We start from the raw sequence: 54,788 nt of genomic DNA, 5'->3' as shown, positions 1-54,788 counted from the left end.
GAAGCCTTGGCAGAACTTCGCGTCGTTGTTGGCATCGCAGGACGCCTGGCAGGAATTTACGTAACCGACGACGGGGTCGGCGGCGGCCGGCGGCACGACCAGTGACAGGATATAGGCGACACCGATCAGCACCGGCTGATGCAGGAGATAAAAGCTGAGGCTGTGACGGCCGGCGAAAGCCAGAACGTTTCGCGGGCCCGCCGGCCGGCGGAGCGGTTCCGGCACACCGAATGTGACAACCAGTTTTCCGATGCCGATGCCTGCCAGGAACGGCCCGAGCCAGGGAAACAGCGGTACATAATCATTGGAGTGCGGAACAACGCTCTGCAGGCCGGTCCACCAGAAAAACCAGGCGTCGAGTGCCGGCGTCTTCAGATAATAGGGCGCGGCGAGCGAGGCAGCCGCGAGAACGAACAGCAGCACCGAAGGCAACCTGAGGAACAGGAGCCCGATCAGGCTCATGGCAGCGATCGAATGCAGGATGCCGAAGAAGATCCAGGCGTCGGGAAAGATGAAGTAGGTGGCGATGGAGATCACCGCGGCAGCCGCCGCGATCATCGCGAAGCGACGCCAGAAACCCGGCCAGCGGATGCCGTTGCGGTGTGCCAGCACAAGGCCGAGACCGGCAAGCAGGATGAAGGTGCCGGCGATCAGCCGGGCATAATCCTTGAACAGGCCGTGCGAGACCGTGCCGGGCTCCAGATAGCCGAAATATTCGAGATCCCACGAGAAATGGTAGCTGGCCATCGCCAGGAGCGCGATGCCGCGCAGCATGTCGAGGCTGCCGAAGCGGCCCTTCGGGGCGGTTGTCGTCGGGGCGCCGTCCAGGGCAGTCGCCATGGTGCTTGTCTTTCCGTTCAGATCAGCGGGTTCTGCTCCTCACCGGAGCGCGGCTTATCAAGGGGGCGAGCATGGCCTTTTGATGGCGGGATGTCCTCGATCAGGATGGCCCGCGCATGCGAGAAATACTGCCGACGGGTGAGGATCCCCATGACGAAGAGCGTGGTCGCGATGAAGACGTAAGGGTGGATGAACCAGCCGAGATAGCCGATCGACAGGAATATGGCGCGCAGTCCGGCATTGAAATGCTGACCGGCGAGAATGTTGATGCGCGCCACCTTGTCGGCAGCAAGCGCCGCCGCTTCCGGATCGGCGTCCGCTTCCTTCGACATCGGCAGCCCTCCGAACAGGATGGTGCAGTAGTTGAAGAGGCGGTAGGCCCAGCCGAACTTGAAGAAGGCGTAGCCGAAGATCACCGCGAGACCGCCCGCCTTCAGCTCGAACACCGCCCGTCCGCCGTGGAAGAAATAGGGCAGGTCGCGGAAGATCGCATCCGCCTGGTCGGTGGCGCCGAGAAGCGCGAAGCAGCCGCCCATGGCAAAGATCGAGGTGGAGGCGAAAAACGCTGTGCCGTTCTGCAGGCCGGCCATGATCTGCGTGTCGATCATCTTCAGGTCGCGTTTGAGCGAATGCAGGATCCAGCGCCGGCGATGATCGGCCACGGCCTGGCTGAGACTCTTGCGCTTGATCAGCCGTCTTCCGCTGGTGGCGATGGAGAAGAACGTCCAGAGGCCGAGAAAGAGCAGGAGGGAAACATAGTCGGCTGTCGTCATGGCCTATTGTCTAGCTGATTCTCGGGCATCGGTCGCGCCGCGTTGCCGGGCAGGCAACTGGTTAAGGGGCGTTAGGAGATTGGCACAAATTATGACCAGTGAGAAATGCTCTTGTGCCGAATCGGTACGTCTCAAAGCTGATTGAACTCAATGAGTTATGCGACAGTTGCATGACAGACCTGCGCAAACCGCCTTGGATTCGCCATTTTTTGCGATTGCGAAGCTTAACGGAATTTAATAAATGATCAGCCATTGCAGACGGGCAACAGCGCCTGTCGCGGAAGATGCGGAACACTCTGGAGTCATTATGGAAGACACCATTCGGAAGTCTTGCTGGGGCGTCACTATTCGCGCAGTGATGGGCTTTGTCGGAATTCTCGCGATAGCCTATCTCTTCGGCAGCATCTGAGCCGATCCCGAGACAAGAAAGTTTTCAAGACAGCGTGGCCACCCAAGCCACGCTGTTTTTGTATTCAGCGCCCGGCACTGGTCTTTTCATGTCGTAGCTGTGTCATGGAATGGCGTGCGATTGCTGTCGCATTTGGCCGATGATCGCGTAAGCTCCTGTCATATAGTCCCAAACCCGGCAGGCCACGCATGTTTCTTTCCGTATTCGACGTTTTCAAGATCGGGATTGGTCCGTCCAGTTCGCACACGATGGGGCCGATGTCGGCGGCCAACCGTTTCCTCGACTTGATCCTGTCGGATGAATGGCCGCGGCCCGCCGGTGCACATGTCTCTGCGATCCGGGTGAGCCTTCATGGTTCGCTCGCCTATACCGGTGTCGGTCATGCGACGGACCGCGCCGTGATCCTCGGCCTTGTCGGCGAGCGGCCCGATACGGTCGACCCGGAAAAGATGGACGAACTGGTCGAGGCGGTGCGCAAGAGCGGCCGTATCTCGCCACCCGGCCATCCGACGTACCAGTTCCAGCCCGATACCGATCTCGTCTTCGACCGCAAGGAGCCTTTGCCGGGCCACGCCAACGGCATGACCATCAGCGGCCTTGACCAGGATGGCCGGCTGATCCTCAAGCGCGTCTATTACTCGATCGGCGGCGGCTTCGTCGTCACCGATACCGAACTGGAGGCCATGCGGCGGCAGAAGACAGTAAAGAGCGACGTCAAGATTCCATATCCCTTTGCCAGCGCCAAGCAGATGCTCGACATGGCGCACGCCTCCGGCCTGACGATCGCGCAGATGAAGCGCGCCAACGAAGAGGCAGTGATGAGCGGCGAGGAGCTCGACGCCGGCCTCGATCGCATCTGGGGCGCGATGCGCAGCTGCATCGAGCGCGGCCTGCAGAAGGAAGGCATCATGCCCGGCGGGCTCAAGGTCCGCCGCCGTGCGAAAGGGATCCACGACAAGCTCGTCAGCGATTGGCGATCCAACCGTCTCAACCCGCTTCTCGCCAATGACTGGCTCAGCGTCTACGCCATGGCGGTCAACGAGGAAAATGCCGCCGGCGGCCGCGTTGTGACGTCTCCGACCAATGGAGCGGCAGGCGTCGTGCCGGCGACGATCCGCTACTACGAGCATTTTCATGAGGATGCCGACGCGCAAGGGATTCGCGACTTCCTGCTGACGGCGGCCGCGATCGGCGGCATCATAAAGCACAATGCGTCGATTTCCGGCGCCGAGGTCGGCTGTCAGGGCGAGGTGGGCTCCGCTGCGGCTATGGCGGCCGCCGGTCTCGCGGCGGTCATGGGCGGTTCGCCGGACCAGATCGAGAATGCCGCCGAGATCGCGCTCGAGCATCACCTCGGCATGACCTGCGATCCCGTCGCCGGCCTCGTTCAGGTGCCGTGCATCGAACGCAACGCGCTGGGGGCCGTCAAGGCGGTCACCGCCGCATCTCTGGCGGTCAAGGGTGACGGCCAGCATTTCGTGCCCCTGGACGCCTGCATCGAGACCATGCGCCAGACTGGCAACGACATGAGCGAGAAGTACAAGGAGACCTCCACCGGCGGTCTTGCAGTCAATGTTGTGGAATGCTGAGGCCCTGCGACGTCGCTGCGCCCAGTCTGCGCTTGACCATCGGCCCGTTTGAGCGTTTCAAAGGGGCATGAGCCTCCATATGATCAAACTCTGCGTCGGCGCGGACAGTGTCGACGACCTGAAGGAATGGGTCGCGGACCGGGCCATGACGGCCATTGCCGCCGGCCTGGAGCCGCATAGCGTCCACACGACAAGAATGGTCCCGAAGAAGGCCGACGAGATTCTCGACGGCGGTTCGCTCTACTGGGTGATCAAGGGGCAGGTTCTGGCGCGACAGATGATCATCGGCATCGAGACATTCACCGACGTGGATGGCATCGGCCGCTGCCGGCTGATGCTCGGTCCGGAGGTCATCGAGACGGCGCCGCAGCCGCGCCGGGCTTTCCAGGGATGGCGATACCTGCGGCCGGAAGATGCGCCGCCGGACCTGAAAGGCATTGGCGGCGCCGATGTCGACATGCCGGCCGATCTCGCACGCGAACTCTCGGAACTCGGTCTGCTCTGAAGGCCGGCCAGAGGAAATGACGGGCAGTGCGCCCGTCACCAAATTCAGCGAAGCTTCAGGTAGACCGGGCAGCGGCCGCTGTAATTGGCCAGATGCAGGTGCATGTTGGCCGGCGGCTGCGAGCTGCGCCAGGCGCGCGCGCCGTGGCTGAGAAGCGCTGAGACCAGTTCCTTGGTCTTGTCCTTGCGGGTGAAACCGAGATCGGCAATCCGCATCGCCGCTTCGTGAAGGGGATGAAGCCCCGGGCGTTTCGCTTTCCGCCCGTCCATGTGGATGATGTCATCACCCGCGCTGTTTTCGTTCAGAGCCATAACAAACCTCGCTACTCAATACTTGTCCGAGGAGGCATCCGCAAAAACGGATACCGGACACTTTCAAGAACGGGGCCTTGGGCCGTTACAAGACCCTGTGCAGGCCCCGTTCCAATTCCTTGCCGCGGTGCCTTACTGGCCCGCAACAGACGCCTCGCGGCGACCGTTTACTGCTGGGACGCCCAGCAACCGATGCCCGCCCGCTTCAGGCTGCGGCATGCATTGACTGCGCTCGTCTGGCCGGAGAAGCCGCCGAAACGTGCGCGATAGACCTTTTGCCCGCTGTTTTCGAAGGCAACGGTGAATGGGGTGGCGGAACGCAATACCTTGCCGCCTTTGGCCTGCGCTTTGTGCAGGAGACCGAGGGCGAGGTCGCGGTCGGGCGATGTGCCGACCTGGATGACCCAGCCAGAGGGTGTGGTGGTGGAGGCCGTCTGCAGATGGTCGACTGCAACGGGCTTGGCGTCTTCGTGAGCCGGCACCGGGGCGGGCGTCGGGACGACGTCCGCGACTTCCTCTTCGTCGGTGCCTTCTTCGACGAGACCGTTGCTGATGGCAGCCACGGCGCGATCTTCGGCAACCGGCGGTGCATAGGCGTTGGACGCGACTTCGACGTCGTAGCGCTGCTGCGGAACCGGGACGGCATTGTCGAGACGATCGAGCTTGCGCATGGCAACGGCATTGGTGCCGGCGCGCGGGATGATGAAGCTGACGCGCGATGTGCTCTTCGCCTTCGGCAGATAGGCTTCGACCAGCTGCCGCATCTTGGCGTCACGCGACGCACCCGAGGTGCCGCCGAGCACGACGCCGACGATGGAGCGGTTGCCGACCTGCGCGGATGTGGCGAGATTGAAACCGGAGGCGCGGGTATAGCCGGTCTTGATGCCGTCGACTCCGCGGACCTTGCCGAGCAGCCTGTTGTGGTTGCCGATGGTCTGCTTGCCGTATTTGAACGACCGGGTGGAGAAGAAGTCGTAATACTGCGGGAAGTGCTGGCGCAGCGCGATACCGAGGATCGCCTGATCACGGGCCGTCGTGTACTGCTGCGTATCGGGCAGGCCGTTGGCGTTGCGATAGACGGTGCGGGTCATGCCCAGCGAACGGGCCTTGTTCGTCATCATCCGTGCAAAGCCGGTTTCGGAGCCGCCCAGATATTCACCAAGTGCGGTTGCCATGTCGTTTGCCGAACGCGTGACCAGCGACTGGATCGCATCGCGCACGGTGATCGTGCGGCCGGCCGGGACGCCAAGCTTGGACGGGGGCTCGGACGCAGCATGGGCGGACACCGGAATGGAGGTATCCAGCGACATGCGACCGGCTTCAAGCGCCTCAAACGTCAGATACAGCGTCATCATCTTGGTGAGCGACGCCGGATACCGGCGACCGTCGGGGTCGCTGCTGTAAAGCACTTCGCCCGTCTTCGCATCAATGACGATGCCAGCATATTGCGCAGCGGCAGCGGGTGCGTAGGAAGCCGATAAGAGAGTGACTAAGGAAATGGCCGCAATTGCGAGCTTGCGAAGCGAGGAAAGGGAGAAACTGGAACGGAAACTTGAAAAGCGGACGCTCTGCACGGATACACTCTTGTCGTTTTGGGTTTGATTGCCGTCTCGTTTTGGAGCGGTGAAAACTGTTAAGGATGCTATCGCCGTCGCGTTACCAATCCGTTTATAATGAACAATAGGTTTCCATTTTTTTGCGCTTTTGAGGGAAGGGCGGTCGGCGGCTTCCGGGTCTATTGCCCCGAGAGTTGGGCCTCAACATGGTCGCGCACGGCTTTGTCGAGCCCTCGCCAATCCGCCAGACGCGCGCTGGAGAAGCGGTAAAGGACGCTGAGATCCTGCCCCACGGCGATATCGCGCTGGCAGTCGCCGCTGGTCGCTGCGGCGGGTGTATCCGGCAGAAGACAACGCACGGCATAGTCGGGCTGGTTCGGATTGGGGGAGGTCAAAAGAACTTCATTGCCGTAGCCGCTCGCCTTCTTGAAATGGTGCAATGACAAGCCGTCCGGTCCGGCTTCCGGTTGCCCTTCAAAGAGTTGCCGGTAGATCGGCTCCAGCCGGCCGGACATGTCGCGTGACATGGTGGCCTGCGAAATCTGAAGGAAAATCAGGTCCTTGGACTTTTCGATATTGGTGAATGTCTGTGCCGAGGCCGCCGTGTAACCTTCCATGGCGGGCCAGCTCAGATAGAGATCGATGCTGTCTGCTGAACCTTCGATCCGCTGGCGGGCAAAGCGTATCTCGTTTTCCGGAATGACCAGCCGGTCGCGTCCGATGGTGATGGCGACCATTTCCCGACTATCGGTATGGCCGACCGCCCTCAGTTCGCGGCCAAGCCAGTGTCCCGCCAGGCTGATCAGCGCCGTGAAGGCCGCGAGCACGGCAATCGTCCCCGTGAGGCGATAGAGAAAGCGGTTGGAAAGCAGCGGCAGTTGCTGTTCGTCGTCGGCTGACGGGATGGACATCTGGGTTTCCGTTTGTTGCATCCGGCCACGGAATGGTTGGGCGGACGTCTGTATCAGGTCGGGACGGATGACTGCGGCACGCCACTTGCAGCACTAGCCCCGAACAGTCCCGTTTTATGGTTAAAATTCGATGAATTTTCCCGGTTTTGCCACTGCAGCCGCCCTCGGCTTCGTCCTGCCGATCATCCTGATGGACCTGGCCCGCAATCGGCTCGCTGCCCGCTGGCCTGTCCAGAGGCGAGAAGGCTTTCGATTGGAGTTGCGGGCCTTGCCCTGGGTCCTGGCATTCATTGCCGGGCCTGCGATCCTGTGGGAACGGGCGCGGCGGCATCGGGGCCGGGGCTGGGGGTATGGCGCTGAACTTGGGGTGCTCTACGGGCTGACCGCCCTGTGGTCGGTCTGCTATGGCACTCTCGTTTTGTCAGGATTAGCGGCCGTGGCCGAAATCCTGCGATCCTGACTGAAATTCTCGTGGGCTGAAAAAGAGGTGAGCCGACCCCGGGGAAGCGGGATCGGCTCTGGGCTCCGGTCGGGGACGGGGTGCGGGGGTGACCGGGCCTTTTCTTGGCAAGGTCGAATCGGTGGCTTCGACCGATCCGACGCCGCCGTTAGTTCTTGACCGAGCCAACCAGCGTGGCGCGACCGTCCTGAAGGCGGACCCAGCGGCCCGGATCGTCAGAGGCCTGGCGCTTGATGAAGGTGTATTCGGTGTCGGACCACAAGAGGACCTTGTTGCGCATGTTGTCGAGGATGAAGTCGCCGCGGTCGGTGCGCACCGTCAGCACGGCATGGCCTTCGCCGTTCGGCTGCAGGACGACCGTGATCAGGAGGTCGTCTTCCGAAATGCCGGCCTGCATCAGCATGCGCCGCTTCAAGAGCACGAAGTCCTCGCAATCGCCGACCGTCGTCGGATACGCCCAGCGTTCCTCGACGCCGTAGATTTCCTCATCCGTCATCGGCTGGATCCGGGTGTTGACCGTGTAATTGACCTGCAGGATTTCCTTCCAGGCGCTTTCGGTCAAAAGCATGGGACCGGGATCCCGGCCGTGCGGCTTGCATTCGTTGCTGTGGGACTTGCAGAATTCGTAGTGGCCGATCGGCGGATTGGTGGCGCCGGTGGTCAACATGTTGGCAGGCATCGCCTGGGCGAGACCGGCAGTCGCAAGTGTCACAATGAACGACAGGACACTCAACTTCCCTTGTGTGGCTTTCGTCATTTTCATTCTCCCCGTTTACGGAGAAAACAGTGCCACACAGATTTTTATCGCTCGCAAAATTCCGCAGTAAAATTAATAGCTTAATAGATTCAAATGCGCTGAAAACTTGATGAAAACACGAGTCGAATTCGATCCGTATTTGAGGCGAATTCTCATCGAATTTGCATCAAAGTTTAACGGCTTATGCCATCGGCACGATCCGCTCGCCTATATTCTTGAATCCACGGAGGAATTCCGCCCGGGTGACGGTTCGGCGCGCGTTATCGAGGAGCAGATGGTGACGACCGTCGGTCGGAAAATGTGCCTGTGCCACTTTGCGACATCTTGGTTCGGGGCGGGACTGCGAGGCCAAGGCGAGGAATCTGACCGCCAAAAAACTCTGTGGCGCGTGCAGACGTCCTTAACAAAGGTTTGCCGGATCCGTTGTTTTGACCTTCCCCGGCGGAGCTATGGGTAAGACGGCAGGCTCCGGCCCCTTGATATGGGGTCTCTCAATGGCTGAGTATTGGTGAAATGCGAGCAACGAACGCCGGCGTGCGAAAATGCTCGTCGATGAGGACGCCGGTAAATCTCGAGAAGATTGCGAGGGTGGTCAGAGGAAGGCGCGGAGCGACTCGTGCGTCTGTCTGGCCGTGAACTCGACGGCGACGCCTTCCTTGAAGTGGCGGACGATGCGGCCGCGGATATTGCCGATCTGCACTGCGGTGTCGATCGGCGGACGGAATTCGATGTCAATGGCGGCGCCCGACAGCGAAAGGTCCATGATGTTGCATTCGAAGCGGCGGCCGTCTTCCTCGAGAAGCAATTCCGTACGCGAGTGACGCGGCGTCAGTCGGTCGTGCCTGCGGTCTTCCGGAAGGCCGAGTTCGTGCTTGTTGGCAATCCAGGTCAGCTGTGCGGCCAGCTTCTCGCGCTTGCGGCCGGTCGCGCTGATCGACAGCACGAAGCCGTCCTTGATGAATTCGAGCACGCGGCCTTCGATACGTCCGATGTGATCGAGATAGGCGATAACACGCTCGTTCAGCCGAGGAAGGCCGCCGCAGAGGATGCAAAGATCGCCGGGAGACATGTCGGTGACGACGCAGTCGTATTCCTCATAGTTCGACAGCATCAGCCGGCCGCGAATATTGACCGTAACGCGCTGAAAACTACGGCTCTGTTCGGAGCCCCCAGTTCTGACCGCTTGTGCTGGCTGGAAGGAATACATCTGTCATCAATCTTCTGACGTTTCTACCAGTCGAAAATACTGCCGATTCCATTAACAGAAGGTTTGTCGGCAGCATCAAATTTATCGGGTTGGAAAGGACGTCGTCGTGATGCTGTGGTTTGGGGAGGCCGGACTGGTGAAAGTCTTGAATTCCGGCGTTCAATCCTGCCCGAACAGCGGTCCGTTCTGGTTGCTGCGCTCGCCACGATAGTCGCCGCGGACCGTGCCGGACGACGGCGGCATGTTGGCAGTAAGGAGGGGGCGAGGGGCAGCGATTTCAACCACCCGGTCGAGAGTGAGGAGATCCAGCGCGTTCGCATGCAGTCCCGTACGTGGACCGACCAAAGACATGGAACCGAGAATCCGGTCGCATTGATCGCCGCCGCTGCGCAGAGGAAGCAGCGGTATCTCCAGCGTCTCATCGGTGTCCAGCGAGTAGGAATAGCCGCCGGCCTTCAACAGGACGGGCACCGCCGAGCGGAGGACGCTGGATACGATCGTTCCCGGGTTGATGACGTTGTCGCCGTTCCACAAGGCGGTGAAAGGGCTGCCGTGAAGCTCGTGCCCGAACAGTTCACAGATTCGCGTGCCAGCCAGGCGGAAGATCGGAATTCCGCCGGCAACCTCTTCGAGGATGAACAGGTCCGGCAGTACCGACGCGATTTGTGACGGTATGATCTGCTTGCGGCTGGGCGCAGCATCCTGTCCGCGCAGCCTGTTCCAATATTGGTAGATCTCGATGCTCGCCTTGCAATCCATGGGGGCCTTGTCCCGTTTCGGGTCAAACTCGGGCAGATGTCGCCCATTGGACTCCGGTAGAGCGAAAACCGTGCCAGACGCGGGAGTTAAGGTTAACTTTTGGTTTCGATTGCGCACACCGCGGCAACGTGAGACAAAAGCCTATCAACACGTTTCGGGAGGCAGGCCTTCCCGTCATGGAAGACCTGGTCTTCACAGCACACTAGATTATGTCGGGCACGGGAATTTGGGGGCTCGCAACCGTCCAGCTGAATGGCTGGACGGTTTTTCTTTGACCGGTGTGCGCCGGGACCTATATGCAGGTCGTCATTGCATGGTCTCGGACAGGAAATCAAATGGAAGAAGCGTTGCGCAGGCAGCAGAATGCCGAGCCCGGACCCGAGGGTCCCGATGACCGGGCACCGATATTCAACCTGCCGACGGTAATTCTTCTCTTCATTTTCGGACTGGCCGCGATATATCTGATCCAGACCTATCTGTTGTCCGTCGAACTGAATGACCGTGTTTACGTCAACTTCGGTTTCATTCCCGCGCGCTACGCCTATGCGCTTGGCATGGCGGACCTGGCCTGGTTGTGGACCCCGGTAACCTATTCGCTGCTGCATGGCAGCATCAGCCATCTGGTCTTCAACAGCCTCTGGCTGGCGGCATTCGGCACGCCGGTGGCCTTAAGAATCGGCGCGTTCCGCTTCGTCGTCTTCTGGGTCCTGAGCGCTGCCGCATCCGCCTTCTTCTTCATGGGGCTGCACTGGGGTGAGCCCAGCCTGCTGATCGGCGCCTCCGGTTCGGTCTCAGCGCTGATGGGCTCTGCCTGCCGTTTCGTCTTCGCCGAGGGCAGGGGGCTGCGCAGTGCCGACGTGCATCTCAACACCCGTATGACGATGCTCGAAGCCCTGCGCAACAGGACGGCGTTCATCTTCATCGTCGCCTGGCTCGCCGGCAATCTGCTGTTCGCCTTCGGTATTCCGTTTGCCGGCATGCAGGGTCAGAGCATTGCCTGGGAAGCCCATATCGGCGGATTCCTGTTCGGCTTCATCCTCCTCGATCTGTTCGATCCGCGACAGCCGGCACGGCATTCCAAGGAATTATAGTCACGCGGGATATTGCTATCCTTACAAGCGGCTGGCACCATTCACCCACCCGCATTCTGCGGCATTGGGTCACGGGTGGAGCCCTGGGCGGCGATGTGATGCATCTTCCGCTCTGGCAAGAAGGAGGAACGCATGTCTGTATCAGTGAAAGCCATTCTGAATGAAAAGGGCCGCAACGTCATAACCATTGCGTCGACGGCGAGCCTCTTGGATGCAGCCAAAATTCTCCATGAGAACAAGATCGGCGGTACGGTGATCCTCGGTCCCGGCGACACCATTGCCGGCATCTTCACCGAGCGAGACCTTGCGCGCGCAATCGCCAAGGATGGCCCGGAGAGCCTCGGCAATCCGGTCTCCGCCTACATGACGTCGAACGTCTATGCGTGCCGTGAAGACACGACCGTCGACCAGCTTATGGAAGTGATGACCACCCGCAGGTTCCGCCACGCGCCGGTCGAACACGACGGCAAGCTCGCCGGCATCATCTCGATCGGCGACGTCGTGAAGAACCATATCCGGGCAATCGAAATGGAAGCCCAGGAGATCAAGGCCTACATTGCCGGCTGACGCCGGTTTATTCACGTGATGGAGCGTGATGGAATCAGAGGCGGGTGTTGATGATGCCCGCCGCAAAGACTTCCTGAAGCCGGTGCAGATCGGCGATCCTCGCCTTGGTCTCCTCATAGCCGCGCTGGATGGCTTCGGCTGCGCGATGGAATTCCGACAGGCCGATGTCGCTGAGGCGCGGCTGCAGGGCGAGGTCCGGCGGATCTCCGGCAAGACGTGCGCGTGAAATGCGATCCTGAATGATGTTGAAGGCCTGCACCATGACGCGGGTCAGCCCGAGGCGACCGCCGGTATCGTGATGCGACGGCAGTTCTTCCGGTTCCTGCGTGCTGGCATTGTGCTTGACGACCGCCGAACGCCCGTAAATGTCGTAATGCAGGTTCACGGCGACGACGAGCGGCTGCTCGTAGGCCCGGCAAACGGTGACCGGCACGGGGTTGACCAGGGCGCCATCGACCAGCGTGCGGCCGTTGCAATGGATCGGCTCGAAAATGCCGGGCAGGGCATAGGAGGCGCGAATGGCGGTGATCAGCGAACCGGCGGTGATCCACACCTCGTGACCGGTGTTGAGCTCCGAGGCGACGGCGACGAAGGGCCGGTCCATATCCTCGATCATGATCCCGTGCAGGTGTTCCTGCATGCGCTTGGTCAGCCGCATGCCGGCAAACAGGCCGCCGCCGCCGATCGTCAGATCCAGGAGGCTGGCGATGCGCCGCATGGTCAGCGAACGGGCGAAATCTTCCAACTCGTCGAGCTTGCCGGCCAGATAGCATCCGCCGACGAGCGCACCGATGGAGGTTCCGGCGATCATGCCAACCTGGATGCCGGCCTCGTCGAGGGCCCGCAACACACCGATATGCGCCCATCCACGGGCAGCACCGCCGCCAAGCGCAAGCGCGATCTTCGATTTTTTGGGTTCGGCCGGGGCAATAGGGGGTGTGGTCATCGCGCTGTCCGGAGGCAGGGCCTGCCCAAGGGCGACATCGGAGGAATGACGGTGTCTGAAATTCCAGTCCAGCATGTCCGACCCTTCCTTCCTGCTGAACTCTCCCAAGAAGCCCATTAAATGCAGTTATAGGTTACCAAAGCATTTAGGTCCACGAGAGGTGGGTACAATTGCGGCAAATGACCGCTTGCTGTGCAACCTCTAGCAGCCGAATGCCGGCCACCCCTGCCTAGGTGTCGTAAACGTCCTTGGGATCAAACCGCGGTTTGTCTTCGCTGAAGACCAAATGTGCGCGGCCGTCGATTTGTTCCACAGAACGGTAGAAGCAGGAGCGGCGACCAGTGTGGCAGGTCGCGTCATGTCCGGAAACGGACACCTTCAGCCAGATCGCATCCTGATCGCAATCGGTCAGAATTTCACGGACCTGCTGGAGATTGCCGGAGGTTTCGCCCTTCTTCCAGAGTTTGCCGCGCGAGCGGCTGTAATAGTGCGCGATGCCGGTCTCGACCGTCAGGGCAAGGGCCTCGGCATTCATGTGGGCGACCATCAGCAGCATGCCGTCGGCAGCGTCGGTGACCACGGTGGTGATCAGCCCGTTGGCGTCGAAGCGGGGCGTGAAGTCTGTCACGGTTTCCCAGTCCGCCTTGTCCTTGGATGGCGGAGCAAATGTCATCGGCATGTCTGCGTAATCCCCTGTCGCGGCCTAGCGGCCGCGCAACATGGTCATGAAACGGACCTGCTCATGGGCTTCTTCCTTGAAGGCGCCCAGGAAGGTCGTGGTGATGGTCGTAGAGCCCTGCTTGCGGATGCCGCGCATCGCCATGCACATATGCTCGGCTTCGATCATCACCGCCACACCGCGCGGTCCGAGAGACTGGTCGATCGCCGTGGCGATCTGTGCCGTCATCGTTTCCTGCGTCTGCAGGCGGCGGGCGAAGATGTCGACGACGCGGGCGATCTTGGAGAGGCCCAGCACGCGACCGGCCGGCAGATAGGCGACATGCGCCTTGCCGATGATCGGAACCATGTGGTGTTCGCAATGCGAGAAGAACGGGATGTCCTTGATGAGGACGATGTCGTCGTAGCCGCCGACCTCTTCGAAGGTCCGGCCGAGCACATCCTCAATATCCTCGTTGTAGCCGCCGAAGAGCTCGCCATAGGCCTTGGCGACGCGGCTCGGCGTGTCGAGCAGACCTTCGCGGCTCGGATCCTCCCCGGCCCAGCGCAGAAGCGTGCGTACGGCCTCCTCTGCTTCCTCGCGGGAAGGGCGGGACATGTTGGAATCACTGAGTGAAAATTCTTTGACAATGGCGTCCATCTAGCGGTCTCCTGATCCCAATCCGTCTTGCGGTGGATCCTGACGTCTACAATTGTCGGACAACACGCCATCAACCATATATCGACTGGCCAGGCCAGCTATGGATCTTTTGAGGCGGGCCCGGGGCGTTCCGGCCGTCGGCACCCTTTTGCGCCACGGCCTTCCTGCACGGTTTCCCAGATCAAGGCTCATCGTGGAAGGCATTGGTCCACGTAAGCCGCAATCCTTATATATGAGCGTTCGGGTTAAGGAAAAGGTCCTGAAAGCGACACGGACTGTTTTTCTTTCCCGAACGAACTCACTATATATGACGTCAAATACGACAGGCGCGGCCGACCGGATCATCATGGACGACATCTACAACAGCAAAATACTCGAATTCGCCGGCAACATTCCCGCCATCGGCAGAATGGACGACGCCGATGCGTCGGCGGAAGCCTTCTCCAGGCTCTGCGGCTCCAAGGTCAAGGTCTATATCAAGATGCAAGGCGACGAGGTGACGGCATTTTCCCACGAGGTGAAAGCCTGCGCCCTCGGTCAGGCATCGTCCTCGATCATGGCCCGTCATGTTGTCGGGGCGACCGCGGACGAAATCGAGGCGGCGCGTGACGATATGCGCGCCATGCTGACGGCCGGTGGCGAGGGGCCGTCCGGGCGGTTCGAGGACATGCGGTACCTGTTGCCCGTCAGGGATTACAAGGCGCGCCATGCCTCGACGATGCTGACATTCGATGCCGTCGTCGATGCGATCCACCAGATCAGGGCGAAGGCGCCGGCGGACGTCGAAGGCTGAGCCCATGTGCGATGGTGACCCCGGTCGCGAGGAGAAAGCCGAAGGCAATCGGCATCGCAAATCCCGCAATTGGCAGGGTGATTTTGCCAAGACACCGGGACGTCTGTTCGGCATGGGGCTCATCAGGCTCTATCAACTGACCTTGTCGGGCTTCATCGGCCAGTCGTGCCGCCATCTGCCGACCTGTTCCGAATATGGATACGAGGCGGTTGCCCGCCACGGCCTCTGGGCCGGCGGGTTCATGGCGTTGTTTCGGTTCATGCGCTGCGGACCGGGCGGCACGCATGGCTTCGATCCGGTGCCCGCAGAGCTTCCCAGGGAAACCCGGTGGTGGGCCCCCTGGCGCTATTGGCACATTTCCAAACCGGTCCACGATTGACGGAGCCCTCATGTCGTCCAGCCTCGCATTCGATCCCGTCGAAAACCTCAAGCGCTTCCATGCGGCTATCAATGCGCTCGATTTCGACGTAATCGACGCCTGCTTCGCCGAGGATGTCGCCTACCTCTCGGGCGGTACCGGAAATGTCGAGGGGAAGGCCCAGGTGATGGCCGCTTTCCGCCGCTACTTCGAGGCCTATCCGGATCAGGTGGCGGAAAATGATGCCGTCTATCGGCTATCAGACAACAGTGCAAAATCCGTCTGGCGTCTCAAGGCGACGCATGCCGTGACCGGCGAGCCGCTCGTGCGGCGTGGCGAGGAGACCATCTATTTCAATGCTGCGGGGAAGATCGTCCGGGTTGAGGTGACGGATCTCGAGCTCGATTGATCGCAGGCCGGCAAGAGGCGAGCCGTTGACGTCCGCTCCAACGCAAAACGCCGGCTTGTTGGGGCAAGCCGGCGTTCATCACGAAATATGGGCGTCTTACGAGAGCTTCTTGATCTTGGCGTAGATGATGTGTCGGTTCTCGCCGAAGAAGACTTCCGCCTCGACATGGTTGCGGTCGACGGAACCGTTGACGATGTCCCACATATCCTGCTCGCTCCGCAGAATCAGCGGCCAGTTCATGAAGGTTTCCATGTAGCCGTCCGGAACGACTTCGGTGCTGAAGTTGGCGAACAGGAATTCGCCGCCCGGCTTCACCAGTTCCATGAGGCGCTGATTGAGGCGGATCGATACATGCTTGGGCAGATAGTCGTAGAGGCCGGCCGCATAGGCGAGGTCGAATTGTCCGAGCGCATAGGAACGACGGATCAGGCCGGCGACACTTCCGGCCATGGCGTCGATCGCCGTGCCGACATGATTTGCCGCCACCGTTGCCAGGCTCTGCGTATCCTGGTCGAGAGCGACCCAGCGCTTCAGCTTGCCATCGGCGTAGGAGTGCGACAGCTCCGCTTCGCGCAGGTGGCCACAGGCGACCGCGAGAATTTCGGCGTTCTCCACCTTTGACGCCGTTGCGTCGACCAATTCTGCCAGGATCATCCGGCGTTCGCGGACGGCGACGCAGCTGCTGGAATCGCTGGTGTAGGCGTAGATTTCCTGCCCAAGCGGTGAGCTCTCATCGATCAGGTGCTTGATCGACGGATGCTTGTAGAGAAGGTCGAGCAGGCCCGCGTCACCCGAATAGCCGCGCGGCTTCTGGAAGGACCAGCGGGTAAACGGATCGGTGAGCAGAAACTCCGCAACCGGGTGAGATTGGGCCACCGGAAGGAGGTGCTGCCAAGTGTCCGGACTGCACCGGCTTCGCAATTCGTGCAGCCGCAGCACGAGTTGATGAACGATCTGACCGGTGGGTTCCTTCTTGATGAAGGACTGTTGGGTCATCTGCAGAATGAGCATCAGATCGAGGATGCGTTCGCTGAGGTCACTCTTGTCGGTGCCTTCAGTTTCGCTCTGCTTGTGCTGCTTCATAAGCTCCGGGGTGATTATGCTTTGCTGGTCAATATCAAACTTAAATTCTTTCGCACGCATTATGGCCAGGTTCCTGTTGTCCCTGTTTTGAACTGTACCAACTTTTGCGCGAGGCGCTATCAAATGATTAATTAATGGTTAATTGCATAAAATTGTCTGTATCGGATTCGGTCGCCTAAAATCAGTTGGATGAAATTAACCAGAGTTTAGAATTCTTGTGACCTATTTGGGTTCAAATGCCCCGAAATTTTAGGGGGAGTGGGTCATTGCAAGACAGCTCCGCCACAGAGTGGGGCGTTCATGGATCGGGCTGGGACGCTGATGAGTGACGACATCGCAAGACGCGCCAAGGAAGCGATTGGCCAGCCGTGGTGGAGGCCGACGGATCCTGTCCTGCGCAAGATTCTGACAGAGCGGAACTCGGCCAGCAACCGCCGTCTAGCCCGTTGGGGGTTGTGGGCCGCCGTACTCACCCATCTGGTCTTCGGCGCCTTTGATATCTATTTGCTCCCGGACGTCAGCTATCAGCTCGTTGTGTTTCGGGTGCTGCTGGCGGCGTTGGTGCTCTTCAGTCTGGAATTCGGCATCCAGCGCGCCGTCTCGCTCGAAATCCTGCATCTGGGGGCCGCCTTGGCGATATTTGTCGCCGGGACCGGGTTTCTGTTGATAGAACTGATGACGTACGACAGCCGTACGGCCTTCCAGTACTCAGTCTTCGGGACGATTTTCATTTTCGCGACCAACCTGTTCTTCAATTTCAGGTTTTCGGTCGCGGCCGTGTCATCGGTGGCGATCACCGCCTTTTACATCTATGCCACGCTCTACTGGATGGATGCCGATCCGAAGGGGCGGGCGATCAATATTGTTTTCCTCCTCACCTCCCTGTCCCTGTCGCTTTATCTGGCATGGCGTCTGAATCTCGAGCGCTATCATACCTTCGTTCACTCGCTGCAGGCGCAGATCCAGGAACAGGTGGCGCTGGAGAAGGGCGAACAGCTCAAGAAAATCGCCGAAACCGACCCGCTCACCGGACTGAAGAATCGTCGCGCCATCGACCGCGAATTCATCAATCTGTCGCGCCGCGATTACGGCGATTACGGTCATGTCGGCATGATCATCATGGATGTCGATTTCTTCAAGCGCTACAATGACAGCCTCGGCCACAATGCCGGTGACGATTGCCTTGTCGCGCTGGGAGACATTCTGACCGAGGCAGCCTCGCGCTTCGACGGCGTCGTTGGCCGTCACGGCGGTGAGGAATTCGTCGTCATCTGCCGGGTTCGTGACGAGGCGCATCTGCGGACCGTGACCGAAGCCTTGTGCGCCGCCGTGCGTGATCGCAACATTCCGCACCCTGACCGGACCGATGCCCTGAACATCGTCACGATCAGCGCCGGTGCGGCGATGACCACCGATCAGGGCGTCGAGGACATGTCTCTGCTGTTGCAGCAGGCCGACAGGGCGCTCTATGCATCGAAGTTCCGGTCGCGCAACACCTATACGATCTACGATCCGGACAGCGTCGAGGAAGATGCGTCGGGCCGCAACCTGATCGAGCTCCTGAAGACTGCCGTCTCGCGTGGTCTCGTGTCGCTTGTCTACCAGCCGATCTTCGACGTGAAGTCCGGTATCCTGCGTGGCCACGAGACGCTGATGCGACTGCGCGACTTCGACGGAACGCCGATCCATCCGCCGGTTTTCATCCCGATTGCCGAGCAGACCGGTCTGATCATCAGCCTCGGGGAATGGGCAATCGAGCAGGCCTGCCGGGACATGCTGGAGCACGGGCTCGGCGAGTTCGTGTCGGTCAATGTGTCGGCCGTCCAGTTGCGCGAGGCAGGCTTCCCGCTGCAGGTCGCGAACATCCTGACGAAGCTCGGCATGCCGGCCCGTTCGCTGGCGCTCGAGGTGACGGAAGGCATGGACATCTACAAGGATGCCCAGGCGCACCGTAACATCCAGCACTTGCGCAATCTGGGCGTCCGCATCTGGCTCGACGATTTCGGTACCGGTTTCGCGGGCCTTGCCTGGCTCAACCGGTTCGAGTTCGACGTCATCAAGATCGATCGTTCCTTCCTGCAGGACTGCCAGAACCAGCAGGGGCTCAATCTCCTGAAGGACATGGTCACCATGCTGCGCCACCAGAACTTCACGGTGCTCGTGGAAGGTGTCGAGACGGCGGAGCAGGCCACGCTTCTGAAGCGCCTCGGCGTCCACACCATGCAGGGCTATCACCTCGGAATGCCAATGCCGATCGCCAAGGTCGTTCAGCGCAAGTCGGCGCGCGGGAAATAGGCCATCGAAAGGCTGGCTGGCAAACCACTTTCCAGCCTGTCCGATAACAGCACGGCGCCATGGATGAGGGCAGGCGGGGCCTCTTCACAACCTCGCCATTACCGATTATACCGCCGCTTGCCCGTGACGCGCCTGGCAAATGGATATCTGTCCCACCAGAGCGCGCATGCGGTCGCCGTATTCGGCGCCCATTGTCACCACCCGCATTCGTAGGCGGGACTGGACTAAGGAGATACCATGTCCGTTTCCCTGACTTTCCCCGATGGCTCCATCCGTTCGTTCGACGCCGGCACGACCGGCCGCGACGTCGCCGAGTCGATTTCCAAATCGCTCGCCAAGAAGGCCGTCGCGATCGCGCTTGACGGCGAGCTGCGCGACCTTACCGACCCCGTCACCGACGGCCGGATCGAGATCGTCACGCGGACCGATCCGCGCGCGCTCGAACTCATCCGCCACGACGCCGCCCATGTGATGGCCGAAGCCGTGCAGACCCTGTGGCCGGGCACGCAGGTGACCATCGGTCCGGTCATCGAGAACGGCTTCTATTACGATTTCAAGCGCGTCCACCCCGACACCCGCGAGGACTGGCCCTTCACGCCGGACGATCTGCCGAAGATCGAAAAGAAGATGAAGGAGATCATCCAGCAGAACGCCGCCTTCACCAAGGAAATCTGGCCGCGCAACAAGGCGCGCGACGTGTTTGCCGAGATGGGCGAAGGCTACAAGGTGGAGCTGGTCGATGCGATCCCGGAAGACCAGGATCTGAAGATCTACCGCCAGGGCGACTGGTTCGACCTCTGCCGCGGCCCGCACATGGCCTCGACGGGGCAGATCGGCTCGGCCTTCAAGCTGATGAAGGTCGCCGGCGCCTATTGGCGTGGCGATTCCACACGTCCCATGCTGACCCGCATTTACGGGACTGCATGGGCCGAGCAGGCCGAACTCGACAATTATCTGCACATCCTCGAAGAAGCCGAGAAGCGCGACCACCGCAAGCTTGGCCGCGAGATGGATCTGTTTCATTTCCAGGAAGAAGGCCCCGGCGTCGTGTTCTGGCACGGCAAGGGCTGGCGCATGTTCCAGACGCTGGTCTCCTACATGCGTCGTCGCCTTGCCGGCACCTATGAGGAAGTCAACGCGCCGCAGGTGCTTGATTCCTCGCTTTGGGAAACCTCCGGTCACTGGGGCTGGTACCAGGAGAACATGTTCGCGGTGAAATCCGCCCATGCCCTGACCCATCCCGATGACGAGGATGCGGACAACCGCGTCTTCGCGCTGAAGCCGATGAACTGCCCGGGCCATGTGCAGATCTTCAAGCATGGGCTCAAGTCCTATCGCGAACTGCCGATCCGTCTCGCCGAATTCGGCAACGTTCATCGCTACGAGCCGTCCGGCGCGCTGCACGGCCTGATGCGCGTGCGCGGCTTCACGCAGGACGATGCCCACGTCTTCTGCACGGACGAGCAGCTGGCGGCGGAATGCTTGCGCATCAACGAGCTCATCCTGTCGGTCTACCACGACTTCGGCTTCGAGGAAGTCGTCGTCAAGCTGTCGACGCGGCCGGAAAAGCGCGTCGGTTCGGACGCTCTTTGGGACCGGGCCGAATCGGTGATGACCGACGTCCTCAAGACCATCGAGGAGCGTTCCGGCGGCCGCATTAAGACCGGCATCCTGCCGGGCGAGGGCGCTTTCTACGGGCCGAAGTTCGAATACACGCTGAAGGATGCGATCGGCCGTGAATGGCAGTGCGGCACCACGCAGGTCGACTTCAACCTGCCGGAACGCTTCGGTGCCTTCTACATCGACCAGAATTCGGAGAAGAAGCAGCCGGTGATGATCCACCGCGCCGTCTGCGGATCGATGGAGCGCTTCCTCGGCATCCTCATCGAGAACTTCGCGGGCCACATGCCGCTGTGGTTCGCACCGGTGCAGGTCGTCGTTGCGACGATCACCTCGGATGCGGACGATTACGGCCGTCAGGTCGCCGAAGACCTGCGCGAAGCGGGCCTGCATGTCGAAACCGACTTCCGCAACGAGAAGATCAACTACAAGATCCGCGAGCACTCGCTGGCGAAGGTTCCGGTGATCATCGTCTGCGGCAAGCGGGAGGCCGAGGAGAAGACGGTCAACATCCGTAGACTCGGAACCCAGCATCAGGTCTCGATGTCGCTTGCCGAAGCTCTGGCATCGCTCGCCGATGAGGCAACGCCGCCGGACCTGAAGCGGAAAGCAGTGGCGAAGGCAGCGAAAGCTGCCTCGGCCTGACGCCTACTCGGAAACCTCACCAGAGGCGGCCGCCTGCGAGGCGGCCGCTTGATCCTCACCGAGCAGAACCTCGACGTCGAAATTGCGGCCGGCCTCGACCTCGAAGTCGCGCTGGTAGATCTTGTCCTTGTTACGGGCGATCGCGGTATATTCGCCTTCTGACAGCACCATGGTCGGGAAGGCCGAAACACTTTCCTTGATCATGTCGCCGGAACTGGCAAGTACGGACCAAGCCGTGTCGGCGATTGCCTCGCCGCCTTTTTCAGCAACCAACTTCAGGGTGACCTTTGCCGCCCGCTGTTGCATCGTCGCCTCGATGAGCTTGCCGGCGACGACCTGGATGTCGGCGCGAACCGTTGCGTTGACCGAGCCGTAATTCGAGACCACCTGATAGGTGCCGGCATTCAGCCGTACAATGGTCTTCGGCGGAATGTTGGCCACCACCAGACCGCGCTCGCCGCTCTCCAGAACGTCCGACGAATAAACGGAAAACTTTAGGTCCTTGGCAGGGATACGGACATCCTGACCGGAAACGGCATTGAGCAGCAGCCCACCGGCATTCAACACCAGCACCTGCTTTGGCTGTTCACCGGAGGAGACGACGGTTAGCTTCTTGGTCGCGGTGGCGCGCCCGAAGGAGACATTGACGAAGTAGTCGCCGGGCGCCAGGCGGAAATGGGCGGAGCCGCCCTTCGAGCTCGCAGCCAGAGGCAGCTTGCCGTCCTCGCCGGGAATGGGCGAGAAGACGTTCCACTCCAGCCCTTCCTGAACGGCAGCGCCGTCTTCTGTCAACTTCGCCTCGAAATCGACGCCGACCCTCTGGGCAGGCTTCGAAATGCCGACGGCTTCGCCGGTCAGAGGATTGAGACCGGGTACCGTCCCTAGCGGGCTCTCGAAGGATTTGAATTCGTCCTGGGACAGTGCGGGCTGCACAAGCGTGATGGCCATGCCTGTGGCGAAGGCCAGCCGTAAGATGCTGCTTGTTCCAAACATGTGGTGCGCCCGGTTGACTTCGTGATATTCGAAGGCCACTTGAAGACCAAGCCGGTGGCAAATTCAAGGCTTTGCGAGAATTCCAGTTAATTTGACGGCCGCAAACCAGATGGCGGGAAGAGACTATTGATGAGCATGGACATGAAATTGATCGATTATCTGGCGGTGCGCCGCTCCATTCCGGCCTTTCAGATGCGCGAGCCTGGCCCGAGCCGCGAGAAGATCGAGGCGATCCTCAAGCTTGCCGTCCGGGTGCCGGATCACGGCAAGATCGCCCCGTGGCGATTCGTCGTCTATCGCGGCGCCGAGCGTGCCCGCATCGGCGAGGAACTCTTGAAGATGGCGCTTGCGAAGAAGCCCGACCTGTCCGACGAGATGATTGCGGTCGAGCGGACGCGGTTTACCCGTGCTCCGGTCGTTATCGGCGTCATCAGTACGGCCGCTCCGCATTTCAAAATCCCCGAATGGGAACAGGTGATGTCGGCCGGTGCGGTTTGCCTCAACCTGCTGATGGCGGCCAATGCCCATGGATACGTATCGAACTGGCTGACGGAATGGTTCGCCTTCGACGAGGCGGCGTATCCGCTGCTGGGCGTTAAGCCCGGGGAGAAGGTGGCCGGCTTCATCCACATCGGTTCGACGGACTTTCCGGCGGTGGAACGTCCGCGTCCGGACCTGGATACCGTTGTGACCTGGGTGGGAGACGAGTGATGAGCAAGAGATTTTACACCACCGACAGCAACCAGCACGGTCTGCCGCACGACCCGTTCAAGGCGATTGTCGCGCCCCGCCCGATCGGCTGGATCGGCACGAAGGGCAGGGCAGGGATTCGCAATCTCGCCCCCTATTCCTTCTTCAACGCGATCTCCGACAGTCCCAAGATGGTGATGTTCTCGTCGAGCGGCCACAAGGACAGCGTTCGCAACATCGAAGAGACGGGTGTGTTTACGGCCAACCTCGTCAGCCGCAACCTGATCGACCAGATGAACCTGTCGTCAGCGCTCGTCGCCTACGACGTGGACGAATTTTCGCTGACGGGCCTGACGCCGGTCGACGGCGAGCTTGTCGACGCACCTTACGTTGGGGAAGCTTACGCCGCGCTAGAGTGCCGCATGACCGATGTCTACAGACCGAAGACGGTCGACGGCGGACTTGCCGATTCCTGGGTCGTCTTCGGGCAGGTCATGGGCATCCACCTCAGCGACGAAATCCTGAAGGACGGTAACATCGACATGTCGCTGGCCCGCCCGGTCGCCCGCATGGGTTACATGGACTATTGCGAAGGCAGCGACGCCTTTCAGCTCGCCCGTCCCAAAGTTCCAGCCGCCTGATTTCGGAGGCTGAACCCTCAGACGGTGAGCGCCATTGGCGGAGTGCCGCAGAACAGGCCGTCGAACCCGTCATCGGCGCTGAGGGCGCCAAGCCGCATCATCGCATCGGTGGGGGACAGCCGCTGGGGCACATAGTCCAGTGCCGTGACGCCTGCAGCCCGTGCCGAAATCAGCACCAGGCTCCGGACGGTCGAGAAGACCGGGCCGGAGAGGTGTTCGGAGGATGCTCGCGGCAGGCGAAGGCTTTCCGTCAGCCGCTCGCCGTCCCAACCGATCGCCGTCATCCGTTTCGACTGGGCGGGGACATCCTGCAGTTTGGAGAGCATGCGGGCATTGTCGACAAGGAGCGCGATGCCCGTCTGACCTTCGGCAAGACCGCTTCGGACTTCGGCGACCGACAGCAGCGCGTCGAGCTTTTGCAGCTCCTTCGGGTCGTCCAGACCGGAAGGCACGAGACCGTCAGGCAGCAACGCTGCAATCAGCTGATCGAGGTCCGGGCCGGTGACCGACGATGCGACCTTCAGGAAAAGCCTAGTGCCGCTCGCCCGTAGCGCTTTAAGCTGTTCAGAGCGAACAGGCTGACCGACGGCAATATCGAGCACCAGCACATCGGGCGCATCACCGGAAGAGGCCGGCGCGCGCTCCATGTCCCGTACGGTGGCTCCTGCCCAGAGTTGAAGGCCGCTGATGGTCGTCTCCCGTATGGTTAATCGATATGGTGAACCAATCTTAAACTTTTTGCCCCTACCGTGAAACCTGCAGCCGGATAGATGTCGGTTGCAACGATTCGAAGCGGGGCATGCCAGTGATCATAGAGCGTTTTTTGTGCTGGACCGAAACGGCGAAAGCCGGAGACCGTGCGAAAGCGGCCAATGCCCTGGGGCGTGCCTACCTGAAATCGGACATGACGCCGGGTGAACGCCAGGCCGCCGATCTTGCAATGACCTACCTGCTGGACGACCCGTCGCCGCTGGTTCGCAAGGCGTTGGCCGATGCGCTGGCCGGCGATCCCGAGGCGCCGCATGCCGTCATCCTCTGCCTTGCCGGCGACCAGGACGAGATCGCCTCGGAAATCCTCCTGCGTTCGCCTGTGCTGACGGATGGCGATCTGGTGGAACTCGCCGGGCGCGGCAGCAGCATCACGAGATCGCTGATCGCGACGAGGCGAGGGCTGTCGCGGGGCGTATCCGCAGCAATCGCCGAAGTCGGCGATCAGCCGGAAATCATTTCCCTTCTTGAAAATGAAAGCGCCAGCATTGCCGGCTTCTCGCTGCTGCGCATCGCGGAGCGGTTCGGCGATGACAGCGAGGTGCGCAGCATGCTGCTGGAGCGCCCGTCTCTGCCGAGCAAGGCCCGTCAGCTGCTGGTCCAGCATGTCGGGGAAGCCCTTGCCGGATTCGGCTTCGTCAGCGCCGCAATAGGCCGTTCGCGGACCGACCGCGTCGTCAAGGAGGCGGGATCGGCTGCCACGCTAGCGATTTCCGCCGGTCTGGAGGCTGACGACCTGAGGGACTTCGCCGAACATCTGCGCAAGACCGGACGTCTGACGCCGGCGCTTCTCATGCAGGCGCTCGTATCCGGACGCCTGGAGTTCTTTGCCGCGGCCATCATCAATCTTTCGGGCTGTGAGGACCGGCGCGCGCGCGCGGTGCTGGCGTCGGGCCGCATGCATGCGGTGAGGGCACTGTTCGAGGCGGCCGGCATTTCTAGGGCCATCAGCCCGATTTTCGTTGAGGCGGCCTTTCTCTGGCGCGGCGCGCTGGAAGGCGGTTACGACAATGCAGTCGATTACCTGACATCCGAACTGATGGACAGGTTCCGCCATCTGCGCGGATCGCACGACGAGGCCGACGAGCTGTTGGACATCGTGTCGAAATTGCACATCGAGCAGAAGCGCCGGCTTGCCAGGCTCTATGCGGAGGACGCTGCCATTAAGGCCGCCTAAGCCGCCGCCTCAGAGGATCAGCTTGCCTCCCACGATCAGCAGCGTGATGGCCAGCAGCGTCCGGACATAGACCTCCGGAAGGCGCGGAGCGAGGTGACTGCCGGCAATGATTCCGGGTATCGATCCCGTCAGCAGCGCCCCCAGGATCATCCAGTCGATTTCGCCGATCATCCAGTACCCAAGACCGGCGACAAAGGTAAGCGGTATGGCATGGGCGATGTCGGACCCCACCACCTCGTGTATCGGCAACCTCGGATACAGAAGAAGGAGGATGGTGACGCCGATGGCGCCCGCACCGACCGAGGTGATCGTCACCAGCGTCCCGAGGATCAGGCCCAAAACCCAGGTCAGCACCAGGATGCGCTTTTCATGCCTTTCGCCGACGAATGCCGTAAGACGAGGTGCGACAAGCCTTTTCAGCCACGGGCGCGCCAGAAGTAGGATCGCCGTCAGGATCAGGAGGGCGCCGAGCGCCACCGTTATGCCGCCGATCAGGGCGAGGTCGCTGCGGTCGACGGATGACACGAGCCACAGGGTCAGCAACGAGGCAGGCAGGCTGCCTGCGGCCAGCAGTCCGACGATGCGCCAGTTGATGTTGCCATGGCGGCTGTGCACGATGCTGCCCGCCGATTTGGTGATTGCCGCATAGAGAAGATCGGTGCCCACCGCCGTGGCCGGATGCACGCCGAACAGCAGCACCAGCAACGGCGTCATCAGCGATGCGCCGCCGACGCCCGTCAATCCGATGAGAACGCCTATGAAGCCGCCGCAAAGGGAGTAGTCGAGTGCGTCAAGCCACGATGAGATCATCCGATCCTCTCCCAGATGAAGGCTGCGGCAGAATGCGGCCCTTCGTTCCTGTGGCGCTGCTCACCGGCATTTGCAGGCCCTCCTGAGTGTGGGAGCCGCCAGCAAATTCGAGGTCGATCCGGAATCGACGACACCGACTATAGCGACCGCCCGGCGGAACCGATAGACGGCGAGGCAGGCAAAACGCGACGACGCAATAGATCTCGGCGGATCAAATGCGCAGGCGCCCTTCCAAACAAGGGTGTTCCGTTCCCGAAAGACATGCGTTAAGAGCAGCGCTAGACACAATTCCGGCACGCGCACCGTCCGGGACATCCATAAGCCGGTCCGGCTGAATTTCTGGAAGCGAACAAGACCCGCCATGACTGACACGTCCAAATTCTACATCACCACCGCCATCTCCTATCCGAACGGCAAGCCGCATATCGGTCACGCCTACGAGCTGATGGCGACGGACGCGCTGGCGCGGTTTCAGCGGCTCGACGGCAAGGACGTGTTCTTCCTGACCGGCACCGACGAGCACGGCCAGAAGATGCAGCAGACGGCGCGCAACGAAGGCATTCCGGTCGAGGAACTGGCCGAGCGCAATTCCTCGGAGTTCCGTTCCATGGCGAAGCTTCTCAATGCCTCGAATGACGATTTCATTCGCACCACCGAAGCCCGCCACCACGAAACCTGCCAGGAAATCTGGCGGCGGATGGAGGCCAATGGCGACATCTACCGGGATTCCTATGCCGGCTGGTATTCGGTGCGCGACGAGGCCTACTACCAGGAAGGCGAAACGGAAGTCCGCGATGGTGTGCGCTACGGACCGCAAGGCACGCCGGTCGAATGGGTCGAGGAGGCGAGCTACTTCTTCAAGCTGTCCGAATACCAGGACAAGCTGCTGCAGCACTATGAAGACAATCCCGACTTCATCGCGCCGGTCGAGCGCCGCAACGAAGTCGTGTCCTTCGTCAAGTCAGGGCTGAAGGACCTGTCCGTCTCGCGCACCACCTTCGACTGGGGGATCAAGGTCCCGGGCGATCCGGAACACGTCATGTATGTCTGGGTCGACGCTCTGACCAATTACCTGACCGCAACCGGCTATCTGACCGATCCGCAGGGCGAGCGGGCGAAATACTGGCCCGCCGACATTCACATCATCGGCAAGGACATCATCCGCTTCCACGCCGTCTACTGGCCGGCGTTCCTGATGTCGGCCGGCGTGCCGCTGCCCAAGCGCGTCTTCGCTCACGGCTTCCTGCTCAACAAGGGCGAGAAGATGTCGAAGTCGCTCGGCAACGTCGTCGGCCCGGTCGAGCTCGTTGAGCATTTCGGCCTCGACCAGGTGCGCTACTTCCTGATGCGCGAAGTCTCCTTCGGACAGGACGGTTCCTATAGCGAAGAGGCGATCGGCACCCGCATCAATTCCGACCTCGCCAACGGCATCGGCAATCTGGCGAGCCGTTCGCTCTCCATGATCGTCAAGAATTGCGACGGTCAGGTGCCGGCGCCGGGCGCCTTCACAGACGAAGACAAGGCGATGCTAGAAGCCGCCGACGCGCTCCTTGCCGTCACCCGCGAGGAGATGGGCCGGCAGCAGCTGCACAAGGCGCTGGCGGCCATCATTGCCGTCGTCTCGCAGGCCGACCGCTATTTCGCCGGCCAGGAGCCCTGGGCGCTGAAGAAGACCGATCCTGCGCGCATGGGCACGGTGCTCTACGTGACCGCGGAAGTGGTGCGCAACATCGCCATCCTGCTGCAGCCCTTCATGCCGGAATCGGCCGGAAAGCTGCTCGACCTCGTTGCGGCCTCCGCCGACGAGCGGACGTTCGCGCATCTCGGCGAAGCCGGCCGCCTGAAGGCCGGTACGCCGCTGGAGGCTCCCAAACCGGTTTTCCCGCGCTATGTAGCACCCGAGAGCTGAGACCCCAGAGCTGAGACCAGAAACAGACCAGGACACTGAACGCATGCTGATCGATACCCACTGCCATCTGGATTTCGCCGATTTCGAGGAGGAGCGCGACGAGATCGTCAAGCGCGCCCACCAGGCAGGCGTGAAGCAGATGGTGACGATCTCGACCCGTGTGCGCAAGCTCGAGACGCTGCTGGCAATTTCCGAGCGCTATCCGTCGGTGTTCTGCTCGGTCGGCACGCACCCCAATAACGCCGACGAAGAACTCGACATCCAGGCCGATGATCTGGTCAAGCTCGCAGCCCATCCGCGTGTCGTCGCCATCGGCGAAGCCGGCCTGGACTATTTCTACGACACGCAGAAGCCCGAGGACCAGAAGACCGGCCTGCGCCGCCACATCGAAGCGGCGCGGATCACCCAGTTGCCGCTGGTCATCCACAGCCGCAGCGCCGATGACGACATGGCGGCGATCCTAACCGAGGAAACAGGGAAGGGGGCCTTCCCCTTCATCCTGCACTGCTTTTCCTCCGGAGCCGAACTCGCGAAGACCGGTGTTGAACTCGGCGGTTACGTTTCCTTCTCCGGCATCCTGACCTTCCCGAAATCGACGGAGCTGCGCGAGATCGCCGCGACCGTGCCGATGGAGCGACTTCTGGTCGAGACGGACGCGCCGTATCTGGCGCCGAAGCGCTGGCGCGGCAAGCGCAACGAGCCGTCCTACGTTGTCAATACAGCCGAGGTGCTGGCCGAGGTGAAGGGCGTCAGCTACGCGGAGATAGCCGAGCGGACGACGGAGAACGCGTTCCGGATCTTCGGCAAGATGATGAGGCTTTCGGCCTGATGAGCTACCGGCGGCGCTTCACCATCCTGGGCTGCTCGTCGTCGCCGGGCGTGCCGCGCATAAACGGCGACTGGGGCGCCTGCAATCCGGAAAACCCGAAGAACCGGCGCACACGCGCCGCATTTCTTGTGGAGCAGATCGCGCCGGATGGCGGCAAGACGACGGTCGTCATCGACACGGGCCCGGACTTCCGCGAACAGATGATTGCCGCAAAGGTCGAGGCGATCGATGCGGTTCTCTACACCCACGCCCATGCCGATCATCTGCACGGCATCGACGACCTGCGCGGCTTCTTCTTCGTCCGCGGCCACCGCATACCGATCTGGGCTGATGCCTTCACCATGGAGCGCATCCGCGACGGTTTCGGCTACTGCATGGTCACGCCCCCGGAAAGCCAGTATCCGCCGATCGTCAAGCCGCACCTGATCGAGACGCCGGACATGCCGGTGACGATTTCCGGCGAAGGCGGAAAGATCAGCGTCATGCCGATCCTGCAGCGCCACGGCGACATCCATTCGCTCGGCTTCCGCATCGGCGACGTGGCGTATTGCAGCGACGTTTCGCATTTCACGGAGGAAAGCGTGGCCAAGCTTCAGGGTCTCGACGTGCTGATCATCGACGCGCTGCAATACCGTGAACACCCAAGCCATCTGTCGGTCGACCAGGCACTCGGCTGGATCGAAAGTCTGAAGCCCAGGCGCGCGATCCTGACCCACATGCATGTGCCGCTGGACTACGACACGGTCATGTCCGGCACGCCGGATAACGTCGAGCCGGCCCATGACATGCTGACATTCGAGAGCGACGCTTGAAGCGCATCTTGAACGGACGAATTGTTTTATAACAATGCGTTGTCTGATGTTTTGAAACTGCAGCATGCGAAACTTCAAGAATTTCAGACGCGAAATTTATAAACATTCAGAACGCATTGATTGAAAACGAATATATCGGAATGAGAGGAAGCGGTGCTGGCTAATCGAGCCGGAGGCGTGCGGATCTTGAAGCAGCGTGCTGGAAGGCGTCTCGAAACGTCAGGAACCCAATCATCAGGCATCATGCAGCCTTTGGATTATTGCGCCGCTGAGCGCTGACAGGCGCATCCTTCATATCCGAATTAGTTCCATAATCTATCTTATGCGATATTTGGATGGTCTGATCCTAAGCCGCCCTCCGACCCTCAATCCTCCCTTATCTTCCGCCATATCGTTTTGAACAGCGGGTATGCGAGCGTCAGACCAGCGATCGCAAAGAAGCCCGCCGCGATGGCGGCTTGCCAGGCGTCATCGCAATCATTGCCATACGGACACTGTTGCCGTGATGCGGCATATGCAGCGGCAAACAGAAAGCCGAATGAGCCGAACACCACGAACCCGACCACTCCGAGCGCGATCTTAATCCAGTTCGAGTTGAAGATTTTCAAAATCATATATTCCTGCTGAAAACGGCTTCCTTGTTACATCGGCAGCACGGCACTCCGCAATGATCCGAAGTGATCACGTTGTCGACCTACCGATCAACTTCAGAGCGATCGAAGCGGTAAATATCACGACGCCGAGCGCCAGGGACAGGACGAGCGCCGCCATGTTCCCTGCGCGTTCGATGACGACCGCGAAGACGAGCGGTGAAGCCGCCGACAGGAAGAAGCTCGGCGTGATCAGCTTGCCGACGAGACTGCCGTAGTGGCGATTGTCGAACAGCACCAGCGGCAAGGATCCGCGCGTAATCGTCATCAGACCGTTCGCCGCGCCGAACAGACCGACGAAGACCGCGGCCAAGACCATGGACCGGCCGCTGAAGAAGCTGAACAGGAAAGCGACCGGCATGACGCTGGCAGCGATCAGGTTGAGCGTCAGCGGATTGAGGCTGCGACCGATGACGAGATTGGTAAAGCGTGCCGTCGATTGGGCGATCCCCGGCAGCGACGCGATCCATACCGCCGAGACGCTCGCCATGCCGAGACCTCCGAGGATGCCGATCAGATGCGACGTCAGGCCGGCCGACAGACTGTTGGTCGCGGCAACGATGATCGCGTAGAGAATGGCGGGCGCCAGGCTTTGGGGTCTGCCCGTGCCGCGGTTGGGTTCCGGTATCCCTGCCCTGGCCGCCTCGACCGTGGCCGCCTGAGGCCCTTGTGGCGGTCGAAGCGCCACGAGGTACAGAGGAATGGTGCAGAGCGCGAAAGCGGCATAACAGAGAAGCGCCGCCGTCAGGCCGAAGAAGTCTGTGAGATAGTGACCGATCGGCCAGAAGACGGTGGATGCGAGGCCCCCAAGCAGCGTGATCTGCGCGATCGGCTGGCGCGCTGCGGGGCCCGCCAGCTTGACCAGCGCCGCGAACGCGGCGTCGTAGAGCGAGAGCCGCATGGCAAGGCCGAGCACCAGCCAGGAAGCATAATAGCCGACAAGCGAATGGCTGACGGCAATCCCCGTGCAGCCGGCGGCGATCAGGAATGCGCCAGTGCTCATGATCCAGCGCCCGCCGAACCTGTCGATCAGCCGCCCGGTCAGCGCCGAGGTCAGGCCCATGACAATGAGCGCTGCGGCAAAGCCGCCATAGATCGCATCCATGCTCCAGCCGCGCTCGGTCCCGATCGTTCCGGCGAAGGTGCCGATCAGGTAGTAGGAAATGCCCCATGAGACGAGTTGCGTCAGGCCGAGGCAGAAGACCTGCAGGCGCGACATCATCGGTTATCCGCCGGTGGCTCCCGATCGCCCGGCCCCAGCGGCCGCATCATCAGCAGTGTGTCGACCCAGCGCCCGTGCTTGAAGCCGACCGAGGTCAGCAGCCCGACCTTCTCGAAGCCGAGCTTCCTGTGCAGCGCTTCCGAGCCGACGTTCGAGTGGCCGTTGCCGATGACGGCGAACATCTGCCGCCAGGGCCCCTTCTCGCAGCGGGCGATAAGTTCGGCAAGGAGCAGGGCGCCGATGCCCTGCCCGCCCTCGCCCTCCGCCACATAGACCGAATCCTCGATCGTGTAGCGATAGGCCGGCCTCGGCCGATACATGGTGGCATAGGCATAGCCGATGACGTCAGCGCCCCTCGCCGCGACGATGTAGGGTAGTCCCGCCTTCAAGACGCCGGCGCGGCGCGTCCGCAGCTCTTCCACGGATGGCGGCGTCTCTTCGAAACTCGCAAGCCCATGGAGGACATGGTGGGCGTAGATCGCCTGGATCGCCGGCATGTCGGCATCTTCCGCGTCGCGGACGATCCAAGTGGGTGCTGATGCGGATATCGTCTCGGAATTCTCTGTCACTGCAATTCTCTATGCTGGCAAGTTCGTGACACCATCTTGCAAAAATTGCTGACATAATTGAATATTGTCGAAATCATACATTGGATAAGAAAAATTTTGGTTTGAAACGGCTCAATCTCGATTATCTCGATACCCTGTCCTTGGTGGTTTCCCTTGGCAGCTTCTCCGAGGCCGCCGAACGGCGCAACCTCACCCAGCCCGCAGTCAGCCAGCAGGTTCGGCAGTTGGAGCGTTCGCTTGGCGTCCAGTTGATCGAACGGGTCGGCCGGCGCGCACGGCCCACCGCGGCCGGCGAGCTTCTCCTCTCGCATGCGGTGCGTATAGAAGCGGACGTGACGGCCGCCATAGACGCGATGGACGCCTTCAAGGGCGGTGTCGGTGGCCGGGTGCGGCTGGGAACCGGCGCGACCGCCTGCGCCTTCTTCTTTCCGCCGCTTCTCGGCAGCCTGAGGGCCAAGTTTCCGCTGATCGACATTTCCGTGATGACAGGCAACACGGCGGATGTCGTTCGCGCGGTCGAGGAAAACGTGATCGATATCGGCTTCGTCACCCTCCCCGTCGCCGGCCGTTCGCTGGAGATCATGCCGGTCATGGAGGATGAGTTCGTGCTGATCGCGCGGCCTGGGGATGCCGTTGACGGCGATATCACGCCGGCGCGGCTGACAGACATGCCGGTGATCCTGTTCGAATCCGGCGGCAATACGCGCTTCATCACCAACGAATGGCTCGCCGGCGGCGGTGCGTCGATCAAGCGGGTGATGTCGCTCGGCAGCGTCGAGGCAACGAAGGAACTGGTGGCCGCCGGCCTTGGCGCTGCCGTGCTGCCGGGCATGGCGGTGAAGAATGAGCGCGACCGCAGCCGCTTTTCCATCCGGGCCCTGACCCCGCCGCTTGCCCGCCGGCTGGCGATCGTAGTGCGCCGCGACAAGCCGCTTCATCGCGGATTGAAGGAACTGATCCAGGCGATCCGGCAGGCCGTGCCGGGCGACAACTGACTTTCCACGATCCATTACCGAAAATCAGGCGTATACTCTTCCATGAGTTGGAGGAGGAGATGACGATGCGTATGCTCATCGCGCTTGTTGCAGCCGGTTTCATGTCGCTCATGACACCGGTCGCGGTCATGGCCGCGGATCCGGCCGCAGAGGCGCAGAAGGTCATCCAGCAACAGATCGACGCCTTCCTTGAGGACGACGCGGCAGCCGCCTACGCATTCGCATCGCCGGCGATCAGGCAGCGCTTTCCCGACAAGGATACCTTCTTCGAGATGGTCAAGCGCGGCTACGCCCCGGTCATCCGCCCCGGCAACTACGCCTTCGGCCGTTCGGCGGTCGCACCCGACGGCAACATGCTCTTCCAGGAACTGCTGATCACAGGTAGCGACGGCAAGAGCTGGCGCGCCATTTACCAGATGACGCGCGGCGAGGACGGCAGTTACAAGATCAACGGCGTGCAGATGGACGTCGACACGGCCAGCAAGGGCATCTGACCTCTCACAGAGGATCGATGTCGCCCCTCGCCCACATCTCCGTCGTTTCGCCCATGAAGTCGGCGAAGCGGTCTTCGGCGATCGCCTTGCGGATGCCCTGCATCAACTCCTGGTAATAGGCGAGATTGTGCCACGAGAGCAGCATGCCGCCGAGCGCTTCATTGGCGCGCAGCAGGTGGTGGAGATAGGCGCGTGAATAATCGCGGGACGCCGGGCAGTTCGATTGCTCGTCCAGCGGCCGCATATCCTCGGCATGGCGAGCGTTGCGAAGGTTGACCTTGCCGCGACGGGTGAACGCCAGGCCGTGACGGCCGGAGCGGGTCGGCATCACGCAGTCGAACATGTCGATGCCGCGGGCGACGGATTTCAGGATGTCGTCAGGCGTGCCGACGCCCATCAGGTAGCGCGGTTTTTCGGTCGGGAGTTCCGGCAGCGTCGTTTCCAGCATCTCCAGCATGACATGCTGAGGCTCGCCGACGGCGAGGCCACCGACGGCATAGCCCTTGAGATCGAGATCCTTCAGCGCCCGGGCTGACCGCACGCGCAGGTCCGGAATGTCGCCGCCCTGCACGATGCCGAACATGGCCTTGCCCGGCTGGTTGCCGAACTGCACCTTGCAGCGCTCCGCCCATCTGAGCGACATTTCCATCGCCCGCTCGATTTCCTTGCGCTCGGCCGGCAGCGCCACGCATTCGTCGAGCTGCATCTGGATGTCGCTGTCGAGCAGGCCCTGGATTTCGATCGAACGCTCCGGCGACATGTGGTGCAGGCTGCCGTCGACATGGCTCTTGAAGGTCACGCCCTGCTCGTCGATCTTTCTAAGCGCCGACAGCGACATGACCTGGAACCCGCCGCTGTCGGTCAGGATCGGATGCGGCCAGCGGATCAGGTCGTGCAGACCGCCGAGCCGGGCGACGCGTTCCGCGCCGGGCCTGAGCATCAGGTGATAGGTGTTGCCGAGAATGATGTCGGCGCCGGTGTCACGCACCTGGTCGAGATACATCGCCTTGACCGAGCCGACCGTGCCGACCGGCATGAAGGCGGGCGTGCGGATCGTGCCACGCGGCATGGACACTTCGCCAAGGCGCGCGCCGCCGCTCTTGCCCTTGAGCGTGAACTGGAAATTTTCGGTCATGGTCGGTCAGTCTTTCCGAAACAGCAGGCTGGAATCGCCATAGGAATAGAAGCGGTAGCCGGTGGCAATCGCGTGCTCGTAGGCCGCGCGCATCGTCTCCAGTCCGCTGAAGGCCGAAACGAGCATGAACAGCGTCGACTTCGGCAGGTGAAAATTGGTCATCAGCACGTCGACGGCGCGAAAACGGTAGCCGGGGGTGATGAAGATGCCGGTGGCGCCGGACCATGGCTGGATGACACCGGACTTGTCGGCAGCGCTTTCGAGAAGGCGCAGAGACGTCGTGCCGACGGAAACGATCCGCCCTCCCCGCGCCCGCACCGCATTCAGCGCCGCCGCGGTCTCTTCGGAGACATAACCGGTCTCGAGATGCATCTTGTGATCGTCGGTGTCGTCGGCCTTGACCGGCAGGAATGTGCCGGCGCCGACATGCAGCGTGACGAAATGGCGTTCGATTCCCTGTTCGTCCAGACGCCGGAAAAGCTCTGGGGTAAAGTGCAGGCCGGCGGTCGGTGCTGCGACGGCTCCGTCTTCACGGGCATAGATGGTCTGGTAATCGGTTCGGTCCTTATCGTCCTCGCCGCGCTTGGCCGCGATGTAAGGCGGCAGCGGAATGTGACCGACGGTGGCAATCGCCTCGTCCAGAGCCGGGCCGGAGAGATCGAAATCGAGCGTGATCTCGCCGGCGTCGCCCTTCTCGGCCACGGTTGCCAGAAGCGTGCCGAGCAGGCAGACATCGCCGCCATGTCCGAACTCGATCCGGTCGCCGGCCTTGATGCGCTTGCCGGGCCGCGCGAATGCCTTCCACTGATGACCGGCGGTGCGCATGTGCAGCGTGATCGAAACCGGCGTCCGCTCCGCCCCTTCCCTCAGCCTCACACCTTCGAGCTGGGCGGGAATGACCTTCGTGTCGTTGAAGACCAGCGCGTCGCCGGGTCTCAGGAAGGTGGGCAGGTCGAAGACATTGCGGTCTTCCAGCGTCTCGCCTGGCCGGACGATCAGCATGCGGGCGCTGTCGCGCGGGTTCGCAGGCCTCAGCGCAATGCGCTCCTCCGGCAGGTCGAAATCGAATAGGTCAACTTTCATGAGTATGCGGTCGTCCAAGAAAAGGAGAACCCGCCCCGGCACGCAAACGGCCGGAGCGGGTGGTAAAGAGCCGTCAGTTCATCAGGCGTCGGCAGCGACCTTCATCGAGACGATGGAGTCGGGATCGCGCACCGGCTCGCCGCGCTTGATCTGGTCGATAATATCCATGCCTTCGATGACCTGGCCCCAGACAGAGTACTGCTTGTTGAGCCAGGGGGCGTCGGTGAAGCAGATGAAGAACTGCGAGTTGGCAGAGTTCGGGTTCTGCGAACGGGCCATCGAGCAGGTGCCGCGGATGTGCGAAACGGCCGAGAACTCGGCCTTCAGGTCCGGCTTGGAGGAGCCGCCCATGCCGGCACGGGCGGGGTTGAAGCTCGGGCCGCCCTGCTTGCCGTACTGCACGTCGCCGGTCTGCGCCATGAAGTCCTCGATCACGCGGTGGAACACCACGCCGTCATAGGCGCCTTCGCGCGACAGTTCCTTGATGCGGGCCACATGGCCGGGTGCCACGTCCGGCAGGAGCGAGATCACGACCTTGCCCTTGGTGGTTTCCATGATGATCGTGTTTTCCGGATCCTTGATCTCGGCCATGCTATGTCTCCTTGACTGTACCGCTTGGTTTTTTACTGGGGCTTTCCGACGGTCACCTTGATCATGCGGTCGGGATCGGTGACTTCCCCGTTAGCGCCGTCGCCACGCTTGATCTTGTCGACGAATTCCATGCCGGAGACGACCTTGCCGACAACGGTGTACTGACCGTTGAGGAAGGGACCGTCGGCGAACATGATGAAGAACTGGGAATTGGCGGAATTGGGATCCTGCGCACGCGCCATGCCGACGACGCCACGCTCGAAGCTGATGTCGGAGAATTCGGCCGGCAGATCCGGCAGCTTGGAACCGCCCGTGCCGACGCGAGCAGCGTCGAAATCGTGGTCCATGTTGCCGAACTCGACGTCGCCGGTCTGCGCCATGAAGCCTTCGATCACGCGGTGGAAGGCGACGTTGTCGTACTTGCCTTCCTTGGCCAGCGTCTCGATCTGCTTGACATGCTTGGGCGCGACGTCCGGCAGGAGCTGGATGACGACCGGGCCATCCTTCAACTGGATCGTCAGATAATCGTCGTCGGCGGCGAAGGCGGAGCCGATCGAGGCTGCGAGAAACAGTGCGCCTGCAAAGGCCAGTTTTACGAGTTTCATGTTTTCTCCTTGAGACCCTTATCCGCGAGCGGCATTGCGTTTTTCCAGGAGGGCGTCCAGGACGACCTTCGGCACGAATGCGCTCACATCTCCTCCCATACCCGCGATCTGCCGCACCAATGTGGCGGTTATCGGCCGGGATGCCGTACCAGCCGGCAGAAACACCGTCTGGATGTCCGGCGCCATCTGATTGTTCATGCCGGCCATCTGCATTTCATAGTCGAGATCGGTGCCGTCGCGCAAACCGCGGATCAGGAGGCTCGCGCCATGCCCGCGGGCCGCATCGACCACCAGATTGTCGAAGGAAACGACCGACACCCTGCCCCCGGCATCCGGCATGACTTCCGTAAGCGAACGGACGATCAGCTCTCCCCGTTCATCGAAGGAGAAAAGCGGCGTCTTGCCAGGATGGACGCCGATCGCCACGATCACCTTTTCGGCCACGTTCAGCGCCTGAACGAGCACGTCAAGATGACCGTTCGTCATCGGGTCGAATGAGCCTGGATAAAACGCTGTTTTCATGGGCGTCCGGGTTTCTGTTTTGCCGTCTTTTGTCATGGAAGCGGGAGAGCCGCAAGCCCTCTTAAAAAAGGCTAAATCACGTCCGACATAGCTTCGCCACACAGATTAAAAAAACACAGCGCAATATGAACGCCAGATGAACGGGGCATTCAAGGCGTCTTCAGATTGAGTGTGTTTTAAGGGTATGCAGCAGCCAAGGGTTGGAACAAAGCCGATTGCTGCGCATTAGACAAATGTAAACAGGAAGGAATTGGCCATGACCGACAAGATTATGATCATCAATGTGGTCTGGACAGGCTTTATCGCAGCCATGCTCGCCGCGATGTTTATCGGTCACGATGGCAACATCCGGACCGCCGACGCCGGTGATCGTGTCTTTGCCGTCAACACGCACCGCTACATTCACTGACCTGATCGCGCCGGCGGTTGCCGGACCAGCTTAGGAAGGACGCCCCGATGTTTATTGCTTTGATTCTTTTGAGCACTCTGATCGCCACGATGTTCGTGACCTCCATCGCGTTCACGGTAAGCGAGCTCCAGCATGAAGCCAAGGAAATGAAGCAGCGTGGCAACGATCGCCAGTATTTCATCTGACGCCTTCGCGACCGTGCCGCATTGAAGTGAAATGACCTCCCAAGAAAAAGACCGGATGCTTCCCTGGCATCCGGTCTTTTTTTGTTGTCCGGTCGCCGCAGCGGCACCGACCATCAAAAAGGCCGGGCGTTTAAGCCCGGCCTGATTGCTTATTCCTCCGAGGGTGCCGCATCCGGCGGCGTTTCGCCTTCCGATGCAACGACCGTATCGCCCGCTTCCAGGATATCCTCGACATCCTCGCCTTCCGGCTCGCTGATGCGTTCGACCGATACGACCTTCTCGTCCTTGGCGGTGGAGAAGATCGTCACGCCCTTGGTGGCGCGGCTGGCGATGCGGATGCCGTCGACCGGCACGCGGATCAGCTGGCCGCGGTTGGACACCAGCATGATCTGATCCTTGTCCTCGACCGGGAAAGCGGCGACCAGTTCGCCGATCTCGCCGGTCTTCGACGTGTCGGTGGCGCGGATACCCTTGCCGCCACGGCCGGAAATCCGGAACTCGTGAGACGATGACCGCTTGCCGAAGCCGCGATCGGAAATCGTCAGGACAAACTGTTCATCATCCTGAAGTTCCTTGTAGCGGCTGTCGCTCAGTTGCCCTTCTTCGGCCACTTCCTCGCCGACCAAGGCAATCTCTTCGGCATCGCCCGTTATGGCGCGACGCTCCTGGGCAGAGCGCTTCAGATAGGCAGCACGCTCCCAAGGTTCGCCATCCGTATGACGAATGATCGTCATGGAGATGATCCGATCATCCTCGGCAAGCGAGATTCCGCGCACTCCGATGGAGTTGCGCCCGCTGAACACTCTGACGTCAGTAACGGGGAAGCGAATGCATTGTCCCAGCGCGGTTGTCAGCAGCACGTCGTCGCCAAGATTGCGTTCCGGGCCAAACACATCCGGTACGCTGCAGGTCTCGACGGAAAGGATTTCATCGCCTTCCTCCTCCAGCTTCATGGCGATCTTGCCGTTCCGGTTGACCTGAACGAAGTCCGACAGCTTGTTGCGGCGAACGGTACCACGGGTCGTGGCAAACATGACGAAGAGGTTGTCCCAGCTGCTCTCGTCCTCTGGCAGCGGCATGATCGTGGTGATGCGCTCGCCGGGTTCCAGCGGCAGCATGTTGATCAGCGCCTTGCCGCGCGAGGTCGGCGTGCCGATCGGCAGGCGCCAGACCTTTTCCTTGTAGACGATGCCGCGCGAGGAGAAGAACAGCACAGGCGTATGCGTGTTGGCGACGAACAGGCGCGTGACGAAATCCTCGTCGCGCGTCGCCATGCCGGAGCGGCCCTTGCCGCCGCGCCGCTGGGCGCGGTAGGTCGTCAGCGGCACGCGCTTGATGTAGCCGAGATGCGACACGGTTACGACCATGTCTTCGCGGGCGATCAAGTCCTCGTCGTCCATGTCCGGACCACCGAAGGTGATCTCGGTGCGGCGCGGCGTGCCGAATTCGTCGCGCACCGCCGTCAGCTCGTCCTTGACGATGGTCTGGATGCGGACCCGCGACGCCAGGATTTCGAGGTAGTCCTTGATCTCCGCACCGATGGTGTTGAGCTCATCACCGATTTCGTCGCGGCCAAGCGCCGTCAGGCGGGCAAGGCGCAGCTCGAGGATGGCGCGTGCCTGCTCTTCCGACAGATTGTAGGTCATATCGTCGTTGATGCGGTGACGCGGATCGTCGATCAGGCGGATCAGCGCCTCGACGTCGGCGGCCGGCCAGCGGCGTTCCATCAACTGTTCGCGTGCCGTCTGCGGGTCCGGCGCATAGCGGATCAGACGGATGATTTCGTCGATATTGGCGACGGCGATCGCCAGACCGACCAGGACGTGGGCGCGGTCGCGCACCTTGCGCAGCAAGAACTTGGTTCGGCGGCTGACGACTTCCTCGCGGAACGAGACGAAGGCCTTCAGCATGTCGATCAGCGTCAGCTGTTCCGGCTTGCCACCGTTCAGCGCCACCATGTTGCAGCCAAACGAAGTTTGCAGCGGCGTGTAGCGGTAAAGCTGGTTCAGGATCACGTCGGCATTGGCGTCGCGCTTCAGCTCGACGACCACGCGGTAGCCCTGGCGGTCGGATTCGTCGCGCAGGTCGGAAATGCCTTCGATACGCTTCTCGCGCACCAACTCGGCAATCTTCTCGATCATCGTCGCCTTGTTCACCTGATAGGGAACCTCGGTGATGATGATCTGCTCGCGGTCGCCGCGCATCGGTTCGATGGTCGCCCGGCCGCGCATGATGACGGAGCCGCGGCCCGTCTCGTAGGCGGAACGGATGCCGGCGCGGCCGAGGATCAGCGCGCCCGTCGGGAAGTCCGGTCCGGGAATGATTTCCATAAGTTCCGGCAGTTCGATCGCCGGATTGTCGATGAGCGCGATGCAGCCGTCGATGACTTCGCCTAGATTGTGCGGCGGAATATTGGTCGCCATGCCGACGGCAATGCCGCCGGCGCCGTTGACCAGGAGGTTCGGGAACTTCGCCGGGACGACGACCGGCTCCGACAGCGTGCCGTCATAGTTTTCGCGGAAGTCGACAGTTTCCTTGTCGAGATCGTCAAGCAGCGAATGGGCGGCCTTCTGCAGGCGGCACTCGGTGTAGCGTTCTGCCGCCGGCGGGTCGCCGTCGATTGAGCCGAAATTGCCCTGGCCGTCGATCAGCGGCAGCCGCAAGGACCAGTCCTGCGCCATGCGCGCTAGCGCGTCGTAGATCGCGGCATTGCCGTGCGGATGGTACTTACCCATCACGTCACCGGTCACGCGGGCGCATTTGACGTATTTCTTGTTCCAGTCGACGCCGAGTTCGGACATGCCGTAGAGGATGCGCCGGTGCACTGGCTTCAGTCCGTCGCGGACGTCGGGAAGCGCGCGGCTCACGATGACGCTCATGGCGTAATCGAGATAGGACCGCTGCATTTCCTCCATGATGGAAATCGGCTCGATGCCGGGCGGGATAGACCCGCCGCCAGGTGTGCTATGTTCGGTCAAAACGGTTCACGTTCTCATTATCAGAATCACTATCCGGTTTATATCGGAAAGCGTTCCGGGGTGCCAATTTGAAGCCCGGTTTTGAACAGGCTTTTGGCCTGCAGTAAGGCATCGGCCTGTCCCTTTGCAAGTCCGGGACGCCAAACATGAGCCATCGCTCTAGGCATATGCGGCCCACCGGGCTAAAACGGATCGCAAAAGGGGCAAGGCGGGCGCATGGCAACGATGGACTTTCTCATCAATTCGATCACCACGTTGCTGGTGACGACGGATCCGCCCGGGCTGGCGCCGATCTTCCTCGGCATGACGGCCGGCATGTCCACCAGCCAGCGCCGTCAGGTGGCGCTGCGCGGCGTCATCATCGCCTTCTTCATCCTGGCCTTTTTCGCCATTGCCGGTGCGTCCGTGCTGACCCAGCTCGGCATTTCCATGGGCGCCTTCCGAGTTGCCGGCGGATTGCTGCTCTTCTGGATTGCCTTCGAGATGATATTCGAGAAGCGCCAGCAGCGGCACGAGAACACCAAGGAAGTGGCGCTGACCAAGGACCAGATCCACGACCTCGCCGCCTTCCCGCTCGGCATTCCGCTGATTGCCGGACCGGGAGCCATCTCGGCGACGATCCTGTTGTCGGGATCGCTGGACGGCCCGCTGCAGAAAGCCGGCCTTGTGACCGTCATCGCCTTCTGCCTTGCCGTTATGCTGGCCGCGCTGATGGTTGCCGAACGACTGGACCGTTTCCTCGGCATGACGGGCCGGGCAATTCTCACCCGGCTCCTGGGCGTGCTTCTCGCCGCCCTCTCCGTCCAGTTCGTCATCGACGGCGTCAAATCGGCCTTTTCATGAAGCCCCGAAAGTTTTTTCGAACAGCAAAGGGATGTCGTGATGTGAAAACAGACCTATGCCAGTTACTGTAGCTAGCTCCTTTGCGCTTGCTGTAAAAGTCGCATTGGACAAAACTCCTGCAGCATCAAGACCATAGTAAGCCTTTCCCGCGTGAGCTTCTTGAACCGCCTTATTGCCGATAGACGTGCCATAGAGCTTGCACTGTAGCCCCAGCTTCTTTCCTGCTTTCTCGGCGATCACATCAATTCCCTGATCTCCCGAGCCTCGCGTCACCTCTGCGAGCCACCCGAATCCGTTAAGAGCCTCGGCAACCCAAGTTTCGAAAGCATGCCCATCGAAAGGAAGGTTGGTTGAGTCAAAGCCGTCACGCCTCTCCTCGTGCTGCCGGAAGTCCAACTGCTCAAACGTCAACTCTCTTGCCTCGGAGAATGGAATAGCCTCCACATCGAGTTCAATGCTTGCAAAAAATTCGACTAGTGCATCATCTGTTTCATCACTGACCAGCGCGCCATAATCGTTCTTCTTCAGTGCCCGTTGAAGGTTTCTCAGCAAAGCTGAACGATGCCGATCAACCGAGTCGATAAGACGCTGCCGTTCCAAGAAGCGATGGCGCAACAAGTCCCTTTCAGCCTGGATTCTCAGAGCCTCTTGCTCTTCAGCAGCTTTAACTCTGGCGAACTCATTCTGCGCCGCAGTTTTGCGCCTTCTTGAAGCCCAAAACCCGAGCGCAACGAGAAGCGGACTAAAAAGGAAAAGTATCCCTCCCAGAACGACCATCGCATCCGAAAGTGACTTATCTGAAAGCATGGTTGCGCCGAGGACGACCAGCAACATCCCTGAGAATGCCAAAGCCAAGGTGATAAGGAGAAATTTGAGAAATGCTTTTAACATCTGGCGCCCCCAGCACTAGAAATTAAATCACAACTTCTCTGATATGGTGTTTGAAATCAACAATCTGATTTGATCTCTCAGAACGGAATGTCGTCGTCGAGATCGCGGGAGAAGCCGCCGCCGGACGACGCCGGTGCGCTGCCGCCACGCGAAGACGGCGAACCGTAATCACCGCCATAGTCACCACCGTAGCCTTCGTCACGGCCACCGCGTGCGCCGCCGCCGTCACCACGGCCGCCGAGCATCGTCAGATTGCCGTTGAAGCCCTGCAGCACGACTTCGGTCGAGTAGCGATCCTGGCCGTTCTGGTCGGTCCACTTGCGCGTCTGCAACTGGCCCTCGATGTAAACGGTCGAGCCCTTCTTCAGGTACTGCTCGGCCACCTTGCAGAGACCTTCGTTGAAGATGACGACGGAGTGCCACTCCGTCTTTTCCCGGCGCTCGCCGGTGTTCCGGTCGCGCCAGCTTTCCGATGTCGCGATCCTCAGATTGGCGATCGGTCGGCCGTCCTGCGTACGGCGGATTTCCGGGTCCGCGCCCAGATTGCCGATCAAAATCACTTTGTTGACGCTGCCTGCCATACTCTTCACCTCGATTGCCGTCGAAACGGCTTCCATTCCGTAAAAACTTGCGCCACTCTAAAGGAAAGCGTCGGTCGGCGCCTCCCCCGAGGGCGAAATCCACAGCTTTCCCGATGTGGAAATTTGTTCTTTTTTTGTTCTATTAAATCTGTATGATCCTGTCAACTGAATCGAATTTTGCTGCATTGGCCGCGTCCGCTTCTCGACAGTCAGCGTAGTAACATTACATAGGGGCGGAAAATCAAATCCGGATTATGTGAATATGAGCGAGTTGAAGACGATATCCATTCGCGGCGCGCGCGAGCACAATCTAAAGGGCGTGGATCTTGATCTTCCCCGCAACTCCCTGATCGTGATGACGGGCCTGTCCGGCTCCGGCAAGTCTTCGCTTGCCTTCGACACGATCTATGCGGAGGGCCAGCGCCGCTACGTCGAAAGCCTTTCGGCCTATGCGCGGCAGTTTCTGGAGATGATGCAGAAGCCGGACGTTGACCAGATCGAAGGCCTATCGCCGGCAATCTCTATCGAGCAGAAGACCACATCGCGCAATCCTCGCTCCACGGTCGGCACGGTGACCGAGATCTACGACTACATGCGTCTTCTGTTTGCGCGCGTCGGCGTGCCCTATTCGCCGGCGACCGGTCTGCCGATCGAGAGCCAGACGGTCAGCCAGATGGTCGACCGCGTGCTCGCCTTCGAGGAAGGCACACGGCTCTATGTCCTGGCGCCGATGGTGCGCGGCCGAAAGGGCGAGTACAAGAAGGAACTGGCGGAGCTAATGAAGAAGGGCTTCCAGCGCGTCAAGATCGACGGCCAGTTCTACGAGATCGCCGACGCCCCTGCCCTCGACAAAAAGTACAAGCACGACATCGACGTCGTCGTCGACCGCATCGTCGTGCGCCCGGACATGGCGGCCCGGCTGGCCGACAGCATCGAGACCTGCCTGTCGCTCGCCGATGGCCTTGCCGTCGCCGAATTTGCCGACAAGCCCCTGCCGGCGGAGGAAACGTCGGCGGGCGGCTCCGCGAACAAGTCGCTGAACGAAACGCATGAGCGCGTGCTGTTTTCGGAAAAATTCGCCTGCCCCGTTTCCGGCTTCACGATTTCCGAAATCGAGCCGCGGCTGTTCTCCTTCAACAATCCGGCCGGCGCCTGCCCGACCTGCGACGGTCTCGGCTCGCAGCAGAAGATCGACGAGAACCTGATCGTTCCGGAGCCGGACCGCACGCTGCGCGACGGCGCGATCGCGCCCTGGGCGAAATCGAGCTCGCCCTATTACAACCAGACGCTCGAGGCGCTGGGAAAGACCTTCGGTTTCAAGCTCGGCGATCGCTGGAGCGCGCTGAGTGCGGCGGCCCAGAAGGCGATCCTCAAGGGCACCGACGAGAAGATCGAATTTCACTATGCCGACGGCGCCCGATCCTACAAGGCGGTCAAGACCTTCGAAGGCATTGTGCCGAACCTCGAGCGCCGCTGGAAGGAAACCGACAGCGCCTGGGCGCGAGAAGAAATCGAGCGCTACATGTCGGCGGCCCCCTGCCCGGCCTGTAACGGCTTCCGCCTGAAGCCCGAGGCGCTGGCGGTAAAAATCCGCAAGCTGCATATCGGCGAAGTCACCGACATGTCGATCAAGGTGGCGCGCGACTGGTTCGATGAACTTCCGACGCATCTCAGCGACAAGCAGAACGAGATCGCGCTCCGCATCCTGAAGGAGATCCGCGAACGCCTGCGCTTCCTGAACGACGTCGGCCTCGAATACTTAAGCCTTTCGCGCAACTCAGGCACGCTGTCTGGCGGAGAAAGCCAGCGCATCCGCCTCGCCTCGCAGATCGGCTCAGGCCTGACGGGCGTACTCTACGTGCTGGACGAGCCGTCGATCGGCCTGCACCAGCGCGACAACGACCGTCTGCTGGCGACGCTGAAGCATTTGCGCGACATCGGCAATACGGTCATCGTCGTCGAGCATGACGAGGATGCGATCCTGACGGCCGACTACGTGGTCGATATCGGCCCGGCCGCCGGCATTCACGGTGGTCAGGTGGTCGCGGAGGGAACGCCCGGCGATATCATGGCGAACCCCAAGTCGCTGACCGGCAAGTATCTCTCCGGTGAAATGGGCGTGCCGGTGCCTTCTGAACGGCGCAAGCCGAAAAAGAAGAAGGAAATCACTGTTGTCGGCGCGCGCGGCAACAACCTCAAAAACGTCACCGCCTCGATCCCGCTCGGCGTATTTACCGCCGTTACCGGCGTATCGGGCGGCGGCAAGTCGACGTTCCTGATCGAGACGCTCTACAAGTCGGCCGCCCGCCGCATCATGGGCGCGCGTGAGCATCCGGCCGACCACGACCGCATCGACGGTTTCGAATATATCGACAAGGTGATCGATATCGACCAGTCGCCGATCGGCCGTACGCCGCGCTCCAATCCGGCGACCTACACCGGCGCCTTCACGCCGATCCGCGACTGGTTTGCCGGATTGCCGGAGGCCAAGGCGCGCGGCTATCAGCCGGGCCGCTTCTCGTTCAACGTCAAGGGCGGCCGCTGCGAAGCCTGCCAGGGCGATGGCGTCATCAAGATCGAAATGCACTTCCTGCCGGACGTCTACGTCACCTGCGACGTCTGCCATGGCAAGCGCTACAACCGCGAAACGCTGGACGTGACCTTCAAGGGCAAGTCGATTTCCGACGTGCTCGACATGACCGTCGAGGAAGGCGTCGAGTTCTTCTCGGCCGTGCCGGCGGTGCGCGACAAGCTGCAGGCGCTGTTCAATGTCGGGCTCGGCTATATCAAGGTCGGCCAGCAGGCCAACACCCTGTCAGGCGGTGAAGCGCAGCGCGTGAAGCTCGCCAAGGAGCTCTCCAAGCGCTCCACCGGCCGGACGCTCTACATTCTCGACGAGCCGACCACGGGCCTGCATTTCCATGACGTGGCCAAGCTCCTCGAGGTGCTGCACGAACTCGTCAACCAGGGCAATTCGGTCGTCGTCATCGAGCACAATCTGGAGGTCATCAAGACCGCCGACTGGATCATCGACTTCGGACCGGAAGGCGGCGACGGCGGCGGCGAAGTGGTGGCCTTCGGGACGCCGGAAAGCGTCATCGAGAACGAGGCCTCGCATACCGGCCATTATCTGCGCGAACTGATGAGCCGCCGCCCCGGCCAAGGGAAGCGTCAGGCCGCGGAGTAGAGTTCACCAGAGAAGGTCGATGTCGAACTGTGAGAAGGCACTGTCGGCCGTGACCAGAACAAGGGAGTCGAGCTTCGCCTGGGCGGCCAGCAGGCGGTTGAAGGGGTCACGGTGGGCGGCCGCAAACCGCCCGGCGAGAAGTGCGTGGGAAACGGTAATTGGCAACAGCGAGAACTCTTGCTCGGCCACAAGGTGAGGAAAGCCGGTCACCAGCTCAGCCATGGCCGGCCATTTTCCAATACGGTACTTTGTTGCGACTTCGAAGGCCGAAACTGCGCTGACGGCAACATCGTTACCGGGGTCGGCGATGGACTTGCGCGCGGTTTCAGTGAGACGGCTATCGTCCATAAGCCACCATGCGAGCGCATGGGTGTCGAGAAGCAGTTTCATCTGCCATTGTCGCCGGGAAAGGAATGGGCGCCCTCCCAAAGCGACAGCTCTTCTTCCGACATGGGCTCGAGGAAGAGGTCAGGTGGCAACGTATCGCGCAGGTGCGAAAGGGCGCCGGGCCGACGTTTCGGCTTTTGGGTTTGAGCCGCGTCAACAGGCACCAACTTGGCGATGGGTTCGCTGCCGCGCGCGATGACGATCTCCTCTCCCGCCTCGACGCGGGCGAGAAGTTTGGAAAGTTCAGTCTTGGCCTTGTGAATGGTGACGACTGTCATCGTTCGCTCCATTGTTATTCACAGGTTAGCTAATAACTTAGCTAATATCAACTGGAGATCCTAAATGACCACCTCAGGCACAATCCGCACCGGCATCGGCGGCTGGACGTTCGATCCGTGGGAGGGGCACTTCTATCCTGCCGATCTGAAGAAGACGAAGCAGTTGGAATATGCCAGTTCGAAGCTGAAGACGATCGAGATCAACGGAACCTATTATTCCAGCCAGAAGCCGGCGACCTTCGCAAAGTGGGCGGCCGACGTGCCGGACGGCTTCGTCTTCTCGCTGAAGGCGATCCGCTATGCGACGAACAAGCGGGTGCTGGCCGAAGCGGGCGAGTCGGTCGCAAAATTCCTGGCTTCGGGCATCACCGAACTCGGCGATCATCTCGGACCGATCCTCTGGCAGTTCATGCCGACGAAGAAGTTCGACGAGGCGGATTTCGGCGCCTTCCTGGCATTGCTGCCGGAAAAGCAGGATGGCCTGACCTTGCGGCATGCCGTTGAGGTAAGGAACCCTACCTTCATGGTCCCGGAATTCGTTGCACTGGCCCGTCGGCACAATGTGGCGATCGTCTACGCAGAGCATTTCGACTATCCGGAAATCGCCGATGTCACGGGCGATTTCGTCTATGCACGGCTGCAAAAGGGATCCGATGATGTCCCGACCTGCTATCCTGCAGACATGCTGGATGCCTGGGCGGCGCGCTTTGGCGAATGGGCCGGCGGCAGCCAGCCTTCCGACCTGCCGCTGATCGATCCGGACAACAAGCCCGGCAAGAAGCCGCGCGATGTCTTCGGCTACTTCATCACCAGCGGCAAGATAAACGCCCCTGCCGGTGCTATGGCCCTTCAGGAAAGGGTCGATTGATGGGCTGAAGGTTGCGTGAAATGGATGAATGCAATCACAGATGTGCAATTTGTGACAGTGTCGAATCTGAGCTATAGGATGTCGCTGAGTTGACGCCATTCGCCGAGATTTAGGCGAAGCATCTCGGTTCTTCCCTTGGGTTGATGCCGGTTTCGGCGAAACTCGCCCCGCCACATTCATCGGTCTCGCGCATGTCAGGTATCGTCGTATTCATCAATCTCGCGGGAGCGGTCGCCCTCCTGCTCTGGGCGACCCGCATGGTGCGGACCGGGATCGAGCGCGCCTATGGCTCGGTCCTGAAGGACAAGCTGAGGCTCGCCGTCGGCAATCGCGTCACCGCCGCGGTGGCCGGCTTCTTCTTTGCTGTCGCGCTGCAGAGTGCGACAGCGGTCTCCCTGATCATCGCCTCTTTCGTGGCCGGCGGCTATGTATCTTCGGCGATCGGCATTGCCACCCTGCTCGGCGCGGACTTCGGATCGGCCTTCGTCGTCCGCATCCTGCGTCACGACCTGTCGCTGCTGATCCCCGTGCTGCTGCTTGCGGGCACGGTGGCCTTCCGCGCCTCGGAGGCGCGCAACTGGCGCCAGATCGGCCGCATCCTCTTCGGCCTCGGCCTGCTGTTGCTGGCGTTGAAGCTGATCGGCCAGGCCTCCGATCCCCTGCGCTCCAGCGAGATTTTGCCGGTCATCATCAACTACCTCTCGCGTGACTGGATTACCGCTTTCATTCTGGCGGCCATCCTCGCCTGGGCCTTTCACTCCAGCGTGGCGACGATCCTCCTGATTGCCTCGCTTGCCGACCGAGAGTTGATCCCGACCGTCCTGATCATTCCGCTGGTGCTCGGCGCGAATTTCGGCGCCGCCGTCATCGGCGCCATGCTGACCAAGAACGCGGAAAGTGCGGCGCGCATCGTTCCTCTCGGCAATGTCGCCATTCGCGGCACAGCGACACTGCTCGCTCTGGCGCTCCAGTTCTACATCCAGTTGCCGCCGACGGATTTTGCCAGCGGCGCCGGTGATGCCGTGGTCATGGTCCATCTCGCGATAAATGGCGCCGTCGTCATCTTCGGCCTGCCGTTCTGTGGCATCGTCGGCATGGCTCTGGAGCGATTCTTCGCCAGCCCGACGCCTGTTGCCGGCATTCCTCTGGATGCGCGGATTTCCTCGCTCAACCCCGCCGATCTCGCCAATCCGCGCCAGGCGGTCGCCAATGCGACGCGCGAGGTGCTGACCGCCTGCGAAAAGACCGAGGTGATGTTGAACTGGATTTTCGATCTCTTCGAGAAGAACGATCCGAAGAAGATCGCCCGAATCGATGAACTCGACGACGAGATCGACCACATTCATCGGGAGATAAAGTTCTATCTCGCGCGCATTTCGCAAAGCGCGCTCGACGAGGCTTCGGCGGCTCAATGCCAGAGCCTGCTGTCGACCACGATCAAGATCGAGCAGGCCGCCGACATCATTTCCCAGAACATGCTGAACCGCGTGAAGAAGAAGCACGAACGCAACACGGCGTTTTCGGCTGAAGGCTGGGCGGAGCTGAAGGCCATGCACGCCGAGGTGCTGAAAAACGCCCACCTCGCCTTCAATCTGCTGATCAACCGCGACATCGAACACGCCCGCCAGCTGGTCGCCAGCAAGGAAGCCATGCGCGCCCTCGTGCGCGAGAGCGAGGAGCGTCACCTGCAGCGTCTGCGCGCCGGCAATGTCGCGAGCTTCGATTCCAGCTCGCTGCACATCGACACGATGCGCGATCTGAAGGAAGTCAATTCCCTGGTCGTATCGATCGCCTATCCCGTTCTCGAGGATCAGGGCATGCTGCGTCACAGCCGGCTGCTTTAACCCGCGTCAAGTTCCGCTGATTGCCGGGCGCCCGGCGAGCAGTCGCGGTCCGAGCACGGTCAGGACCAGTCCGCAGACGATCAGCAGCGCGCCGGCAATCCGCATTGGGCTGAAGCTCTCGCCGAACACCAGTGCCGACGAACTCATGCCGAACACCGGCACGAGCAGCGAGAACGGCGCCACATTCGAGACATTGTATTTGCGGATCATCCGTCCCCAGACGGCAAAGCCGAAGATCGTCGCCAGATAGGCGATGTAGAGCACCGCGCCCGCACCGCCGAGCGACAGAGATTTGAGCGCCGCCATGTCCCGGTCGAAACCTTCCGTGGCGAGCGAAATGGCCAGCAGCGGCAGCGGCGGCACGAGGCTGACCCAGACCATGAGGCGCAGCATGTCAACGCCGCCCGCCTTCTTCATCAGCATGTTGGATACCGCCCAGGCCAGGGCCGCGGCAAGAATGAGGACAAGACCGTGCAGGCTGAAGCTCGCATCGATTGTCATGCCGATGACGGCAATTCCGGCGAAAGCGGCAATGACACCGATAATCTGCACCGGCTTCGGTCGCTCGCGGTAGAGGAGTGCCGCAAGGATGACGGTGAAGAACGCCTGACATTGCAGAACCAGCGAGGCAAGGCCGGCGGACACGCCCTCATCCATGCCGATGAACAGCAGGCTGAACTTGATGACGCCCAGCACCAGGCCGATCGCGACGACGATCCGCCAGGAGACGGCGGGGCGCGGAATGAAGAAGACCAGCGGTATGGCAGCAAACAGGAAGCGCAGGGCCGAAAACAGGATCGGCGGGAAGTTGGCGATGCCGATCTTGATCACCACGAAATTGAAGCCCCATATGGCGGCAACGAGCACCATCATGAGGATGTCTGTCAGTATCATGCAGTCATGTCCCGTGGATCTGAATGTCTGTCGACATTAGCCGATGATGCCCTTGGGAAATCGCTCAATTATCGATGCATCCATTCAGATATGTGATCAGAGTTTCGGCGGTCAGACCGCGCCCCGCCTTCTGCCCCGCTTCGCCATGCCGATAGGCGCCGGCTGCGGCTGCGTCGAAAGGCGCCACCGACTGGGCGAGAAGTCCGCCGATGATGCCGGCAAGAACATCGCCTGAACCGGCGGTGGCAAGCCAGGGCGGCGCGTTGTCGTTGATCACCGCCCTGCCCGCCGGGTCGGCGATCACCGTATCCGCACCCTTGTAGAGAACGATGGCGTTGGCGCGGGCTGCCGCGGCCAGCGCGCGCTCTACCTTCGACAACGTGTCATCGGCGGCGAGATCGGGAAACAGCCGCCGGAATTCGCCCTCGTGCGGGGTCAGGACCACCCGGACATCCCCCTCCGAAAACAGCCGGAAAAGCGCGTCCGGTTCATTCTCGAACGAGGTGATGGCGTCTGCATCGACCACCACGGGCACTCCGGTCGCGGCCAGCGCGCCCACGAACTGCCGGGCCTTGTCGCCGATGCCGAAGCCCGGTCCGATCACGGCCGCCGCAACGCGGCGATCCTCCAGCCAACCGGCAAGCTCGGCGGGATCGGCGATGCTTTTCAGCATGACCGCCGTCAGGGCGCCGGCATTGACGATCGCGGCGTTCTGCGGCGAGACCACCGTCACCAGCCCCGCACCGCTGACGAGGCCCGCATGGGCCGAAAGCCGTGCGGCACCCGTCGCCATGGGGCCGCCCGAAAAGACGGCAAGATGGCCGTGGCTGAACTTGTGGGCGGCCGAATCGGGCTTCGGCAGCCTGTCCTGCCAGTTCCGGGGCTCGTTCATGTCCAGCCGGCTTTTCTGTGCGGCGATGATCCGGTGCGGAATGCCGATATCGAAGACCGACGTTTCGCCGCACAGCGCGCGTCCGGGCAACAGCAGATGACCTGGCTTGCGCGCCATGAAGGTGACAGTGATCTCGGCCCTGAAGGCGGCGCCCAGTGGCACGCCACGGCGGCCGCAGAGACCCGACGGCAGATCGACCGCGATCACCGGCAGGTCGGCGGCGTTCACCATCTCGATCAGGCTTGCAACCGCGCCCGGCACATCGCGATCGAGGCCTGCCCCGAACAGCGCGTCGATGATCACGTCGCCATCGTCCGGCCGGTAGGATGGAAGCGGTTCGGAGGCAGAGGCAAAGCGCGTCCGCGCCTCTGCCGCGTCTCCTCTCAGGCGGTCAGGGTCGCCGAAATGGAAGACCTGAACGGCGCACCCGCATTCCCGCAAGGCGCGGGCGGCGACATATCCGTCGCCGCCATTGTTGCCGGGGCCGCAGAACACGGCGAAACGCCGTGCGCCGGGATGATGCCGAAGCGCTGCGGCGGCCACCGCGAGCCCTGCCCGCTCCATCAGGCCGAAGCTGTCGATGCCGGAGGCCGCCGCGTCACGGTCGGCATTCCCCATCTGGTCCGGCGAAAGAAGAACTGTGTCGATCGAAAAGGTCATGGCCGGAAGTTGATGCCGAGTCCGGCGAAAAGACAATCAAAAATCGCCCGTATACATGATCAATAAATATGCGTTTGCACAAAATTACATCATAAATTGACGAGCGCTTTCATTTGATTAACCGTCCTTGCCGCGTTTCGGTGATCCGGTTTGATCCAGATCGTGGCGCCGAACGCATCTTTTCCGGACAATCCTGCAAAAACAGGTCGCCGCGCGCCCCGACCTGCTATTGCGCTGACGGCAAGCGGGGATATACAAATGTCTTGGCATGCTACGTGCATCGACATGGCCGAGCGGACACGAGGTCCGCCTCCAAGGGAGAAGCGGAGAGAAATTTTCTGATGAAAAAGATCGAGGCGATCATAAAGCCGTTCAAGCTGGATGAAGTGAAGGAAGCACTTCAGGAAGTGGGCTTGCAGGGTATCACTGTAACGGAAGCAAAGGGATTTGGACGCCAGAAGGGCCACACCGAGCTCTATCGCGGCGCTGAATACGTTGTCGATTTTCTGCCCAAGGTTAAGGTCGAAGTCGTCCTCGCCGACGAGAATGCGGATGCGGTCATCGAAGCGATCCGCAACGCCGCGCAAACCGGCCGGATCGGCGACGGCAAGATCTTCGTGTCGAACGTCGAGGAAGTGATCCGCATCCGTACCGGCGAGACCGGCGTCGACGCAATCTGACCCGATAAGGCCGTCTGTTCCCGACGGGACGGCAAGTTCATAACAATTCGGGAAACAACAAGGAAGGAAGGCCTAAATGACATCAGCCAATGATATCCTGAAGCAGATCAAGGAAAACGACGTCAAGTTCGTCGATCTGCGGTTCACCGACCCCAAGGGCAAGCTGCAGCACGTCACCATGGACGTTTCCTGCGTTGACGACGACATGTTTGCCGACGGCGTCATGTTCGACGGCTCGTCGATTGCCGGCTGGAAGGCCATCAACGAATCCGACATGGTGCTGATGCCCGATACGGCGACGGTCCACATGGACCCCTTCTTCGCCCAGTCGACGATGGTCATCATGTGCGACATCCTCGATCCGGTCTCCGGCGAATCCTACAATCGCGACCCGCGCGGCACCGCGAAGAAGGCTGAAGCCTACCTGAAGGCCTCAGGCATCGGCGACACCGTCTTCGTCGGCCCCGAGCCCGAATTCTTCATCTTCGACGACGTCAAGTACAAGGCCGATCCCTACAACACCAGCTTCAAGCTTGATTCGTCCGAACTGCCTTCCAACGACGACACCGACTATGAGACCGGCAACCTCGGTCACCGTCCGCGCGTCAAGGGCGGCTATTTCCCGGTTCCCCCGGTCGACAGCTGCCAGGACATGCGCTCGGAAATGCTGACCGTGCTCGCCGAAATGGGCGTCGTCGTCGAAAAGCATCACCACGAAGTGGCATCCGCCCAGCACGAACTCGGCGTCAAGTTCGACACCCTCGTTCGCAACGCCGACAAGATCCAGATCTACAAGTACGGCGTCCATCAGGTTGCCAATGCCTACGGCAAGACGGCAACCTTCATGCCGAAGCCGATCTTCGGCGACAACGGCTCGGGCATGCACGTGCACCAGTCGATCTGGAAGGGTGGCAAGCCGACCTTCGCCGGCGACGAGTATGCCGGTCTGTCCGAGACCTGCCTCTACTACATCGGCGGCATCATCAAGCACGCCAAGGCCATCAACGCCTTCACCAACCCGTCGACCAACTCCTACAAGCGTCTGGTCCCGGGCTATGAAGCGCCGGTTCTGCTGGCCTATTCTGCCCGCAACCGGTCGGCCTCGTGCCGCATTCCCTTCGGCTCCAATCCGAAGGCAAAGCGCGTCGAAGTCCGCTTCCCCGATCCGGCCGCCAATCCGTATCTCGCCTTTGCCGCGATGCTGATGGCTGGTCTCGACGGCATCAAGAACAAGATCCACCCCGGCAAACCGATGGACAAGGATCTTTACGACCTGCCGCCGAAGGAACTCAAGAAGATCCCGACCGTCTGCGGTTCGCTGCGCGAAGCGCTGGAAAGCCTGGACAAGGATCGCAAGTTCCTGACCGCCGGCGGCGTCTTCGACGACGACCAGATCGATGCGTTCATCGACCTGAAGATGCAGGAAGTCATGCGCTTCGAAATGACCCCGCATCCGGTCGAATACGACATGTACTACTCGGTCTGATACGGCCGGTGGACGGCCCCGCAAGGGG

Annotated in this window: 56 protein-coding genes (1 of these 56 cut by a window edge); 26 read left to right on the top strand and 30 right to left on the bottom strand. The window is 61.2% G+C overall.

The window, feature by feature from the left end:
* Window positions 1-840: the 5' portion of a DUF1624 domain-containing protein gene (locus tag NN662_RS10040; protein WP_261930134.1), read on the bottom strand. It extends 126 nt beyond the left edge of the window; only the first 840 of its 966 coding nucleotides appear in the window; its start codon is at window positions 838-840; its stop codon lies off the left edge, out of view.
* Between the two features lie 17 nt (window positions 841-857).
* The gene (locus tag NN662_RS10035) at window positions 858-1,613 is read right to left on the bottom strand and encodes a DUF599 domain-containing protein (protein WP_261930133.1); all 756 of its coding nucleotides are present in this window, start codon (window positions 1,611-1,613) and stop codon (window positions 858-860) included.
* A gap of 597 nt (window positions 1,614-2,210) precedes the next feature.
* Between NN662_RS10035 and NN662_RS10030 the strand changes: the two genes are divergently transcribed.
* The gene (locus NN662_RS10030; protein WP_261930132.1) at window positions 2,211-3,611 is read left to right on the top strand and encodes an L-serine ammonia-lyase; all 1,401 of its coding nucleotides are present in this window, start codon (window positions 2,211-2,213) and stop codon (window positions 3,609-3,611) included.
* A gap of 67 nt (window positions 3,612-3,678) precedes the next feature.
* Window positions 3,679-4,116, top strand: coding sequence for a DUF1489 family protein (locus NN662_RS10025; protein WP_261930131.1), 438 nt, complete (start codon window positions 3,679-3,681; stop codon window positions 4,114-4,116).
* A 44-nt stretch (window positions 4,117-4,160) separates the two neighbouring features.
* On the opposite strand, the gene NN662_RS10020 is transcribed toward NN662_RS10025, so the two are convergent.
* The 3 genes from NN662_RS10020 to NN662_RS10010 form a co-directional block, all read right to left on the bottom strand.
* Window positions 4,161-4,427, bottom strand: a complete 267-nt coding sequence (locus NN662_RS10020) for a hypothetical protein (protein WP_261930130.1) — start codon at window positions 4,425-4,427, stop codon at window positions 4,161-4,163.
* Window positions 4,428-4,594: 167 nt separating this feature from the next.
* Entirely contained in the window at window positions 4,595-5,935 is a 1,341-nt protein-coding gene (locus tag NN662_RS10015) for a D-alanyl-D-alanine carboxypeptidase (RefSeq protein ID WP_261931926.1), read from the bottom strand.
* A 227-nt stretch (window positions 5,936-6,162) separates the two neighbouring features.
* A complete protein-coding gene (locus tag NN662_RS10010; protein ID WP_261930129.1) occupies window positions 6,163-6,894 on the bottom strand; it encodes a hypothetical protein in 732 nt (243 codons plus the stop codon).
* A gap of 130 nt (window positions 6,895-7,024) precedes the next feature.
* Here NN662_RS10010 and NN662_RS10005 point away from each other — a divergent pair, with 130 nt between their 5' ends.
* Window positions 7,025-7,354, top strand: coding sequence for a hypothetical protein (locus tag NN662_RS10005; RefSeq protein ID WP_261930128.1), 330 nt, complete (start codon window positions 7,025-7,027; stop codon window positions 7,352-7,354).
* A gap of 148 nt (window positions 7,355-7,502) precedes the next feature.
* On the opposite strand, the gene NN662_RS10000 is transcribed toward NN662_RS10005, so the two are convergent.
* From NN662_RS10000 to NN662_RS09990, 3 genes are all read right to left on the bottom strand, one after another.
* On the bottom strand, window positions 7,503-8,111 hold the full coding sequence (locus NN662_RS10000; protein ID WP_261930127.1) for a transglutaminase-like cysteine peptidase: 609 nt from the start codon (window positions 8,109-8,111) through the stop codon (window positions 7,503-7,505).
* A gap of 592 nt (window positions 8,112-8,703) precedes the next feature.
* Window positions 8,704-9,318, bottom strand: coding sequence for a PilZ domain-containing protein (locus NN662_RS09995; RefSeq protein ID WP_261930126.1), 615 nt, complete (start codon window positions 9,316-9,318; stop codon window positions 8,704-8,706).
* Window positions 9,319-9,477: 159 nt separating this feature from the next.
* Complete coding sequence (locus tag NN662_RS09990; protein ID WP_261930125.1) at window positions 9,478-10,077, bottom strand: PAS domain-containing protein; 600 nt, start codon at window positions 10,075-10,077, stop codon at window positions 9,478-9,480.
* A 335-nt stretch (window positions 10,078-10,412) separates the two neighbouring features.
* On the opposite strand from NN662_RS09990, the gene NN662_RS09985 reads away from it, so the two are divergent.
* Window positions 10,413-11,168, top strand: coding sequence for a rhomboid family intramembrane serine protease (locus tag NN662_RS09985; RefSeq protein WP_261930124.1), 756 nt, complete (start codon window positions 10,413-10,415; stop codon window positions 11,166-11,168).
* A 132-nt stretch (window positions 11,169-11,300) separates the two neighbouring features.
* On the top strand, window positions 11,301-11,735 hold the full coding sequence (locus NN662_RS09980) for a CBS domain-containing protein (protein ID WP_261930123.1): 435 nt from the start codon (window positions 11,301-11,303) through the stop codon (window positions 11,733-11,735).
* Window positions 11,736-11,769: 34 nt separating this feature from the next.
* Here NN662_RS09980 and NN662_RS09975 read toward each other — a convergent pair whose 3' ends face one another.
* The 3 genes from NN662_RS09975 to folE form a co-directional block, all read right to left on the bottom strand.
* Window positions 11,770-12,756 (bottom strand): patatin-like phospholipase family protein, encoded by a 987-nt coding sequence (locus NN662_RS09975; protein WP_261930122.1) that lies wholly within the window; start codon window positions 12,754-12,756, stop codon window positions 11,770-11,772.
* Between the two features lie 154 nt (window positions 12,757-12,910).
* On the bottom strand, window positions 12,911-13,360 hold the full coding sequence (hisI, locus tag NN662_RS09970) for a phosphoribosyl-AMP cyclohydrolase (protein WP_261930121.1): 450 nt from the start codon (window positions 13,358-13,360) through the stop codon (window positions 12,911-12,913).
* Window positions 13,361-13,384: 24 nt separating this feature from the next.
* Window positions 13,385-13,999 (bottom strand): GTP cyclohydrolase I FolE, encoded by a 615-nt coding sequence (folE, locus tag NN662_RS09965; RefSeq protein WP_261930120.1) that lies wholly within the window; start codon window positions 13,997-13,999, stop codon window positions 13,385-13,387.
* A gap of 346 nt (window positions 14,000-14,345) precedes the next feature.
* Between folE and NN662_RS09960 the strand changes: the two genes are divergently transcribed.
* Genes NN662_RS09960 through NN662_RS09950 form a run of 3 tightly spaced genes read left to right on the top strand, consistent with a single transcriptional unit; the run spans window position 14,346 to window position 15,559 of the window.
* Entirely contained in the window at window positions 14,346-14,792 is a 447-nt protein-coding gene (locus NN662_RS09960; RefSeq protein WP_261931925.1) for an iron-sulfur cluster assembly scaffold protein, read from the top strand.
* Between the two features lie 4 nt (window positions 14,793-14,796).
* Window positions 14,797-15,171, top strand: a complete 375-nt coding sequence (yidD, locus tag NN662_RS09955; RefSeq protein ID WP_261930119.1) for a membrane protein insertion efficiency factor YidD — start codon at window positions 14,797-14,799, stop codon at window positions 15,169-15,171.
* 10 nt (window positions 15,172-15,181) lie between these two features.
* A complete protein-coding gene (locus tag NN662_RS09950) occupies window positions 15,182-15,559 on the top strand; it encodes a nuclear transport factor 2 family protein (RefSeq protein WP_261930118.1) in 378 nt (125 codons plus the stop codon).
* A gap of 96 nt (window positions 15,560-15,655) precedes the next feature.
* Here the strand turns inward: NN662_RS09950 and NN662_RS09945 are convergent, their stop codons facing one another.
* Window positions 15,656-16,642, bottom strand: coding sequence for a class I SAM-dependent methyltransferase (locus NN662_RS09945; protein WP_261930117.1), 987 nt, complete (start codon window positions 16,640-16,642; stop codon window positions 15,656-15,658).
* Between the two features lie 321 nt (window positions 16,643-16,963).
* On the opposite strand from NN662_RS09945, the gene NN662_RS09940 reads away from it, so the two are divergent.
* Both NN662_RS09940 and thrS read left to right on the top strand, forming a co-directional pair.
* Window positions 16,964-18,937, top strand: coding sequence for a putative bifunctional diguanylate cyclase/phosphodiesterase (locus tag NN662_RS09940; RefSeq protein WP_261930116.1), 1,974 nt, complete (start codon window positions 16,964-16,966; stop codon window positions 18,935-18,937).
* Between the two features lie 237 nt (window positions 18,938-19,174).
* Window positions 19,175-21,202 (top strand): threonine--tRNA ligase, encoded by a 2,028-nt coding sequence (thrS, locus tag NN662_RS09935; RefSeq protein ID WP_261930115.1) that lies wholly within the window; start codon window positions 19,175-19,177, stop codon window positions 21,200-21,202.
* Between the two features lie 3 nt (window positions 21,203-21,205).
* Here thrS and NN662_RS09930 read toward each other — a convergent pair whose 3' ends face one another.
* Window positions 21,206-22,195 (bottom strand): DUF4981 domain-containing protein, encoded by a 990-nt coding sequence (locus NN662_RS09930; RefSeq protein ID WP_261930114.1) that lies wholly within the window; start codon window positions 22,193-22,195, stop codon window positions 21,206-21,208.
* 129 nt (window positions 22,196-22,324) lie between these two features.
* Between NN662_RS09930 and NN662_RS09925 the strand changes: the two genes are divergently transcribed.
* Window positions 22,325-22,906, top strand: a complete 582-nt coding sequence (locus tag NN662_RS09925) for a nitroreductase (protein WP_261930113.1) — start codon at window positions 22,325-22,327, stop codon at window positions 22,904-22,906.
* Window positions 22,906-23,526, top strand: coding sequence for a flavin reductase family protein (locus NN662_RS09920; protein WP_261930112.1), 621 nt, complete (start codon window positions 22,906-22,908; stop codon window positions 23,524-23,526). Before NN662_RS09925 ends, NN662_RS09920 begins: the two co-directional genes overlap by 1 nt.
* Before the next feature lie 17 nt (window positions 23,527-23,543).
* On the opposite strand, the gene NN662_RS09915 is transcribed toward NN662_RS09920, so the two are convergent.
* Entirely contained in the window at window positions 23,544-24,173 is a 630-nt protein-coding gene (locus NN662_RS09915) for an aldolase/citrate lyase family protein (protein ID WP_261930111.1), read from the bottom strand.
* A gap of 152 nt (window positions 24,174-24,325) precedes the next feature.
* Here NN662_RS09915 and NN662_RS09910 point away from each other — a divergent pair, with 152 nt between their 5' ends.
* Entirely contained in the window at window positions 24,326-25,471 is a 1,146-nt protein-coding gene (locus NN662_RS09910; protein ID WP_261930110.1) for a DUF2336 domain-containing protein, read from the top strand.
* 9 nt (window positions 25,472-25,480) lie between these two features.
* Here the strand turns inward: NN662_RS09910 and NN662_RS09905 are convergent, their stop codons facing one another.
* Entirely contained in the window at window positions 25,481-26,281 is an 801-nt protein-coding gene (locus NN662_RS09905; RefSeq protein ID WP_261930109.1) for a sulfite exporter TauE/SafE family protein, read from the bottom strand.
* Window positions 26,282-26,612: 331 nt separating this feature from the next.
* Between NN662_RS09905 and metG the strand changes: the two genes are divergently transcribed.
* From metG to NN662_RS09890, 3 genes are read left to right on the top strand one after another with little or no spacing between them, the layout of a single operon-like run.
* Window positions 26,613-28,190, top strand: coding sequence for a methionine--tRNA ligase (metG, locus tag NN662_RS09900; RefSeq protein ID WP_261931924.1), 1,578 nt, complete (start codon window positions 26,613-26,615; stop codon window positions 28,188-28,190).
* A 43-nt stretch (window positions 28,191-28,233) separates the two neighbouring features.
* A complete protein-coding gene (locus NN662_RS09895) occupies window positions 28,234-29,019 on the top strand; it encodes a TatD family hydrolase (protein ID WP_261930108.1) in 786 nt (261 codons plus the stop codon).
* Window positions 29,019-29,831, top strand: a complete 813-nt coding sequence (locus NN662_RS09890) for an MBL fold metallo-hydrolase (RefSeq protein ID WP_261930107.1) — start codon at window positions 29,019-29,021, stop codon at window positions 29,829-29,831. The genes NN662_RS09895 and NN662_RS09890 overlap by 1 nt, the downstream gene beginning before the upstream one ends.
* Window positions 29,832-30,196: 365 nt before the next feature.
* Here NN662_RS09890 and NN662_RS09885 read toward each other — a convergent pair whose 3' ends face one another.
* From NN662_RS09885 to NN662_RS09875, 3 genes are all read right to left on the bottom strand, one after another.
* Window positions 30,197-30,445 carry a hypothetical protein gene (locus NN662_RS09885; protein ID WP_261930106.1) on the bottom strand — a complete coding sequence of 83 codons (249 nt, stop codon included), beginning with the start codon at window positions 30,443-30,445 and terminating at the stop codon, window positions 30,197-30,199.
* A gap of 67 nt (window positions 30,446-30,512) precedes the next feature.
* A complete protein-coding gene (locus tag NN662_RS09880; RefSeq protein WP_261930105.1) occupies window positions 30,513-31,703 on the bottom strand; it encodes an MFS transporter in 1,191 nt (396 codons plus the stop codon).
* On the bottom strand, window positions 31,700-32,278 hold the full coding sequence (locus tag NN662_RS09875; protein ID WP_410010975.1) for an N-acetyltransferase family protein: 579 nt from the start codon (window positions 32,276-32,278) through the stop codon (window positions 31,700-31,702). Before NN662_RS09875 ends, NN662_RS09880 begins: the two co-directional genes overlap by 4 nt.
* A 95-nt stretch (window positions 32,279-32,373) precedes the next feature.
* Between NN662_RS09875 and NN662_RS09870 the strand changes: the two genes are divergently transcribed.
* The gene (locus NN662_RS09870; protein ID WP_261930103.1) at window positions 32,374-33,267 is read left to right on the top strand and encodes a LysR family transcriptional regulator; all 894 of its coding nucleotides are present in this window, start codon (window positions 32,374-32,376) and stop codon (window positions 33,265-33,267) included.
* A gap of 65 nt (window positions 33,268-33,332) precedes the next feature.
* Window positions 33,333-33,761, top strand: coding sequence for a DUF4864 domain-containing protein (locus NN662_RS09865; protein ID WP_261930102.1), 429 nt, complete (start codon window positions 33,333-33,335; stop codon window positions 33,759-33,761).
* Between the two features lie 4 nt (window positions 33,762-33,765).
* Here NN662_RS09865 and tgt read toward each other — a convergent pair whose 3' ends face one another.
* From tgt to coaD, 5 genes are all read right to left on the bottom strand, one after another.
* Window positions 33,766-34,896 carry a tRNA guanosine(34) transglycosylase Tgt gene (tgt, locus tag NN662_RS09860; RefSeq protein ID WP_261930101.1) on the bottom strand — a complete coding sequence of 377 codons (1,131 nt, stop codon included), beginning with the start codon at window positions 34,894-34,896 and terminating at the stop codon, window positions 33,766-33,768.
* A gap of 6 nt (window positions 34,897-34,902) precedes the next feature.
* Window positions 34,903-35,979, bottom strand: a complete 1,077-nt coding sequence (gene queA / locus NN662_RS09855) for a tRNA preQ1(34) S-adenosylmethionine ribosyltransferase-isomerase QueA (protein WP_261930100.1) — start codon at window positions 35,977-35,979, stop codon at window positions 34,903-34,905.
* 81 nt (window positions 35,980-36,060) lie between these two features.
* Window positions 36,061-36,570, bottom strand: a complete 510-nt coding sequence (locus tag NN662_RS09850) for a peptidylprolyl isomerase (protein WP_261930099.1) — start codon at window positions 36,568-36,570, stop codon at window positions 36,061-36,063.
* A gap of 32 nt (window positions 36,571-36,602) precedes the next feature.
* On the bottom strand, window positions 36,603-37,175 hold the full coding sequence (locus tag NN662_RS09845; protein ID WP_261930098.1) for a peptidylprolyl isomerase: 573 nt from the start codon (window positions 37,173-37,175) through the stop codon (window positions 36,603-36,605).
* Window positions 37,176-37,193: 18 nt separating this feature from the next.
* On the bottom strand, window positions 37,194-37,697 hold the full coding sequence (coaD, locus tag NN662_RS09840) for a pantetheine-phosphate adenylyltransferase (RefSeq protein WP_261930097.1): 504 nt from the start codon (window positions 37,695-37,697) through the stop codon (window positions 37,194-37,196).
* Window positions 37,698-37,953: 256 nt separating this feature from the next.
* On the opposite strand from coaD, the gene NN662_RS09835 reads away from it, so the two are divergent.
* Together NN662_RS09835 and NN662_RS09830 are read left to right on the top strand one after the other, a co-directional pair.
* Window positions 37,954-38,106 (top strand): hypothetical protein, encoded by a 153-nt coding sequence (locus tag NN662_RS09835; protein ID WP_261930096.1) that lies wholly within the window; start codon window positions 37,954-37,956, stop codon window positions 38,104-38,106.
* Window positions 38,107-38,153: 47 nt separating this feature from the next.
* Window positions 38,154-38,291 (top strand): hypothetical protein, encoded by a 138-nt coding sequence (locus NN662_RS09830; protein ID WP_261930095.1) that lies wholly within the window; start codon window positions 38,154-38,156, stop codon window positions 38,289-38,291.
* Window positions 38,292-38,440: 149 nt separating this feature from the next.
* Here NN662_RS09830 and gyrA read toward each other — a convergent pair whose 3' ends face one another.
* The gene (gene gyrA, locus NN662_RS09825; protein WP_261930094.1) at window positions 38,441-41,269 is read right to left on the bottom strand and encodes a DNA gyrase subunit A; all 2,829 of its coding nucleotides are present in this window, start codon (window positions 41,267-41,269) and stop codon (window positions 38,441-38,443) included.
* A gap of 216 nt (window positions 41,270-41,485) precedes the next feature.
* On the opposite strand from gyrA, the gene NN662_RS09820 reads away from it, so the two are divergent.
* Window positions 41,486-42,112, top strand: a complete 627-nt coding sequence (locus NN662_RS09820) for a MarC family protein (RefSeq protein ID WP_261930093.1) — start codon at window positions 41,486-41,488, stop codon at window positions 42,110-42,112.
* Here NN662_RS09820 and NN662_RS09815 read toward each other — a convergent pair.
* Together NN662_RS09815 and NN662_RS09810 are read right to left on the bottom strand one after the other, a co-directional pair.
* Window positions 42,107-43,003 carry a restriction endonuclease gene (locus tag NN662_RS09815; RefSeq protein ID WP_261930092.1) on the bottom strand — a complete coding sequence of 299 codons (897 nt, stop codon included), beginning with the start codon at window positions 43,001-43,003 and terminating at the stop codon, window positions 42,107-42,109. The genes NN662_RS09820 and NN662_RS09815 overlap by 6 nt on opposite strands.
* Window positions 43,004-43,080: 77 nt before the next feature.
* Window positions 43,081-43,584: a single-stranded DNA-binding protein gene (locus NN662_RS09810; protein ID WP_261930091.1), complete on the bottom strand. Its 504-nt coding sequence runs from the start codon at window positions 43,582-43,584 to the stop codon at window positions 43,081-43,083.
* 262 nt (window positions 43,585-43,846) lie between these two features.
* Here NN662_RS09810 and uvrA point away from each other — a divergent pair, with 262 nt between their 5' ends.
* A complete protein-coding gene (gene uvrA / locus NN662_RS09805) occupies window positions 43,847-46,771 on the top strand; it encodes an excinuclease ABC subunit UvrA (RefSeq protein WP_261930090.1) in 2,925 nt (974 codons plus the stop codon).
* Between the two features lie 3 nt (window positions 46,772-46,774).
* On the opposite strand, the gene NN662_RS09800 is transcribed toward uvrA, so the two are convergent.
* Both NN662_RS09800 and NN662_RS09795 read right to left on the bottom strand, forming a co-directional pair.
* Entirely contained in the window at window positions 46,775-47,161 is a 387-nt protein-coding gene (locus tag NN662_RS09800; RefSeq protein ID WP_261930089.1) for a type II toxin-antitoxin system VapC family toxin, read from the bottom strand.
* Entirely contained in the window at window positions 47,158-47,436 is a 279-nt protein-coding gene (locus NN662_RS09795) for a type II toxin-antitoxin system Phd/YefM family antitoxin (protein ID WP_261930088.1), read from the bottom strand. The genes NN662_RS09800 and NN662_RS09795 overlap by 4 nt, the downstream gene beginning before the upstream one ends.
* A gap of 64 nt (window positions 47,437-47,500) precedes the next feature.
* On the opposite strand from NN662_RS09795, the gene NN662_RS09790 reads away from it, so the two are divergent.
* Entirely contained in the window at window positions 47,501-48,304 is an 804-nt protein-coding gene (locus NN662_RS09790; RefSeq protein WP_261930087.1) for a DUF72 domain-containing protein, read from the top strand.
* A 191-nt stretch (window positions 48,305-48,495) separates the two neighbouring features.
* A complete protein-coding gene (locus tag NN662_RS09785) occupies window positions 48,496-50,148 on the top strand; it encodes a Na/Pi cotransporter family protein (protein WP_261930086.1) in 1,653 nt (550 codons plus the stop codon).
* Between the two features lie 6 nt (window positions 50,149-50,154).
* On the opposite strand, the gene NN662_RS09780 is transcribed toward NN662_RS09785, so the two are convergent.
* Window positions 50,155-51,042 (bottom strand): EamA family transporter, encoded by an 888-nt coding sequence (locus tag NN662_RS09780; RefSeq protein WP_261930085.1) that lies wholly within the window; start codon window positions 51,040-51,042, stop codon window positions 50,155-50,157.
* Between the two features lie 64 nt (window positions 51,043-51,106).
* Window positions 51,107-52,594 (bottom strand): NAD(P)H-hydrate dehydratase, encoded by a 1,488-nt coding sequence (locus NN662_RS09775; protein WP_261930084.1) that lies wholly within the window; start codon window positions 52,592-52,594, stop codon window positions 51,107-51,109.
* A gap of 341 nt (window positions 52,595-52,935) precedes the next feature.
* On the opposite strand from NN662_RS09775, the gene NN662_RS09770 reads away from it, so the two are divergent.
* Window positions 52,936-53,274 carry a P-II family nitrogen regulator gene (locus NN662_RS09770; protein ID WP_007753933.1) on the top strand — a complete coding sequence of 113 codons (339 nt, stop codon included), beginning with the start codon at window positions 52,936-52,938 and terminating at the stop codon, window positions 53,272-53,274.
* Window positions 53,275-53,350: 76 nt separating this feature from the next.
* A complete protein-coding gene (gene glnA / locus NN662_RS09765; protein WP_261930083.1) occupies window positions 53,351-54,760 on the top strand; it encodes a type I glutamate--ammonia ligase in 1,410 nt (469 codons plus the stop codon).
* Window positions 54,761-54,788: the final 28 nt, after the last annotated feature.

The organism is Rhizobium sp. NRK18, from assembly GCF_024385575.1.
Taxonomy (GTDB): Bacteria; Pseudomonadota; Alphaproteobacteria; order Rhizobiales; family Rhizobiaceae; genus JANFMV01.
This window is presented reverse-complemented; position numbering and strand designations above follow the sequence as displayed.

Excerpts from the sequence above, each read along its gene's own strand:
- NN662_RS10035 (WP_261930133.1), bottom strand. The coding sequence starts at position 1,613 with ATGACGACAGCCGACTATGTTTCCCTCCTGCTCTTTCTCGGCCTCTGG.
- NN662_RS10030 (WP_261930132.1), top strand. The coding sequence starts at position 2,211 with ATGTTTCTTTCCGTATTCGACGTTTTCAAGATCGGGATTGGTCCGTCC.
- NN662_RS10025 (WP_261930131.1), top strand. The coding sequence starts at position 3,679 with ATGAGCCTCCATATGATCAAACTCTGCGTCGGCGCGGACAGTGTCGAC.
- NN662_RS10020 (WP_261930130.1), bottom strand. The coding sequence starts at position 4,427 with ATGGCTCTGAACGAAAACAGCGCGGGTGATGACATCATCCACATGGAC.
- NN662_RS10010 (WP_261930129.1), bottom strand. The coding sequence starts at position 6,894 with ATGTCCATCCCGTCAGCCGACGACGAACAGCAACTGCCGCTGCTTTCC.
- NN662_RS10005 (WP_261930128.1), top strand. The coding sequence starts at position 7,025 with ATGAATTTTCCCGGTTTTGCCACTGCAGCCGCCCTCGGCTTCGTCCTG.
- NN662_RS10000 (WP_261930127.1), bottom strand. The coding sequence starts at position 8,111 with ATGACGAAAGCCACACAAGGGAAGTTGAGTGTCCTGTCGTTCATTGTG.
- NN662_RS09995 (WP_261930126.1), bottom strand. The coding sequence starts at position 9,318 with ATGTATTCCTTCCAGCCAGCACAAGCGGTCAGAACTGGGGGCTCCGAA.
- NN662_RS09990 (WP_261930125.1), bottom strand. The coding sequence starts at position 10,077 with ATGGATTGCAAGGCGAGCATCGAGATCTACCAATATTGGAACAGGCTG.
- NN662_RS09985 (WP_261930124.1), top strand. The coding sequence starts at position 10,413 with ATGGAAGAAGCGTTGCGCAGGCAGCAGAATGCCGAGCCCGGACCCGAG.
- NN662_RS09980 (WP_261930123.1), top strand. The coding sequence starts at position 11,301 with ATGTCTGTATCAGTGAAAGCCATTCTGAATGAAAAGGGCCGCAACGTC.
- NN662_RS09975 (WP_261930122.1), bottom strand. The coding sequence starts at position 12,756 with ATGCTGGACTGGAATTTCAGACACCGTCATTCCTCCGATGTCGCCCTT.
- hisI (WP_261930121.1), bottom strand. The coding sequence starts at position 13,360 with ATGCCGATGACATTTGCTCCGCCATCCAAGGACAAGGCGGACTGGGAA.
- folE (WP_261930120.1), bottom strand. The coding sequence starts at position 13,999 with ATGGACGCCATTGTCAAAGAATTTTCACTCAGTGATTCCAACATGTCC.
- NN662_RS09960 (WP_261931925.1), top strand. The coding sequence starts at position 14,346 with ATGGACGACATCTACAACAGCAAAATACTCGAATTCGCCGGCAACATT.
- yidD (WP_261930119.1), top strand. The coding sequence starts at position 14,797 with ATGTGCGATGGTGACCCCGGTCGCGAGGAGAAAGCCGAAGGCAATCGG.
- NN662_RS09950 (WP_261930118.1), top strand. The coding sequence starts at position 15,182 with ATGTCGTCCAGCCTCGCATTCGATCCCGTCGAAAACCTCAAGCGCTTC.
- NN662_RS09945 (WP_261930117.1), bottom strand. The coding sequence starts at position 16,642 with ATGAAGCAGCACAAGCAGAGCGAAACTGAAGGCACCGACAAGAGTGAC.
- NN662_RS09940 (WP_261930116.1), top strand. The coding sequence starts at position 16,964 with ATGAGTGACGACATCGCAAGACGCGCCAAGGAAGCGATTGGCCAGCCG.
- thrS (WP_261930115.1), top strand. The coding sequence starts at position 19,175 with ATGTCCGTTTCCCTGACTTTCCCCGATGGCTCCATCCGTTCGTTCGAC.
- NN662_RS09930 (WP_261930114.1), bottom strand. The coding sequence starts at position 22,195 with ATGTTTGGAACAAGCAGCATCTTACGGCTGGCCTTCGCCACAGGCATG.
- NN662_RS09925 (WP_261930113.1), top strand. The coding sequence starts at position 22,325 with ATGAGCATGGACATGAAATTGATCGATTATCTGGCGGTGCGCCGCTCC.
- NN662_RS09920 (WP_261930112.1), top strand. The coding sequence starts at position 22,906 with ATGAGCAAGAGATTTTACACCACCGACAGCAACCAGCACGGTCTGCCG.
- NN662_RS09915 (WP_261930111.1), bottom strand. The coding sequence starts at position 24,173 with ATGGAGCGCGCGCCGGCCTCTTCCGGTGATGCGCCCGATGTGCTGGTG.
- NN662_RS09910 (WP_261930110.1), top strand. The coding sequence starts at position 24,326 with ATGCCAGTGATCATAGAGCGTTTTTTGTGCTGGACCGAAACGGCGAAA.
- NN662_RS09905 (WP_261930109.1), bottom strand. The coding sequence starts at position 26,281 with ATGATCTCATCGTGGCTTGACGCACTCGACTACTCCCTTTGCGGCGGC.
- NN662_RS09895 (WP_261930108.1), top strand. The coding sequence starts at position 28,234 with ATGCTGATCGATACCCACTGCCATCTGGATTTCGCCGATTTCGAGGAG.
- NN662_RS09890 (WP_261930107.1), top strand. The coding sequence starts at position 29,019 with ATGAGCTACCGGCGGCGCTTCACCATCCTGGGCTGCTCGTCGTCGCCG.
- NN662_RS09885 (WP_261930106.1), bottom strand. The coding sequence starts at position 30,445 with ATGATTTTGAAAATCTTCAACTCGAACTGGATTAAGATCGCGCTCGGA.
- NN662_RS09880 (WP_261930105.1), bottom strand. The coding sequence starts at position 31,703 with ATGATGTCGCGCCTGCAGGTCTTCTGCCTCGGCCTGACGCAACTCGTC.
- NN662_RS09865 (WP_261930102.1), top strand. The coding sequence starts at position 33,333 with ATGCGTATGCTCATCGCGCTTGTTGCAGCCGGTTTCATGTCGCTCATG.
- tgt (WP_261930101.1), bottom strand. The coding sequence starts at position 34,896 with ATGACCGAAAATTTCCAGTTCACGCTCAAGGGCAAGAGCGGCGGCGCG.
- queA (WP_261930100.1), bottom strand. The coding sequence starts at position 35,979 with ATGAAAGTTGACCTATTCGATTTCGACCTGCCGGAGGAGCGCATTGCG.
- NN662_RS09850 (WP_261930099.1), bottom strand. The coding sequence starts at position 36,570 with ATGGCCGAGATCAAGGATCCGGAAAACACGATCATCATGGAAACCACC.
- NN662_RS09845 (WP_261930098.1), bottom strand. The coding sequence starts at position 37,175 with ATGAAACTCGTAAAACTGGCCTTTGCAGGCGCACTGTTTCTCGCAGCC.
- coaD (WP_261930097.1), bottom strand. The coding sequence starts at position 37,697 with ATGAAAACAGCGTTTTATCCAGGCTCATTCGACCCGATGACGAACGGT.
- NN662_RS09835 (WP_261930096.1), top strand. The coding sequence starts at position 37,954 with ATGACCGACAAGATTATGATCATCAATGTGGTCTGGACAGGCTTTATC.
- NN662_RS09830 (WP_261930095.1), top strand. The coding sequence starts at position 38,154 with ATGTTTATTGCTTTGATTCTTTTGAGCACTCTGATCGCCACGATGTTC.
- NN662_RS09820 (WP_261930093.1), top strand. The coding sequence starts at position 41,486 with ATGGCAACGATGGACTTTCTCATCAATTCGATCACCACGTTGCTGGTG.
- NN662_RS09815 (WP_261930092.1), bottom strand. The coding sequence starts at position 43,003 with ATGTTAAAAGCATTTCTCAAATTTCTCCTTATCACCTTGGCTTTGGCA.
- NN662_RS09810 (WP_261930091.1), bottom strand. The coding sequence starts at position 43,584 with ATGGCAGGCAGCGTCAACAAAGTGATTTTGATCGGCAATCTGGGCGCG.
- uvrA (WP_261930090.1), top strand. The coding sequence starts at position 43,847 with ATGAGCGAGTTGAAGACGATATCCATTCGCGGCGCGCGCGAGCACAAT.
- NN662_RS09800 (WP_261930089.1), bottom strand. The coding sequence starts at position 47,161 with ATGAAACTGCTTCTCGACACCCATGCGCTCGCATGGTGGCTTATGGAC.
- NN662_RS09795 (WP_261930088.1), bottom strand. The coding sequence starts at position 47,436 with ATGACAGTCGTCACCATTCACAAGGCCAAGACTGAACTTTCCAAACTT.
- NN662_RS09790 (WP_261930087.1), top strand. The coding sequence starts at position 47,501 with ATGACCACCTCAGGCACAATCCGCACCGGCATCGGCGGCTGGACGTTC.
- NN662_RS09785 (WP_261930086.1), top strand. The coding sequence starts at position 48,496 with ATGTCAGGTATCGTCGTATTCATCAATCTCGCGGGAGCGGTCGCCCTC.
- NN662_RS09780 (WP_261930085.1), bottom strand. The coding sequence starts at position 51,042 with ATGATACTGACAGACATCCTCATGATGGTGCTCGTTGCCGCCATATGG.
- NN662_RS09775 (WP_261930084.1), bottom strand. The coding sequence starts at position 52,594 with ATGACCTTTTCGATCGACACAGTTCTTCTTTCGCCGGACCAGATGGGG.
- NN662_RS09770 (WP_007753933.1), top strand. The coding sequence starts at position 52,936 with ATGAAAAAGATCGAGGCGATCATAAAGCCGTTCAAGCTGGATGAAGTG.
- glnA (WP_261930083.1), top strand. The coding sequence starts at position 53,351 with ATGACATCAGCCAATGATATCCTGAAGCAGATCAAGGAAAACGACGTC.